The organism is Bradyrhizobium sp. IC4059 (assembly GCF_020193615.1).
Taxonomy (GTDB): domain Bacteria; phylum Pseudomonadota; class Alphaproteobacteria; order Rhizobiales; family Xanthobacteraceae; genus Bradyrhizobium; species Bradyrhizobium yuanmingense.
The window spans coordinates 7,501-63,051 of the sequence record NZ_JADYVH010000004.1; the positions used below are offsets into that span (position 1 = coordinate 7,501).

General features: G+C 65.0%; 54 protein-coding genes (2 of these 54 cut by a window edge). 31 read left to right on the forward strand and 23 right to left on the reverse strand.

Features of this window, described 5'->3' with window-relative positions:
- The 5 genes from dctP to I6F12_RS13605 form a co-directional block, all read right to left on the reverse strand.
- Positions 1–740, reverse strand: the 5' portion of a protein-coding gene (gene dctP, locus I6F12_RS13585; protein WP_035996972.1) for a TRAP transporter substrate-binding protein DctP. 349 nt of this gene lie to the left of the window's left edge; only the first 740 of its 1,089 coding nucleotides appear in the window; its start codon is at positions 738–740; the stop codon falls past the left edge of the window.
- A gap of 180 nt (positions 741–920) precedes the next feature.
- Positions 921–2,234, reverse strand: coding sequence for a Gfo/Idh/MocA family oxidoreductase (locus tag I6F12_RS13590; RefSeq protein ID WP_225111497.1), 1,314 nt, complete (start codon positions 2,232–2,234; stop codon positions 921–923).
- 153 nt (positions 2,235–2,387) lie between these two features.
- Entirely contained in the window at positions 2,388–3,188 is an 801-nt protein-coding gene (locus tag I6F12_RS13595; protein ID WP_057028358.1) for a phytanoyl-CoA dioxygenase family protein, read from the reverse strand.
- Between the two features lie 162 nt (positions 3,189–3,350).
- Entirely contained in the window at positions 3,351–4,028 is a 678-nt protein-coding gene (locus I6F12_RS13600; protein ID WP_225156585.1) for a GntR family transcriptional regulator, read from the reverse strand.
- A gap of 140 nt (positions 4,029–4,168) precedes the next feature.
- A complete protein-coding gene (locus I6F12_RS13605) occupies positions 4,169–5,068 on the reverse strand; it encodes a sigma-70 family RNA polymerase sigma factor (protein WP_225156586.1) in 900 nt (299 codons plus the stop codon).
- 100 nt (positions 5,069–5,168) lie between these two features.
- Between I6F12_RS13605 and I6F12_RS13610 the strand changes: the two genes are divergently transcribed.
- Positions 5,169–5,624 (forward strand): carboxymuconolactone decarboxylase family protein, encoded by a 456-nt coding sequence (locus tag I6F12_RS13610; protein WP_225156840.1) that lies wholly within the window; start codon positions 5,169–5,171, stop codon positions 5,622–5,624.
- A 1-nt stretch (position 5,625) separates the two neighbouring features.
- Here I6F12_RS13610 and I6F12_RS13615 read toward each other — a convergent pair whose 3' ends face one another.
- Complete coding sequence (locus tag I6F12_RS13615; RefSeq protein WP_225156587.1) at positions 5,626–6,438, reverse strand: alpha/beta hydrolase; 813 nt, start codon at positions 6,436–6,438, stop codon at positions 5,626–5,628.
- Between the two features lie 2 nt (positions 6,439–6,440).
- A complete protein-coding gene (locus I6F12_RS13620) occupies positions 6,441–7,259 on the reverse strand; it encodes an alpha/beta hydrolase (RefSeq protein ID WP_225156588.1) in 819 nt (272 codons plus the stop codon).
- Between the two features lie 134 nt (positions 7,260–7,393).
- On the opposite strand from I6F12_RS13620, the gene I6F12_RS13625 reads away from it, so the two are divergent.
- Positions 7,394–7,936, forward strand: coding sequence for a methylated-DNA--[protein]-cysteine S-methyltransferase (locus I6F12_RS13625; RefSeq protein ID WP_225156590.1), 543 nt, complete (start codon positions 7,394–7,396; stop codon positions 7,934–7,936).
- Positions 7,937–8,045: 109 nt separating this feature from the next.
- Here the strand turns inward: I6F12_RS13625 and I6F12_RS13630 are convergent, their stop codons facing one another.
- Both I6F12_RS13630 and I6F12_RS13635 read right to left on the reverse strand, forming a co-directional pair.
- Complete coding sequence (locus tag I6F12_RS13630; protein WP_225156592.1) at positions 8,046–9,590, reverse strand: acyl-CoA synthetase; 1,545 nt, start codon at positions 9,588–9,590, stop codon at positions 8,046–8,048.
- 118 nt (positions 9,591–9,708) lie between these two features.
- A complete protein-coding gene (locus tag I6F12_RS13635) occupies positions 9,709–10,881 on the reverse strand; it encodes an acetyl-CoA C-acetyltransferase (protein ID WP_225156594.1) in 1,173 nt (390 codons plus the stop codon).
- Between the two features lie 232 nt (positions 10,882–11,113).
- Here I6F12_RS13635 and I6F12_RS13640 point away from each other — a divergent pair, with 232 nt between their 5' ends.
- The 7 genes from I6F12_RS13640 to I6F12_RS13670 all read left to right on the forward strand — a co-directional run bounded on the left by I6F12_RS13640 (position 11,114) and on the right by I6F12_RS13670 (position 19,494).
- A complete protein-coding gene (locus I6F12_RS13640; protein ID WP_244608878.1) occupies positions 11,114–11,692 on the forward strand; it encodes a TetR family transcriptional regulator in 579 nt (192 codons plus the stop codon).
- Positions 11,693–11,747: 55 nt separating this feature from the next.
- The gene (locus tag I6F12_RS13645; protein ID WP_024337318.1) at positions 11,748–12,506 is read left to right on the forward strand and encodes an SDR family NAD(P)-dependent oxidoreductase; all 759 of its coding nucleotides are present in this window, start codon (positions 11,748–11,750) and stop codon (positions 12,504–12,506) included.
- A 247-nt stretch (positions 12,507–12,753) separates the two neighbouring features.
- A complete protein-coding gene (locus I6F12_RS13650) occupies positions 12,754–13,560 on the forward strand; it encodes an enoyl-CoA hydratase-related protein (RefSeq protein WP_225156596.1) in 807 nt (268 codons plus the stop codon).
- Positions 13,561–13,603: 43 nt separating this feature from the next.
- The gene (locus I6F12_RS13655) at positions 13,604–15,475 is read left to right on the forward strand and encodes an AMP-binding protein (protein ID WP_225111508.1); all 1,872 of its coding nucleotides are present in this window, start codon (positions 13,604–13,606) and stop codon (positions 15,473–15,475) included.
- A 158-nt stretch (positions 15,476–15,633) separates the two neighbouring features.
- On the forward strand, positions 15,634–16,761 hold the full coding sequence (locus tag I6F12_RS13660) for an acyl-CoA dehydrogenase family protein (RefSeq protein ID WP_225156598.1): 1,128 nt from the start codon (positions 15,634–15,636) through the stop codon (positions 16,759–16,761).
- A 119-nt stretch (positions 16,762–16,880) separates the two neighbouring features.
- Entirely contained in the window at positions 16,881–18,122 is a 1,242-nt protein-coding gene (locus tag I6F12_RS13665) for an acyl-CoA dehydrogenase (RefSeq protein ID WP_225156600.1), read from the forward strand.
- A gap of 127 nt (positions 18,123–18,249) precedes the next feature.
- A complete protein-coding gene (locus I6F12_RS13670) occupies positions 18,250–19,494 on the forward strand; it encodes an acyl-CoA dehydrogenase (protein WP_225137602.1) in 1,245 nt (414 codons plus the stop codon).
- A gap of 69 nt (positions 19,495–19,563) precedes the next feature.
- Here the strand turns inward: I6F12_RS13670 and I6F12_RS13675 are convergent, their stop codons facing one another.
- Positions 19,564–21,159, reverse strand: coding sequence for an ABC transporter substrate-binding protein (locus I6F12_RS13675; protein WP_225156602.1), 1,596 nt, complete (start codon positions 21,157–21,159; stop codon positions 19,564–19,566).
- A gap of 199 nt (positions 21,160–21,358) precedes the next feature.
- On the opposite strand from I6F12_RS13675, the gene I6F12_RS13680 reads away from it, so the two are divergent.
- The 12 genes from I6F12_RS13680 (at position 21,359) to I6F12_RS13735 (ending at position 34,433) form a co-directional block, all read left to right on the forward strand.
- A complete protein-coding gene (locus I6F12_RS13680; RefSeq protein WP_225156604.1) occupies positions 21,359–23,020 on the forward strand; it encodes an ABC transporter substrate-binding protein in 1,662 nt (553 codons plus the stop codon).
- Between the two features lie 195 nt (positions 23,021–23,215).
- Complete coding sequence (locus I6F12_RS13685; protein ID WP_057028344.1) at positions 23,216–24,169, forward strand: ABC transporter permease; 954 nt, start codon at positions 23,216–23,218, stop codon at positions 24,167–24,169.
- A 3-nt stretch (positions 24,170–24,172) separates the two neighbouring features.
- Complete coding sequence (locus tag I6F12_RS13690; protein ID WP_035997066.1) at positions 24,173–25,078, forward strand: ABC transporter permease; 906 nt, start codon at positions 24,173–24,175, stop codon at positions 25,076–25,078.
- A gap of 3 nt (positions 25,079–25,081) precedes the next feature.
- Entirely contained in the window at positions 25,082–26,143 is a 1,062-nt protein-coding gene (locus tag I6F12_RS13695; RefSeq protein WP_036020902.1) for an ABC transporter ATP-binding protein, read from the forward strand.
- Positions 26,140–26,337 carry a hypothetical protein gene (locus I6F12_RS13700; RefSeq protein ID WP_225156606.1) on the forward strand — a complete coding sequence of 66 codons (198 nt, stop codon included), beginning with the start codon at positions 26,140–26,142 and terminating at the stop codon, positions 26,335–26,337. The genes I6F12_RS13695 and I6F12_RS13700 overlap by 4 nt, the downstream gene beginning before the upstream one ends.
- Positions 26,334–27,749 carry an amidase gene (locus tag I6F12_RS13705; RefSeq protein ID WP_225156608.1) on the forward strand — a complete coding sequence of 472 codons (1,416 nt, stop codon included), beginning with the start codon at positions 26,334–26,336 and terminating at the stop codon, positions 27,747–27,749. Before I6F12_RS13700 ends, I6F12_RS13705 begins: the two co-directional genes overlap by 4 nt.
- The gene (locus I6F12_RS13710; protein WP_035997077.1) at positions 27,746–28,723 is read left to right on the forward strand and encodes an ABC transporter ATP-binding protein; all 978 of its coding nucleotides are present in this window, start codon (positions 27,746–27,748) and stop codon (positions 28,721–28,723) included. Before I6F12_RS13705 ends, I6F12_RS13710 begins: the two co-directional genes overlap by 4 nt.
- 102 nt (positions 28,724–28,825) lie before the next feature.
- Positions 28,826–29,095, forward strand: coding sequence for a GlsB/YeaQ/YmgE family stress response membrane protein (locus I6F12_RS13715; protein WP_109142276.1), 270 nt, complete (start codon positions 28,826–28,828; stop codon positions 29,093–29,095).
- A 254-nt stretch (positions 29,096–29,349) separates the two neighbouring features.
- Entirely contained in the window at positions 29,350–31,098 is a 1,749-nt protein-coding gene (locus tag I6F12_RS13720; RefSeq protein ID WP_225156610.1) for a type I secretion system permease/ATPase, read from the forward strand.
- A gap of 10 nt (positions 31,099–31,108) precedes the next feature.
- Positions 31,109–32,440: an HlyD family type I secretion periplasmic adaptor subunit gene (locus tag I6F12_RS13725; RefSeq protein ID WP_225156612.1), complete on the forward strand. Its 1,332-nt coding sequence runs from the start codon at positions 31,109–31,111 to the stop codon at positions 32,438–32,440.
- A gap of 168 nt (positions 32,441–32,608) precedes the next feature.
- Positions 32,609–34,078: an AMP nucleosidase gene (locus I6F12_RS13730; RefSeq protein WP_128266493.1), complete on the forward strand. Its 1,470-nt coding sequence runs from the start codon at positions 32,609–32,611 to the stop codon at positions 34,076–34,078.
- A 46-nt stretch (positions 34,079–34,124) separates the two neighbouring features.
- Entirely contained in the window at positions 34,125–34,433 is a 309-nt protein-coding gene (locus tag I6F12_RS13735; protein WP_225149371.1) for a DUF1488 family protein, read from the forward strand.
- Positions 34,434–34,449: 16 nt separating this feature from the next.
- Here I6F12_RS13735 and I6F12_RS13740 read toward each other — a convergent pair whose 3' ends face one another.
- A complete protein-coding gene (locus I6F12_RS13740) occupies positions 34,450–34,932 on the reverse strand; it encodes a CinA family protein (protein ID WP_109142279.1) in 483 nt (160 codons plus the stop codon).
- A 145-nt stretch (positions 34,933–35,077) separates the two neighbouring features.
- Between I6F12_RS13740 and I6F12_RS13745 the strand changes: the two genes are divergently transcribed.
- Genes I6F12_RS13745 through I6F12_RS13755 form a run of 3 tightly spaced genes read left to right on the forward strand, consistent with a single transcriptional unit; the run spans position 35,078 to position 37,739 of the window.
- Complete coding sequence (locus I6F12_RS13745; protein ID WP_225129046.1) at positions 35,078–36,136, forward strand: amidohydrolase family protein; 1,059 nt, start codon at positions 35,078–35,080, stop codon at positions 36,134–36,136.
- A gap of 25 nt (positions 36,137–36,161) precedes the next feature.
- Positions 36,162–37,274 carry an amidohydrolase family protein gene (locus tag I6F12_RS13750; RefSeq protein WP_225111516.1) on the forward strand — a complete coding sequence of 371 codons (1,113 nt, stop codon included), beginning with the start codon at positions 36,162–36,164 and terminating at the stop codon, positions 37,272–37,274.
- Between the two features lie 51 nt (positions 37,275–37,325).
- On the forward strand, positions 37,326–37,739 hold the full coding sequence (locus I6F12_RS13755; protein WP_225156614.1) for a Rieske (2Fe-2S) protein: 414 nt from the start codon (positions 37,326–37,328) through the stop codon (positions 37,737–37,739).
- Positions 37,740–37,954: 215 nt separating this feature from the next.
- Here I6F12_RS13755 and I6F12_RS13760 read toward each other — a convergent pair whose 3' ends face one another.
- Positions 37,955–38,854, reverse strand: a complete 900-nt coding sequence (locus I6F12_RS13760; protein ID WP_225156616.1) for a transcriptional regulator GcvA — start codon at positions 38,852–38,854, stop codon at positions 37,955–37,957.
- A 110-nt stretch (positions 38,855–38,964) separates the two neighbouring features.
- Between I6F12_RS13760 and I6F12_RS13765 the strand changes: the two genes are divergently transcribed.
- Both I6F12_RS13765 and I6F12_RS13770 read left to right on the forward strand, forming a co-directional pair.
- Positions 38,965–39,168: a DUF1127 domain-containing protein gene (locus tag I6F12_RS13765; protein WP_035997119.1), complete on the forward strand. Its 204-nt coding sequence runs from the start codon at positions 38,965–38,967 to the stop codon at positions 39,166–39,168.
- Between the two features lie 69 nt (positions 39,169–39,237).
- Complete coding sequence (locus I6F12_RS13770) at positions 39,238–39,861, forward strand: GNAT family N-acetyltransferase (protein WP_225156618.1); 624 nt, start codon at positions 39,238–39,240, stop codon at positions 39,859–39,861.
- Positions 39,862–40,042: 181 nt separating this feature from the next.
- Here I6F12_RS13770 and I6F12_RS13775 read toward each other — a convergent pair whose 3' ends face one another.
- Together I6F12_RS13775 and I6F12_RS13780 are read right to left on the reverse strand one after the other, a co-directional pair.
- Positions 40,043–40,873 (reverse strand): enoyl-CoA hydratase, encoded by an 831-nt coding sequence (locus tag I6F12_RS13775; protein WP_225156620.1) that lies wholly within the window; start codon positions 40,871–40,873, stop codon positions 40,043–40,045.
- 123 nt (positions 40,874–40,996) lie between these two features.
- Complete coding sequence (locus I6F12_RS13780; RefSeq protein ID WP_225140827.1) at positions 40,997–41,698, reverse strand: SDR family oxidoreductase; 702 nt, start codon at positions 41,696–41,698, stop codon at positions 40,997–40,999.
- 34 nt (positions 41,699–41,732) lie between these two features.
- Here I6F12_RS13780 and I6F12_RS13785 point away from each other — a divergent pair, with 34 nt between their 5' ends.
- The 3 genes from I6F12_RS13785 to I6F12_RS13795 are packed head-to-tail and all read left to right on the forward strand — an operon-like array spanning position 41,733 to position 44,837.
- Positions 41,733–41,936: a hypothetical protein gene (locus tag I6F12_RS13785; RefSeq protein WP_035997131.1), complete on the forward strand. Its 204-nt coding sequence runs from the start codon at positions 41,733–41,735 to the stop codon at positions 41,934–41,936.
- Positions 41,920–43,704: an acyl-CoA dehydrogenase family protein gene (locus I6F12_RS13790; RefSeq protein ID WP_225156622.1), complete on the forward strand. Its 1,785-nt coding sequence runs from the start codon at positions 41,920–41,922 to the stop codon at positions 43,702–43,704. Before I6F12_RS13785 ends, I6F12_RS13790 begins: the two co-directional genes overlap by 17 nt.
- Positions 43,705–43,748: 44 nt before the next feature.
- Positions 43,749–44,837: a Zn-dependent alcohol dehydrogenase gene (locus tag I6F12_RS13795; RefSeq protein WP_035997137.1), complete on the forward strand. Its 1,089-nt coding sequence runs from the start codon at positions 43,749–43,751 to the stop codon at positions 44,835–44,837.
- A gap of 144 nt (positions 44,838–44,981) precedes the next feature.
- Here the strand turns inward: I6F12_RS13795 and I6F12_RS13800 are convergent, their stop codons facing one another.
- The 6 genes from I6F12_RS13800 to I6F12_RS13825 form a co-directional block, all read right to left on the reverse strand.
- Positions 44,982–46,454: an amidase gene (locus I6F12_RS13800; RefSeq protein ID WP_225156624.1), complete on the reverse strand. Its 1,473-nt coding sequence runs from the start codon at positions 46,452–46,454 to the stop codon at positions 44,982–44,984.
- Between the two features lie 93 nt (positions 46,455–46,547).
- Positions 46,548–47,696: an alpha/beta hydrolase gene (locus I6F12_RS13805; protein WP_275969576.1), complete on the reverse strand. Its 1,149-nt coding sequence runs from the start codon at positions 47,694–47,696 to the stop codon at positions 46,548–46,550.
- Between the two features lie 174 nt (positions 47,697–47,870).
- Entirely contained in the window at positions 47,871–48,737 is an 867-nt protein-coding gene (locus I6F12_RS13810; protein ID WP_225156626.1) for an MBL fold metallo-hydrolase, read from the reverse strand.
- A gap of 15 nt (positions 48,738–48,752) precedes the next feature.
- The gene (locus I6F12_RS13815) at positions 48,753–49,364 is read right to left on the reverse strand and encodes a glutathione S-transferase family protein (protein WP_036020960.1); all 612 of its coding nucleotides are present in this window, start codon (positions 49,362–49,364) and stop codon (positions 48,753–48,755) included.
- A gap of 133 nt (positions 49,365–49,497) precedes the next feature.
- Complete coding sequence (locus tag I6F12_RS13820; RefSeq protein ID WP_035997147.1) at positions 49,498–50,340, reverse strand: fumarylacetoacetate hydrolase family protein; 843 nt, start codon at positions 50,338–50,340, stop codon at positions 49,498–49,500.
- 84 nt (positions 50,341–50,424) lie between these two features.
- Positions 50,425–51,273 carry an MBL fold metallo-hydrolase gene (locus I6F12_RS13825; RefSeq protein ID WP_225156628.1) on the reverse strand — a complete coding sequence of 283 codons (849 nt, stop codon included), beginning with the start codon at positions 51,271–51,273 and terminating at the stop codon, positions 50,425–50,427.
- A gap of 125 nt (positions 51,274–51,398) precedes the next feature.
- Between I6F12_RS13825 and I6F12_RS13830 the strand changes: the two genes are divergently transcribed.
- Positions 51,399–51,875, forward strand: coding sequence for a DUF3775 domain-containing protein (locus I6F12_RS13830; RefSeq protein WP_035997316.1), 477 nt, complete (start codon positions 51,399–51,401; stop codon positions 51,873–51,875).
- A gap of 160 nt (positions 51,876–52,035) precedes the next feature.
- Here I6F12_RS13830 and I6F12_RS13835 read toward each other — a convergent pair whose 3' ends face one another.
- Both I6F12_RS13835 and I6F12_RS13840 read right to left on the reverse strand, forming a co-directional pair.
- On the reverse strand, positions 52,036–52,818 hold the full coding sequence (locus I6F12_RS13835) for an SDR family oxidoreductase (RefSeq protein ID WP_035997153.1): 783 nt from the start codon (positions 52,816–52,818) through the stop codon (positions 52,036–52,038).
- Between the two features lie 139 nt (positions 52,819–52,957).
- Positions 52,958–53,470, reverse strand: coding sequence for a CvpA family protein (locus tag I6F12_RS13840; protein WP_035997319.1), 513 nt, complete (start codon positions 53,468–53,470; stop codon positions 52,958–52,960).
- A gap of 121 nt (positions 53,471–53,591) precedes the next feature.
- Between I6F12_RS13840 and I6F12_RS13845 the strand changes: the two genes are divergently transcribed.
- On the forward strand, positions 53,592–54,353 hold the full coding sequence (locus I6F12_RS13845; protein WP_057028324.1) for an SDR family oxidoreductase: 762 nt from the start codon (positions 53,592–53,594) through the stop codon (positions 54,351–54,353).
- A gap of 205 nt (positions 54,354–54,558) precedes the next feature.
- Here the strand turns inward: I6F12_RS13845 and I6F12_RS13850 are convergent, their stop codons facing one another.
- Positions 54,559–55,551, reverse strand: the 3' portion of a protein-coding gene (locus I6F12_RS13850) for a choline dehydrogenase (RefSeq protein ID WP_225156629.1). It continues 600 nt past the right edge of the window; only the last 993 of its 1,593 coding nucleotides appear in the window; the start codon falls outside the window, past its right edge — the gene reads right to left on this strand; its stop codon occupies positions 54,559–54,561.

A 55,551-nucleotide genomic window follows, 5' to 3' on the forward strand; every position in this document is an offset into this window, starting at 1 on the left:
ATGTTGTGGCCCTGGCCGGTGCCTTCCCACCAACCGGGATAGTAGTAGTACTTCGCCACCTTGACGAAGCCGAGCTTCTCGTCGTCATACGGACCGACCCACTCGGCAGCGTCGATCGTCCCTTTCTCCAGCGCGGGATAGATGTCGCCGGCCGCGATCTGTTGCGGCACGCCCCCGACCTTTGCGACAATGGTGCCGGCGAAGCCGCCAACCCGGAATTTCAGGCCCTTGAGATCATCGACGGTCTTGATCTCCTTGCGGAACCAGCCGCCCATCTGAGCCCCCGTCGAGCCGGTCGGCACGCCGATCGCGTTGTGCTCTTTCAAGAGATCATTGAGCATGTCCTGACCGCCGCCCCATATCAGCCAGGAAATGTGCTGACGCGTATTGAGGCCGAACGGCAGCGAGGTGCCGAAGGTGAATGCCGGATTCTTGCCCCAATAATAGTAGAGCGCGGTGTTGCCCATTTCGACGGTGCCGTTGGACACCGCATCGAGCACTTGCAGGCCCCCGACGATTTCGCCGGCCGCGAAGGGTTGGATCTGGAATCTGTTGTCGGTGATCTCCGCGACCCGCTTGCAGAAATACTCGCAGCCGCCGTAGAGCGTATCCAGTGATTTCGGCCAGCTCGCCGCCAGCCGCCATTTCACCTCGGGCATTGATTGTGCGACAGCCGGCGCTGCAATTGCGCTTGCGGCAAGGCCCAGTCCGCCTGCCTTCAGAAATTTACGACGTTCCATGCGTTTCCCTCCTGCGGTGTCGTGTCCTCGACGAGGGATCGCGGTCTTGACGCCGCTTCATCTTTCGCCGGTGGCCGACGTTTCTTGGTGTCCGAAATTCAATGTTCCCGGATCGCAGGCAGCATGACCAAAGGGGAACAGCAAATCAAGCTCGCTTTGGTTGTGCGCCTGCCAAGCCGATCAATGCTGCGGCGCGAACGCGGCTTCCATGGCCTTGCGCGCCTTCACCGTTTCGTTGCCCGGGTCGAATTCGACATCGCTCCAGCGTACCAACGTGCCATGGGCGACGTCGTGCTTAAGCTTGAGGCGATGTGCGAGCCCGATCGGCAGGGCCCCAGCCCTGAGGCTCGCGGCCGCCGGTATCAGCTTGCCCCATACCGTGTAGCCGCCTTCGCCGTCGAGCATCTCCCCGGCACGCAAGTTACGTTTGGCCACGGCGGCGACGTCGCCGCGAAAGCCGTAAGGCTGCCCGGTGGGCTCGCCCCGCAGCGCGGCCGACAGCACCGAGATGTTCAGCTCGAGCCCGATCAGATGGTAGGGCTTGTACATCGCGGCATAGCGTCCGCTCCCATCGGTCTTGAGGCCGTATTGCCTGAAGCAATCGGCGGCATAGTCGTTGGGCGCCTCCAGTACCACATAGACGCCCCAGCGCAGGTCGCGAAACACCGGCCGGCCGTCGCGCTCGAGCGAGGAGACGACTTCGACGACACCGGATCGCTCCAGCACACCGCCGCGCGAGCGCGGCCGCATGATGTGCGGCAGATCATCGACGCCGCACGGCGGAAACGCCAGGCCGTCCGCGGGCACGTCGAGGCCGCAGGCATTGGCGATCGCGGCCATCTCGATCGCCGATTTGGTGCCGTCGAGGAACGAGTTGAACATCTGCGGATTCATGCCGGCCGACTGCGCTTCGCCCGCGGTCAGGCCGTAATGCTGCCAGACACCGTCGGGCGTCACGTCGTGATAGGCCGGCAGGTACTTCGTGCCCTTGCCGGCGGCAATGACGTGAAATCCAGTGGCGCGGGCCCAATCGACCATCTCCGCCGTCAGCGCCGGCTGGTCGCCATAGGCGAGCGAATAGACCACGCCGGCTTTGCGCGCTTCGTCGGCGAGCAGCGGGCCCGCCAGCACGTCGGCTTCGACATTGACCATCACGATATGCTTGCCCGCTGCGATCGCGGCGCGCGCGTGGGCAATGCCGACGGCGGGATTGCCGGTCGCCTCTACCACCACGTCCATGGCGCCGCCGGCAATGGCGCGCGCGCCGTCATCGGTGAACACGGTCGCGGCGATGCGTTCGGCATCCCAGCCGACGGTCCGGCAGGCCTCGCGGGCCCGGTCGCGGTCGATGTCGACGATGATGGGCACCTCCAGCCCCGGCGTGTGCGGCACCTGTGCGAGGAACATCGAGCCGAACTTGCCGGCGCCGATCAGCGCGACACGGATGGGCTTGCCGGCGGATGCGCGGGCTTGCAGGAGGCGGAAGAGGTTCATGGGGGGTCCGAGATCGCTATGGCTGTCAGGTGCCACTGTCAAACTTCGTCATTCCGGGGCGCGCGAAGCGCGAGCCCGGAATCCATTTGTCCACAAGCACTGCGGCCCGATGGATTCCGGGCTCGACGCTCCGCGTCGCCCCGGAATGGCAGGTTACTCCGCCGCCTGCCGTGGTGCCCGCGCCAACCGCAGCAGCGCATCGTCGTCCACCGTCTTGATCGGCGTGAAATCGCGATGCGCGATGTAGTCCGGCCGGGTCGGTGTACGGATATGGTTCGAGACCGCATTCAGCGTCAGGTACACGATCTTGCGCGGATAGGGCGTGATGTTGCCGCTGGAGCCGTGCACGAGATTGCCGTGGAACATCAGCATGCCGCCGGGCTTGCCGGTGGGCGCGACGATGCCGCCCTGCTTGACGAGGCGCGTGACCGTATCCTCGTCCAGCGTCCATAGCGGATAAGAGGTGGTGGCGAGATCGTGCGAAGCCTCGAGATCGCCGGCGTTCTGGCTGCGCGGCACCAGCATCAGGGGGCCGTTGATCGGCATCACCTCGTCGAGGAAGATCGCGATGTTCATCGCCCGCGGCTCCGGCATGCCGTCATCGCGCTTCCAGGTGCCGTAATCCTGGTGCCATTGCCAGACGTCGCCGGTGAAGGCCGACTTGGCGTTGATCTTGAACTGGTGCATGTAGACGGGCTCGCCGAACAATTGCTCGACCGGCTCGATCATGCGCGGATGCGCGCCGAGGATCGCGAACGCCTCGTTGTAGAGATGCGCGGCAAAGGCCGTGCGCGGAGCGCCACTCTTCTCGCGCCAGACCTCGGGCCGGTTGGCGTCATAGATGGCGACCGCCTCGCGCGCGAGCAGGTCGACCTCCTCTGGGGCGAACAGCTCGGGCAGGAACAGCCAGCCCTCGCGGTGGAAGAACTCCAATTGCTCCTGAGACAGTTTCATGGGTCGTCCTCCTGTTTGCTTTGTTTTGTCATTCCGGGGCACGCGAAGCGTGAGCCCGGAATCCATTCCTCCGCAGTCTCTGCCGCCCGATGGATTCCGGGCTCGACGCTCCCGGGCCGCGCTTCGAGCGGTCCCGTCGCGTCGCCCCGGAATGACGGCGTGCTACGCCGCCGCCTCTTCCGTCGCCCGCAATCTCTCCTCGGTCATCCGTCCCGCCGTCTGCGCATGCGCGAGCGCGGCGCGTTCGGCCGCTTTCGCGTTGCCGCTGAAAATGTGCGCGGCAATATCGGCATGCTCCGCCCAGGCGCTGGCGCGATAATCGAGCTCGGAGAGCACCGTCGCCATCGAGCGACGCATGTGCGGCCATTGCGGCGCCATGGTCTCCTCGATCACGGGATTGCCGGCGAGCTGATAGATCGCGCGGTGAAAATCGACATCGAGGGTGATGAGCTCGCATAGCGTGGTGTCGCGGTCGCTGCGGCGCCCGGCGGCGAGCGCTGCCTCCAGTCGCGCGCGTCCCGCTGCGTCGCTGGCCGCGCGCTGAGCGGCCAGCCCGGCCGCCAGCGCATCGATGGCGCCGCGCACCTCGTAGAGCTGACGGATGCGCGCGGGATCGAGCTGTGTCACTTCAAAGCCGCGGCGGCCGCTCTCGGCGACCAGGCCCTGCCGATGCAACAGATGCAGCGCATGCGACACCGGCTGGCGCGACACGCCGAGCCGATCGGCGAGCTCGTTCTGCCGGATGCGCTGGCCGGGCCGAAGCGTGCGGTCGGAGATCGCCTCCAGGATCCGCGCATAGACCTGGTCGATCAAGTTCGGGAGCGGGTCGAGAGGGATCACGCCGGCAGCTCCAAGCCATCTCAGAATACGGAATTCCGTATTCGAACTTACGCTCGGCAAGGTGGAGCGTCAAGCCGTATCTCGGGCGATCCCAAGGGCTTCACGTCAGCCGGGTAAGCTGTTGAATTTCCTGAGTCCGTCTACTGTGCATGGGGTTGTTTTCGCGACAACGGGTCCGGATCTGACCCATCCAGCACCTCCACCTCCATCGTGGCGATGTCGTCCGCATCGGCCACCGCCTCGATCGCCCCGATCCGCTCGCCCGCGAACGTCACGCGCAGCGCGACCCGCAACTGTCCGCCGAGGATGACGGCAGCACCCATCTCGCCATCGACCAGCGCCGTGCGCGCCGTCCGGGCGCGGCCCTTGTAGAGCTGCGCGACAGCCTCGGCGCCGCGCACCTCCGCCAGCGAGCCGAGCCGCACCGCCGCCTGATCGGCGCGGAATACCACGTCGGGATCCAGCACCGCGAGTAGCCCTTCGAAATTGCCCTCGCGCGACGCTTTAAGAAATGCATTGACGATCCTTCGCTGCTGCGTCCGATCCGTCTCTGGCACCGGCGCGCCCTGCACGCGCCGCCGGGCGCGGCTCGCCAGCTGCCGCGAGGCATCGACCGAACGGCCGACGATCGGCGCGATCTCCTCGAACGGAACGGCGAACATGTCGTGCAGCACGAAGGCGAGCCGCTCCGCGGGCTGCAGCGTTTCCAGCACGACCAGCAGTGCCGCGCCGACGGAATCGGCCATCTCCGCCTCTCGCTCGCGGGTGTCGTCGACCGGCTCGGGTACGTGCGAACCCATCGGATCCTCGCGACGCGACTTCCGGGCGCGCAGCATGTCGAGGCAGATGCGCGCAACGACCGTGGTCAGCCAGCCGCGCAAATTCGCGATGTCGGACAGGTCGTAGCGGCTGACCCGCAGCCAAGCCTCCTGCACGGCATCGTCGACCTCGGCGCGCGAGCCCAGCATGCGGTAGGCGACCGCACGCAAATGATCCCTGCTCGCCTCGAACTGCTCGGTCAGAAAATTTTCTTCGGTCATCGGTCACATTCCCTCGTCGCGATCCGTCATGCCCATGACGAAGCCAATCCGGCCGATGTGACCGGAACCTTCTAAATTCGACAGATGGAGACGCAACATGATGCACGCCCGCATGAATCATCCCGTCATGGTCCTGCCGGAGGCCATGAAGGTCCTTCAGTCCCTCTGCAACCTGACAAAGCAGGGTCTGCCGGAAAGGCTCCTCGAACTGGTGCACCTGCGCGCCAGCCAGATCAATGGTTGCAGCGTGTGCGTCGATATGCACCCGAAGGTCGCCCGCAGACTGGGTGAGACCGACGAGCGCCTGTTCGCCGTATCCGCCTGGCGCGAGGCACCCTACTTCACCGACGCCGAGCGCGCCGCGCTGGCCCTGACCGAAGCCGTCACGCGCCTCGCCGATCGCGAGGATCCGGTGCCCGATGCGATCTGGAACGAAGCCGCCAAGCACTTCGACGAGCGCGAGCTCGCCACGCTGATCGTTGCGATCGCGACGATCAACGTCTGGAACCGCCTGAACGCGACGATCAAGATGCCGGTCGGCGTGTGGAAGGTGTGAGCTACTCCGTCAGGAATCTGCTCACCACCTCGCCGAACTCGAGCGGCGCCTGCTCGAACATCCAGTGGCCGGCGTTCGCGATCACTGCCGTCTCGGCGCCCGCGATGTGCGCGGCCAGCACGCGCCACATCACCGACAGGCTGCCGGTGGTGGCGCCGCCGCCGATCAGCAGCGTCGGCGTCCTGATCGCCTGCGCATCGCTGAGGGTGTAGGGCCGGCGCTGCTCGTTGATCTGGCCAAGGAAGGTGAGCGCGTTGTCGCGGAGTTGTTGCTTGGCCGCAGCCGGCACGCGCCGCCAGGAGCCGTCGCCCTCGATGCCTTCATAGAAATTCTGCAGCGCGCCCTCGAGGTCGCCGGCGTGGATCATCTCGACCGATCGCGCCGTGCGGGCCGCCAGCGGCGGATGCGCGGGCGTGCCTTCGGGCACAGGCAGAGATGCGTCGAGATCGCCGCCGGGCTCGGCCAGCACCAGCTTGTGCAACAGATCAGGCCGCGCCTGCGCCACGCGAAAGGCGATGTGTCCGCCGCGCGAATGGCCCATCAGGTCGACGGGGCCGGGCTTGACCTGCGCGATGAAGGCAATCGTGTCGGCGACATGCTGCGCCATCTTGTAGTCCTCGCCGACGGCGTCCCAATGCTCGGGAAAGAAGTGCCGCAGGCTGACCGCGATCACGCGATGGGATTTCGACAGCGGACCGAGCACCGAATACCAGGTGCGGAAATCACCGAGTGTGCCGTGCACACAGACCAGTGGCGGGCCCTCACCGACCTCGAGATAGGCCATGTCGTAACCATTGACGCGGAAGCTTTGCATGGTCAGCTCGCCAGAAAATCCAAAACCACTTCGGAGAATTTCTGCGGCGCCTGCTCGAACATCGGATGCGTCGCGTTCGGGATGATCGCCGTCTTGGAATAGGGCACATGCGCGGCCAGCGCATGCAGCACTTTCGGCAAGAGGCCCTTGGTCCGCGCGCCCAGGATGAACAGCGTCGGCATCTTGATCGCCTCCGCATCGGCCTTCGAGAACGGCGGGCGGCTGTCGCGGACCTGGCCCATCAGCGTAAAGGCATTGTCGCGCAGGTTCTGCTTCACCATCGCGGGCAATCGCGGCCAGGTGCCTGGGCCTTCCAGCGTGTCAACGAAGACGGCGAGCCCGCCGTCGACATCGCCGGCCGCGATCTTCTCGGCCGAGGCCGTGAAGCGCGCCAGCAGCGGCGAGGGGCCGCCGACGTAGTCCGGATCAAGGCTCGCATCGAGCTCGCCCCCGGGCTCGGCCAGGATCAGCCGGCGTAAGAGATCGGGCCGCTGCTGCGCCACGCGGAAGCAGATATGCCCGCCGCGGGAATGGCCCATCAAATCGACCGGTCCCACATCGAGCTTGTCGATGAAGGCGATGACGTCCTCGACATGCTGGGCGATCGAATAGGTGTCACCGACGCCGTCCCAGCGCTCCGGGAAGAAGTGCCGCAGGCTGACGGCGATCACCCGGTGCCGCTGCGTCAGCGGCCCCAGCACGCAGCCCCAGACGCGGAAGTCATTCAGCGATCCATGCACGCAGACCAGAGGCGGACGGCCCCTGTCTTCGCCCACATCGAGATAGGGCATGTCGTAACCGTTGACGTGGACACTCTGCATTTCCCTGACTCGCGAAGATTGGAAGTCCTGTGCAAGATTCCCGGAAACCGGGTGGATCGCAACTATTTCCAAGCCTAGATTTGCCGCGAGATGAAAGTGGGGCCTGCACGAGACGCGAGCCGGGAACCAAAGTCATGACCGACCAGCATTTTGCCCTGTTCGACACCCGCATCGGCCTCTGCGCCATTGCCTGGGGCCCGCGCGGCATCAACGGCACGCAATTGCCGATGGGCGGCGAACAGAAGATCCGCACCCGCATCACCCAGCGTCATCCCGAAGCGATCGAGGCCGAGCCGACTGCCGAGGTGCAACGGGCGGTCGACCGAATGACGAGACTGCTCGCCGGCGAGCGCGATGACCTGACCGATATCGCGCTCGATCTCGACGGCGTGCCCGAGTTCAACCGCGGCGTCTACGAGATCGCCCGCGCGATCCCGCCCGGGAAGACGATCACTTACGGCGACATCGCCAAGCAGCTCGGCAGCGTCCAGCTGTCGCGCGACGTCGGCCAGGCGCTCGGCCGCAACCCGTGCCCGATCGTGGTGCCTTGTCACCGCGTGCTCGCGGCCGGCAACAAGCCCGGCGGCTTCTCCGCGAACGGCGGCGTGGTGACGAAGCTGAAGATGCTCGAGATCGAGGGCGCGCTGGTGAACCACACCCCGAGCTTGTTTGATTGAGGCGTGAGATGTGTAGGGTGGGTTAGCCGAAGGCGTAACCCACCTCTTTTGTTTCCGGATCGAGACTGCGGTGGGTTACGCTTCGCTAACCCACCCTACCGATCCCGCCTCAAATCTTTGCCGCCGTCTTCGGCCAATATTTGTCGCGCAAATGCCGCTTCACCAGCTTGCCGGTCGGCGTGCGCGGCAGCTCGGCTTCGAAATCGACCGAGCGCGGGCACTTGATGGCGGAGAGGCGGCTCTTGCAATAGGCGACCAAATCGGCCTCCAGCGCCTTGCCGGCGCGGCTCATGTCGTGCGGCTGCACCACCGCCTTGACCTCTTCGCCCATCTCCTCGTTCGGCACGCCGAACACCGCGACGTCGGCGACCTCAGGGTGCGTGATCAGCACGTCCTCGGTCTCCTGCGGATAGATGTTCACGCCGCCGGAGATGATCATGTAGGACTTGCGGTCGGTGAGATAGAGGAAGCCGTCCTTGTCGAGATAGCCGACATCGCCGAGCGTCGACCATCCCTTGGCGTTGTAGGCCTTCTTCGTCTTCTCGGGGTCGTTGTGATAGGTGAACGCGGGCGCGTCGGCGAAATAGACCGTGCCGATCTCACCGACCGGCTGCTCCTCGTCGTTCTCGTCGAGAATCTTGATCTTGCCGACCACGGCGCGGCCGACGCTGCCGCGATGCTCCAGCCATTGCTGCGAGTTGCAGACGGTGACGCCATTGCCTTCAGACCCGGCGTAATACTCGATCAGGATCGGCCCCCACCATTCGATCATCTTGGCCTTGACGTCGATGGGGCAGGGCGCGGCGGCGTGGATCGCGCCCTTCAGGGTGGAGACGTCGTACCTCGTGCGCACCTCGTCCGGCAGCTTCAGCATGCGCACGAACATGGTCGGCACCAGCTGCGATTGCGTCACCTTGTACTTCTCGACCAGCTTCAGGAACTCTTCGGCATCGAAGTGCTCCATGATGATGGAGGTGCCGCCGAGCACGACTGCCATCATGTTGAAGCGCAAGGGTGCTGCGTGATAGAGCGGCGCCGGCGAGAGGTACGTGCTCTCCGCGTTCATGCCGCACATGTCGGCGCAGAGCACGCGCAGGAAGGCGTTCGGCACGTCGATCCTGTTGCCTTCGAAAGCCTTCTTGATTCCCTTCGGCCGACCGGTGGTGCCCGACGAATACAGCATGTCGTAGCCGGCGACCTCGTCGGCAATCGGCGTGGTCGGCTGCGCGGCGGCTTCCTTGTCGTAGGAGCGGAAGCCGGGCAGCGGCTCGTCCATCATGTAGAAGATCGGCTCGCCGGCCGTGCCCTTGATCAGGCCCTTGATCTGGTCGGCGCATTTCGGCGTCGTGATCACGACCTTGGCGCCGCAATCCTTGACGATGTAGTCGATCTCGTCCTGCTTCAGGTAGCGGCTGATGGCGGTGTAATAGAGCCCGCTGCGCTGCGCGGCCCAGCAGATCTCCATGAAGGCGAGGCGGTTCTCCATCAGCAGCGCGATATGGTCGCCGGCTTTGAGGCCAAGCGAGCGGAATAGATGCGCGCCCTGGTTCGAGAGCTCGTCGAGCTCGCGATAGGTGATCGCCTTGCCGGTCCCGGCCATCTGGTAGGCGATCTTGTCGGGCGTCGTCTTGGCGTGGATACAGGGGTGGGTCATGGCGTTTCCTCAAAACGTGAAATGGCGAGTAGCGAGTGGCGAATAGGGAAGAAGGGCAAACCGCTCTTCGCCTACTCACCATTCGCTACTCGCCACTCGCTACTCGCTTTTGTTTTTCTTACAGCCGCTCCACGATCGTCACGTTGGCCATGCCGCCGCCCTCGCACATGGTCTGCAGGCCGTAGCGCTTGCCACGCTGGTGCAGGGCGTGGACCAACGTCGTCATCAGCTTGGTGCCGGAGCCGCCGAGCGGATGGCCGAGCGCGATGGCGCCGCCGTTGACGTTGAGGCGCTCAGGATCGGCGCCGGTGGTCTTCAGCCAGGCGGTCGGCACCGAGGCAAAGGCCTCGTTGACTTCGAACAGGTCGATGTCGCCGATCTTCATGCCGGCCTTCTCCAGCGCGCGCTTGGTGGCGTGCAAGGGAGCATCGAGCATGATCACGGGATCGCCGCCGGTCATGGTCATGTGGTGGATGCGCGCCAGCGGCTTGACGCCGAGCTGCTTCAGGCCCTTTTCGTTCACGACCATCACGCCGGAGGCGCCGTCGCAGATCTGGCTGGCGCTCGCCGCGGAGAGCTTGCCGTTCTCGGCGATCAGCTTGACGCCCTTGATGCCGTCGAGCGTGACGTCGAAGCGGATGCCTTCGTCGATATGGTGGGTGTCCTTGCTGCCGTCGGCACGGGTGATCTCGAGCGGCACGATCTCCTTCTTGAAGTGGCCTGCTTGCGTCGCCGCGATCGCGCGCTGATGGCTGTCGTAGGAGTACTTATCGAGCTCCTCCTTGGAGAGGCCGTACTTCTCCGCCATCATCTCCGCGCCGGTGAACTGGCTGAACACGATGTTCGGATATTTCTTCTCGATGCCCGGGCTCTTGTAGTTGCCGAAGCCGTTCTTGGCCGGCAGCTGCGAGGACAGGCCCATCGGAACCCGCGTCATCGACTCCACGCCGGCCGCGATCACGACGTCCATCGCACCGGACATCACGGCCTGAGCGGCGAAGTGCAGTGCCTGCTGGGAGGAGCCGCACTGGCGGTCGATCGAGGTGCCCGGCACGCTTTCCGGCAGCTTCGAGGCCATGATCGCGTTGCGCGCGACATTGTTGGACTGCTCGCCGACCTGCATCACGCAGCCCATGATCACGTCCTCGACCAGGGCGGGGTCGACCTTGGTGCGGTCGACCAGCTCGTCCAGCACCTTCGCGGCGAGATCGGCCGGATGCCAGCCGGCGAGGCGGCCCCCCTTGCGCCCGCCCGCGGTGCGCGCAGCGGCGACGATGTAAGCCTCGGCCATGTCGGTCTCTCCCTGAATTCTTTATTGGGTGGGTTGTCGGGCGGATTTAAGGGTCGGACCATCGTTTAGTCAATCGATCAATTAACTCTTGTGATGAGGCGCTGCTTGCGCTTATCTGCGCCCCGCTTCCAGCGGCCAAACAGGGATCTCCGTGGCGACCAGCGTACCGAACAGGCTCCCCAGCGGGAAAAATTCCACGGCAGAGAAATTGCTGGTGGCCGCGAGCGAGCTGATGATCGAACGCTCCTCGATCGAGATCTCGCTGTCCGATATTGCGCAGAAGTCGGGCGCCAACGCGGCCCTGGTCAAATATCACTTCGGCAACAAGGACGGCCTGCTACTGGCGCTGCTGGCGCGGGATGCCGCGACCGAGATGACCAATCTCGAATATCTGCTGGCACAGCCGATCACGTCGACAGCGAAGCTGAAGCTGCACATCGCCGGCATCATCCGTGCCTATCACCGGTTCCCCTACATGAACCGGCTGATCCACTATCTCTTGCACGAAACCAGCGCGAGCTCTGCCGACGAAGTCTCGAAATTCTTCGTTGCCCCGCTGCTGGACTTCCACCGCCGCCTGCTGGCGGAAGGCGTCAGCCGCGGCGAATTCCGCCCGACTGATCCGGTACTGTTCTACACCAGCCTGATCGGTGCCTGCGATCACCTGTTCTTCGGCCGGCACGCGATGTCCCGCGCCACCGGCGTCGGCCCGGTCACTGACGATGTCTGCCGGCAATACATCAAGCACATGGAAACGCTGATCTGCGGCGGCATCCTCACGCAAGCCGGGGAAGCCGCTGCGGCCGGATAGTCCGGCCGACACGTGACAAGTCTAGAGAAGAAACGCTCAAGGAAAGGTACAAGCGATGCAATTAAAAGACGTAGCCGTTCTCATCACCGGCGGCGGCTCGGGCCTTGGTGCCGCGACCGCCCGCGCCATGGCGGCCAAGGGCGCCAAGATCGGCGTGATCGACCAGAGCAAGGAAAACGCCGAGAAGGTGGCCGCCGAAGTGAAGGGCGTCGCGCTGCACGCCGACGTCACCAGCGAAGAGCAGATCAAGGCCGCGATTGCGAAGGCGGAAGCCGCACACGGCGTCGCCCGCGTGCTGATGAACTGCGCCGGCATCGGCGGCTCGCAGCGCATCGTCGGCCGCGACGGCGTCTATCCGCTCGAAAAGTTCGCGCGCATCATCAACGTCAACCTGATCGGCACGTTCAACTGCCTGCGTCTGTTCGCCGAGCGTCTCGTCACCGCGGAGCCGATCGGCGAAGAGCGCGGCGTCATCATCAACACGGCCTCGGTTGCCGCCTACGAAGGCCAGATCGGCCAGATCGCTTATTCGGCCTCGAAGGGTGGCGTCGTCGGCCTGACGCTGCCGGCCGCGCGCGATCTCGCCAGCCAGAAGATCCGCGTCAACACCATTGCGCCCGGCCTGTTCTTCACGCCGCTGCTGATGGGCCTGAACGAAGAGGCCCGCAAGAGCCTGGGCGCCCAGGTGCCGCATCCCTCGCGTCTCGGCGATGCCAACGAATACGGCATGCTCGCGGTGCACATCGTCGAGAACCCGATGCTGAACGGCGAGACCATCCGCCTCGACGGTGCGATCCGCATGGCGCCGCGATAGGCGGTTCGTTCTTCCTTCTCCCCTTGTGGGAGAAGGTGGCATAGGCGGCCTTAGGCCGCCGTTCTTAAGAACGCCGAAGCGAAGCTTCGGCTACGGCGCCGGAATGAGGGGTTGTCTCCACAATCTCATTTGTGGAGGCAGACCCCTCACACAAGCGATTGTGCGGCTAGCGATTTACATGCCCTCTCCCGCAAGGGGAGAGGGCGCAGCAATCGGCGCCGCGACTCGCGGCAAGTGCGAGGCCCCCATGTCCCAACCGCTGCTGATCGAGCATGACGATGGCGTCGACCGGGTGACGCTCAATCGGCCCGAGCACCTCAACGCGCTCGATCCCGCGCTGATCGATGCGCTCAACGATTATTTCCAGGGCCTGCAACGCAATCGCGACACCCGCGTCGTCGTGCTCAAGGGCGCCGGCAAGAATTTCTGCGCCGGCCTCGATCTCAAAGCTGCGATGGCGCGCCGGGCCGGGCAGCAGGAGCCGCCGGGCATCACGGAGTCGCTGGATTCGCAGCGGCGCATCGCCGACATCGTGATGCTGATGCGGCGCTGTCCGCAGCCGATCCTGGCGCTGGTGCAGGGCGCGGCGGCCGGCGGCGGCTTTGCGCTGGCGCTGGCCTCCGACATCCGTGTCGCCACGAGATCGGCGCGGATGAATTGCGCTTTCATCAAGCTCGGGCTCGGCGGCTGCGACATCGGCACCAGCTATTTTCTGCCGCGCCTCGTCGGCGTCTCCGTCGCATCCGAGCTGATCCTCACCGGGCGCTTCATCGGAGCGGAGCGCGCGCTCGCGGTCGGCCTCGTCTCGGAGGTCGTGGACGAGGACAAGCTCGATGACGCGGCCGCGCCTTATATCGAGGCGATGATGACGGCCTCGCCCGTGGGCCTGCGGCTATCCAAGGAATGCCTCAACATGAGCGTCGATTCCGGCTCGCTGGAAGCTGTGATCGCGATGGAGGATCGCAACCAGGTCCTGTGCAGCCGCTCGGAAGAGTTTTCGGAAGGCATCAGGGCCTTCCTTGAGAAGCGAAAGCCTGTCTATATCAGGCGCTGAACGATGAAGATCCGCAAAGGACAGTAATTCCGGGAGACGCAAAATGAGTGGAAGCGCGGCGGCAGTGATGACGAAGCCCGCCTTTCGCAAGGTCCAGTGGCTCGCGCGCGACATCGACGTCGAGCGTCGCGGCGACGGCACGGTGGTGCTGAAGTCGCGCATTCCGCTGCAGCCTTATGAGAAGCACATCCCGGCGTCGCTGGCGAAATGGGCGAAGGAAGCGCCCGAACGCATCTGGCTGGCACAGCGCGGCGGTCCGAACCGCGAATGGCGCAAGGTGTCCTATGGCGAAGCCAAGCGCATCGTGGACGCGCTGACGCAAGGCCTGCTCAATCTCGAGCTCAAGGGCCGGCCCGTCACGATCCTCTCCGGCAATTCGATCGAGCATGCGCTGATGACGCAGGCCGCGATGCAGGCGCGCGTTCCGGCAGCGCCGGTATCGCCGGCCTACTCGTTGATGAGCCACGATCACGTCAAGCTCAAGTACCTGTTCGACCTGATCAAGCCGGCCGTACTGATGGTGCAGGACGGACCGATCTTCGAGAAGGCGCTGAAGGCGCTCGACCTCAGCGGCGTCACCGTGGTTCACGTCGCGCGGCCCTGCGAGGGCATCAAGAGCGTCAGCTTTGCCGAGCTCGCAGCAACGCCTGTCACGGCCGATGTCGAGGCCTCGATCGCGAAGATCACGCCGCAGACCATCGGCAAGCTGCTGTTCACATCAGGCTCGACCGGCATGCCCAAAGCCGTCATCAACACGCAGGAGATGATGTGCGCCAATGCAGCGATGATGATGCAAGTGCGGCCGCGCGATCCGAACGGACCGATCTCGACCATGCTGGACTGGATGCCCTGGAACCACACCATGGGCGGCAATGCCGCGTTCCACCCGATCCTGGTCGACGGCGGCACGCTCTATATCGACGACGGCCGCCCGATGCCCGGGCAGTTCGAGGAGACGCTGCGCAATCTGCGCGAGATCTCGCCGACCTATTATGCCAACGTGCCGGCCGGCTATGCCGCGCTCGCAGCCGCCATGGAGAAGGACGACGCGCTCTGCCGTTCCTTCTTCAAGAATCTCTCGATCATGGCCTATGGCGGCGCGCGTCTGCCTGACGATCTCTACGAGCGCATGCAAGCGCTGGCGGTAAAGACCACCGGCGAGCGCATCGTGTTCTACACCGGCTGGGGCTCCACCGAGACCGCGCCGACCTCGACCGGCACCTATTGGGACACCGAGCGCGTCGGCCTGATCGGCCTGCCGTTCCCCGGCGTCGAGTTGAAGATGGTGCCGTGCGGCTCGAAATACGAATTGCGCCTGCGCGGCGTCAACGTCACGCCCGGCTATTTCGGCCAGCCGGAGCTGACGAAGAAGATGTTCGACGAGGAAGGATTCTACTGCATCGGCGATGCCGGCATCTTCGTCGACGATGCCGATCCGGTGCAAGGCATCATCTTTGCCGGCCGCGTGGTCGAAGACTTCAAGCTCACCACGGGCACATTCGTACATGTCGGCTCGCTGCGGACCGATGCGATCGCGGCCGCAACGCCAGTCGTGCACGACGCGCTGGTCGCGGGGCAGGACCGTCCCTTCATCGGCCTCTTGGCCTGGCCGAACCTGCACGCCTGCCGCCAGCTGGTCGGCAATCCCGATCTCAGCTTTGCCGATGCGGTGAAGCATCCTGAGGTGATCGCTTGCTTCAGGCGCGGCCTGGAAGCCCACAACCGTGAATGCGAAGGGGCCAGCAGCCGTATCATCGCGCGCGCGATGCTGATGGTCGAGCCGCCTTCGATCGACGGCAACGAGCTCACCGACAAGGGCTACATCAACCAGCGCGCCGGCCTGGAACGCCGCGCCGCGCTGGTGGAGCGGCTCTATGCGGACAAGCCGGATGAAGATGTGATCGTGCTGAAATGAAGACGACACTCGCTCCAATCGTCATTCCGGGGCGCGCGCAGCGCGAGCCCGGAATCCATCGGGCCGCATATGCGTGGCGAAATGGGTTCCGGGTTCGCCGCTGCGCGGCGCCCCGGAATGACGGCAATAAATGACAACGAATAAGAGGTAAGCCCGCCATGAACTTCGACTTCTCCGACGACCAGAAGCAGCTCCGTGATCAGGCGCGCAAGTTCCTCACCGAGAAATGCTCGCCCAAGGCCGTGCGCGTCGTGCTCGACGGCAAGGCGCCTTACGACAAGGAGCTGTGGAAAGGCCTCGCCGAGATGGGCTTCCTCGGCGTCGCCATTCCGGAGGAGTTCGGCGGCGCCGGCGCCGGTCATCTCGAGCTGTGCGTGATCGCGGAAGAAATGGGCCGGGCCAACGCGCCGGTGCCGTTTTCCTCGACCGTGTACCTCGCCGCCGAAGCGCTGCTGATCGCCGGCAGTGACGCGCAGAAGAAGAAATGGCTGCCGGCGATTGCTTCCGGCGAGGCCATTGGCACGCTGGCGCTGTTCGAGGGCAAGGGCAACCCGTCGCCGAAGAACGTCAAGCTGACGGCTGCGAATGGGGTGCTCAACGGCGTCAAGAAGCCGGTCGCCGATGGTGGCATCGCCGACTTCGCGGTGGTCGCCGCGCGCACGGGATCGAGCGGGCGCGACAACGACATTTCGCTGTTCCTGGTCGATCTCAAAGCCGGCGGCGTCGATGTGAAGAGCCTCACCAATCTCGATCCGACCCGCGGACAGGCCGAGATCACCTTCAAGGACGCCAAAGCCGAGCCGCTGGGAGCTGCGGGCGACGGCTGGAGCATCCTCACCCAGGTGCTCGACCGCGCCGCGGTGCTGTGCGCGTTCGAGCAGGTCGGCGGCGCCGACCGAGCGCTGGAGATGGGCCGCGACTACGCGCTCGACCGCATCGCTTTCGGCCGCCAGATCGGCTCGTTCCAGGCGGTCAAGCATATGCTTGCCGACATGTACGTCTCGGCGACGCTGGCGCGATCCAACAGCTATTACGGCGCCTGGGCGCTCTCGACCAATGCGGCCGAACTGCCGGAAGCCGCCGCCGCCGCGCGCATCAGCGCGACGCAGGCGTTCCAGCACTGCGCCAAGAACAACATCCAGGTCCACGGCGGCATGGGATTCACCTGGGAGTTCGACTGCCACATGTACTATCGCCGCGCCAATGCGATGGCGCTCGGGCTCGGCAGCTTGTCTTATTGGGAAGACCAACTGATCGACCGGATGCGGAAGAAGAACGCAGCGTAACGACAGGTGCGTAGGGTGGGTTAGCCGAAGGCGTAACCCACCATCGACCGGCAGTGCTCGACAGAATTGGTGGACTACGCCTCCGGCTAATCCACCCTACGGACAAACAGAGAAGCAAGATGAACTTCGACGACACCCCGCAGGAAGCCGAATTCCGCGCCACCGCCCGCGCCTGGATCAACGCCAACGCACCCAAGCAATACGAGGAGGAGCTGCGCAAATCCTCGCTCGGCCGCACCGTGCTCAAGAACGCTGACATTCTCGAAGTGGCAAAAGCCTGGCAGAAGAGAAAGGCCGACGCCGGCTGGGCCTGCCTGCACTGGCCGAAGGAATATGGCGGGCGTGGCGCCTCGCCGATCGAGCGCGTGATCTGGCAGCAGGAGGAGGGGCCGTTCGGCCAGCTGTCCCGCATGTTCATCATCGGTCACGGCATGTGCGGGCCGACCATGATGGCGTTCGCGCGCGAGGAGCATAAGCGCACCTATCTGCCGCCGCTCGCCTCCGGCGAGAAGGTCTGGTGCCAGCTGTTCTCCGAGCCCGCCGGCGGCTCGGACGTCGCGGGCCTGCGCACGCGCGCCGAGAAGGACGGCGACGACTGGATCATCAACGGCCAGAAGATCTGGACCTCGGGTGCACATTATTCAGACTACGGCATCCTGCTCACGCGCACTGATCCGACCGTGCCCAAGCACAAGGGCCTCACCATGTTCTTCCTGGACATGAGGAGCCCCGGCGTCGAGGTGCGGCCGATCAAGCAGGCGAGCGGTGCCTCGGATTTCAACGAGGTCTATTTCACCAATGTCCGCATCCCCGACCATCAGCGCCTCGGCGAGGTCGGTGACGGCTGGAACGTCTCGCTGACCACGCTGATGAACGAGCGCAGTGCGATCGGCGCGGCCGTATCGACCGGTTTCCCCGAATTGTTCGAGTACTGCTCCAGCTTGATGCTCGACGACGGGCCGGCGATCGAGGATCGCGCGGTGCGATCCAAGCTGGCGAACTGGGCGGTGAAGGCAAGCGGACTGAAATACACCAGCATGCGCGCGATCTCGGCGCTGTCGAGGGGCGAACGCCCGGGACCGGAGAACTCCATCGGCAAGCTGGTGGCCGGCTCCATGATCCAGGACGTTGCGACCTACGCACTGGATCTGCAGGGCGCGTCCGGAATCGTCAGCGGCGAGGATGGCGAGCTGGCCGGCCGTTTCCAGGCCATGCTGCTGCGTGCGCCGGGTACACGCGTCGAGGGCGGCACCGACGAGATCATGCGCAACATCATCGCCGAACGGGTGCTGGGCCTGCCCGGCGACATCCGCGTCGACAAGGACGTGCCGTTCAACAAGATCCCGACGAAGGGAAGATGACTCCGAATTCGTAGGGTGGGTTAGCGAAGCGTAACCCACCACGTTCGCAACGATACTCGACAGAAGTGGTGGGTTACGCCTTCGGCTAACCCACCCTACGCACCGCGCAAGGATTGAGAGGTCCGCCATGAATTTCGACGACACCCCGCAGGAAGCCGCATTCCGCGAGACCGCGCGCAAATGGATCGAGGCCAATGCGCCGAAGGAATTGCAGGCCGAGCTGTCGAAGTCCTCGCTCGGCCGCATCCGCCTTGCCAATCGCGACATCGTCGATGTCGGCAAGGCCTGGCAGAAGAAGAAGTTCGAGGGCAATTGGGCCTGCCTGCACTGGCCGAAGGAGTATGGCGGCCGCGGCGCGACGCCGATCGAGAAGGTGATCTGGCAGCAGGAGGAGGGCGTCTACGGCAAGCTGACGCAGCCGTTCCAGATCGGCGAGGGCATGTGCGGCCCGACCGTGATGGCGTTCGGCAGCGAGGAGGCCAAGCGCCGTTACTTGCCGAAGCTCGCATCGGGCGAGGAGATCTGGTGCCAGCTGTTCTCCGAGCCGTCTGCCGGCTCCGATGTCGCGGGTCTGCGCACCCGTGCCGAGAAGAAAGGCGATAATTGGGTCGTCAACGGCCAGAAGATCTGGACCTCGGGCGCGCATTATTCCGACTATGGTCTTTTGATCGCGCGCACCGATCCGAACGTGCCCAAGCACAAGGGCCTCACCATGTTCTTCCTGGACATGAAGAGCCCGGGCGTCGAGGTGCGGCCGATCAAGCAGGCCAACGGCATGCAGGAGTTCAACGAGGTCTATTTCACCGATGTCGTGATTCCCGACAGCCAGCGGCTGGGCGCCGTCGGCGACGGCTGGAACGTCTCGCTGACCACGCTGATGAACGAGCGCATGTCGATCGGTGCGCGGCTCGCGACCGGCGTGCCCGAGATGTTCGAGCTCTGCTCGAACCTGATGCTGGAGGATGGCCTCGCCATCGACGATCCCGCCGTACGCTCGAAGCTCGCGAGCTGGGCGGCCAAGTCGAACGGACTGAAATACACCAGCTACCGCACCATCTCGGCGCTATCGAAAGGCGAGCGACCGGGCCCGGAGAATTCGATCGGCAAGCTGGTCTCGGGCATGATGCTGCAGGACATCGCGACTTACGCCATGGACCTGCAGGGCGCGGCCGGTGTTCTCACCGGCAATGACGAGGAAACGGCCCAGGGCCAATTCCAGCAGATGCTGCTGTCCTCGCCCTCGATGCGCATCGCCGGCGGCACCGATGAGATCCTGCGCAACATCATCGCCGAGCGCGTGCTCGGCCTGCCGGGCGACATCCGCGTCGACAAGGACGTGCCGTACAACAAGATTCCGACCAAGGGGCGGTGATCGCGCGCGCTGAGCATGCACCAAGGGTGGGCAAAGGCGCAAAGCGCCGTGCCCACCCTTGCGTGTTGCTCACTCCACCCCGATCGTCGTCAGGTCCTGGAACCAGTGCTGCGCCTGCACGAACTGCTTGATCTTCGGTGACAGCGCGTGCGGATTGGTATCGTGGACGACCCACACCAGCGTGGCATCGTCAACGATCAGCGCGTGCGCCTGCGCCAGCAATTGGTCCTGCTTGGTGCTGTCGAACGTCTGCTTGGCCTCGTCGATCAGCGCGTCGACCTTGGGGTTCTTGTAGCCGCCCCAATTGACGCCAACCGGCGCGATCTGGCCCGAATGGAAAAAGCGGACGATGGCGTAGAGCGGATCCGAGGTGACATAGGCGATGTTGTTGGAGGTGATGCCGGCGTTCATCTCGTCGGCGGCGCCCTTGCGCCAATGCGTATAGAGCGTCTCCAGCTCGACCACCTTGAAGTCGATCTCGATGCCGATCTCCTTGAAGCTCTGCTGCAGGAATTCGTTCATCGGCAGCGACAGCATCTGGCCGGTGCCGCCTTGCGCGATGATGAAGGTGGTCTTCAGAGGCTTTGCTTTCGAATAGCCCGCTTCCTCCACCAGCTTCTTGGCGGCGGCGAGATCATATTTCAGCTCGAAGCTGGGCTTGCCGAACCACGGGCTCGACGGGTCGACCTGGCCCTTGGCAGGCTTGGCGAGGCCGTTCATCAGGCCGACGACTTCGTCGCGGTTGATCGCAAGGTTCAGCGCCTTGCGCAGGCGGATGTCGGTCCAGGGCGAGCCCGGCAGCACGCTGAGGTGATAATTCCAGACATGCGGCGTGACGTTGTCGACCAGCTTCATGCCGGCCGCCTTCAGCTGCGGCACGGCATCCGGCGCCGGCGTCTCGATCAGGTCGACCTGGCCGGCGAGCAGCGCATTGGTGCGCGTCAGCGCTTCCGGCATCGGCACCAGCACGATCTTGTCGGCCTTGGGAATGCGCTTCTTGTTCCAGTAGTCCGGATTTTTGCTGAGCTCGGCGAGCTCGCGCGGCACCAGCTTCGTCAGCTTGAACGGGCCGGTTCCGGAGGGCTGGCTGGCGAACCTGTCCCAATCCTTCCCGAGCTTTTCATATTGCGCCGGGCTCGAGACCAGGAACCACAGCATCTGATAGGGGAAGAAGGAATCCACCGTCTTGGTGGTGATCTCCACCGTGAAGTCGTCGATCTTGGCGTAGCTGGCAACGGAGGGGAGGCGGGTCTTCACCTGCGCGCTCTGCCGCTTGTCGAATTGCGGCGCCTTGTCGTTGAGCACCTTGTCGAGATTCCAGATTACCGCATCGGCGTTGAAATCGCTGCCGTCGTGAAACTTCACGCCCTTGCGCAGGGTGAAGCGCCACTTCGTCTTGTCGGCGTCGTCCACCTTCCATTCGGTGGCGAGGCCCGGCACCAGCTTGCCGGGGCGGTCGGCGACATCCATCTCCCAGGCCACCAGCGGATCGTAGATCGTGTAGGCCGTGAACTGATAGGCGCCGGCGCCACGATCGGGCTGTCCAGTGGTGAGTGGAATATCCGCCATCGAGATGCCGTAACGCACCACCGTTTCGGCGTGCGCCGTGATTGCAGACACCGCCAGTGCAAGCACGGCGAGACAGGTCGATAGACGAATACGCATGGCCCAAAGCTCCGGGGGGGATCTGGAACCAAACCTGCAATCTTGATGCCAGAATAGGCAGCGCGCCGATTTCGCCCGTGCGTCATCACAAGGACTTGTCGTCGCAGGGGCAATTCGCAGAAAAAGTTTTCCCTTGGCATAGCCATTGCATACGATTGCATCAAAATTAATCATCGGAAGCCGGAAAGGGACTGAGGCGATGTTTATCAAGAACAACAACACACGGGCGGCGCTGATCGCGCTGGTGGCGCTTGGCAGCGCAGCTGCATGGCCGCGGGTGGCGGCTGCCGAAACTGTGCTGCGCATCGGCATGACTGCTGCCGATATTCCGCGCACGCTCGGCCAGCCCGATCAAGGTTTCGAGGGCAACCGCTTCACCGGCCTCACCATGTACGATGCGCTGACCAGCTGGGACCTGTCCTCTGCCGACAAGGCGAGCGTGGTGATCCCCGGCCTTGCCACCGAATGGAAGGTCGACGATGCCGACAAGACCAAATGGGTCTTCAAGCTGCGCCCAGGCGTCACCTTCCATGACGGCTCGCCGTTCAATGCCGATGCGGTGGTGTGGAATGTCGAGAAGGTGCTGAAGCAGGATGCGCCGCAGTTCGACGCCAGCCAGGTCGGCGTCACGGCCTCGCGCATGCCGACGCTGGCCTCCGCGAAGAAGATCGACGACATGACCGTCGAACTCACCACCAAGGAGCCCGACAGCTTCCTGCCGATCAACCTCACCAATCTGTTCATGGCAAGCCCTGCGAAGTGGCAGTCCTTCTACGACAAGGCCGAAGGCGCCGACGCCAAGGCGAAGTCGCAGGCCGCATGGACCGCCTTCGCCAGGAGCGCCTCGGGCACCGGCCCGTGGAAGATGGCGAGCTTTACGCCGCGCGAGCGGCTCGAGCTGGTCAAGAACCCGGACTATTGGAACAAGGCGCGCGTGCCCAAGGTTGACAAGATGGTGCTGCTGCCGATGCCGGAAGCCAACGCGCGCACCGCGGCACTGCTGTCCGGCCAGGTCGATTGGGTCGAGGCGCCGGCACCGGACGCGCTGCCCGAACTCAAGCAGCGCGGCTTCAAGCTCTACTCCAACGAGCAGCCGCACGTCTGGCCGTGGCAGTTCTCGCGCGTCGAGGGCTCGCCCTGGAACGACATCCGAGTGCGCAAGGCCGCGAACCTCTGCGTCGACCGCGAAGGCCTCAGGGACGGTCTGCTCGCGGGGCTGATGGTGCCGGCGTCCGGCACCTTCGAGCCCGGCCATCCCTGGCGCGGCAATCCCACCTTCCAGATCAAGTACGACAAGGCGGCTGCGCAAAAGTTGATGCAGGAGGCCGGCTACGGTCCCAACAAGAAACTGACCGTGAAGACGCAGACGTCCGCGTCCGGCTCGGGCCAGATGCAGCCCTTGCCGATGAACGAGTATCTCCAGCAGGCGCTGGCCGAATGCTATTTCGACGTCCAGCTCGACGTCATCGAATGGAATACGCTGTTCACCAACTGGCGCCGCGGCGCCAAGGATCCCAGCGCCAACGGCTCGCACGCGACCAACGTCACCTACGCGGCGATGGACCCGTTCTTCGCGCTGGTGCGCTTCCTGCAGTCGGGCATGGCGCCGCCGGTCTCGAACAATTGGGGCTTCATCAACAACCCCAAATTCGACGAGCTGGTGAAGAAGGCGCGCCAGACCTTCGATCCCGCCGCGCGCGACGCCGCACTCGCCGAATTGCACGCAGCCTCCGTCGACGACGCCGCCTTCCTCTACGTCGCCCACGACGTCGGCCCGCGCGCCATGAGCCCGAAGGTGACAGGCGTCGTGCAACCGAAGAGCTGGTTCATCGACTTCTCGCCGGTGTCGATCGCGCAGTAATTCGCGCCACACGCACAGTGCACCCTCTCCCCTTGCGGGAGAGGGTGGCTTCGCGGATAGCGAAGCCGGGTGAGGGGTCTCTCTCCGCGAGTGATCCTTCCTCCATTTGATAATGCTGTAACCGCGGACCGAACCCCTCATCCGGCGCTTGCGCGCCACCTTCTCCCGCAAGGGGAGAAGGAAGAAAGAAGACCAGTGCTCGCCTATACCGCCAGACGCATTGTCTACGTCGTCCCGATCGTCATCAGCGTGGCGCTGGTGTGCTTCCTGCTCGTGCACATCACGCCGGGCGATCCGCTGGTCGCCGTGCTGCCGGCCGATGCGTCGCAGGAGCTCGCCGCGCAGCTGCGCGCCGCCTATGGCTTCGACCGGCCGCTGCCGGTGCAGTTCGGCCTGTGGCTGCTGCGTGCCCTTCATGGCGATCTCGGCAATTCCATCGCGACGGGGCGTCCGGTGCTGGCCGAGGTCATGCGCGCGGTCGGCAACACCGTCACGCTCGCGATTGCCGCCGCCATCATCGGCTTCACCATGGGCGTCCTGCTTGGCCTGATCGCCGGCTATTTCCGCGAGACCTGGATCGACAAGGTCGCGACCTCCTTTGCCATCGCCGGCGTCTCGGTGCCGCATTACTGGCTCGGCATGCTGCTCGTCATCATTTTCTCGGTCCAGCTGAACTGGCTGCCGGCGGTCGGCGCCGGCCCCAGCGGCTCCAACTCCTGGGCCTGGGATTGGGCGCACCTCAAATATCTCGTGCTGCCCGCGATCACGACGTCGGTGATCCCGATGGGCATCGTCACCCGCACGGTCCGCGCGCTCACTGGCGACATTCTCTCGCAGGACTTCGTCGAGGCTTTGCGTGCAAAGGGCCTGCGCGAAACCGGCGTGTTCCGCCACGTCATCAAGAATGCCGCGCCCACCGCGCTCGCGGTGATGGGGCTTCAGCTCGGCTACATGCTCGGCGGCTCGATCCTCATCGAGACGGTGTTCTCCTGGCCGGGCTCGGGCTTCCTGCTCAACTCCGCGATCTTCCAGCGCGACCTGCCGCTGCTGCAGGGCACGATCCTGATCCTGGCGCTGTTCTTCGTCTTCCTCAATCTCCTGGTCGACATCGCCCAAGCCGCGATCGACCCGCGCATCAAGCGGGGCTAGCCGATGAGCGAGCTTCCGTTGTCCGCCACCGCCAGCGATGCCGCGCTGCAGGCCGCGCCCGCCACCAAGGCGCGTGGTTATTGGGCGACCGTCGGCCGCCGCATCATGCGCGACAAGGTCAGCATGGCCTGCGCTCTGGTGCTGCTGCTGATCTTCCTGTCCGCGATCCTCGCGCCGTGGCTCGGTCTCGAAGACCCCTACAAGGGTTCGATGATCCGCCGCCTCCGCCACATCGGCACCACAGGCTATCCGCTCGGCACCGACGAGCTCGGCCGCGACATGCTGGCCCGGCTGATCTATGGCGGGCGCCTGTCGCTGGTCATCGGCATCCTGCCCGTGATCCTGGCCTTCTGCATCGGTACCTCGCTCGGCATCATTGCCGGCTATGTCGGCGGCAAGCTCAACACCGCGATCATGCGCACGGTGGACGTGTTCTACGCCTTCCCGTCGGTGCTGCTGGCGATCGCGATCTCCGGCGCGCTCGGCGCCGGCATCCTCAACTCCATCGTGGCGCTGACCATCGTGTTCGTGCCGCAGATCACCCGCGTCGCCGAGAGCGTCACCACCGGCGTGCGCAACATGGACTTCGTCGAGGCCGCCCGTGCCTCCGGCGCGGGCGCCTTCACCATCATGCGCGTCCACATCCTCGGCAACGTGCTGGGCGCGATCTTCGTCTATGCCACCAGTCTGATCTCGGTCTCGATGATCCTGGCGGCCGGTCTGTCCTTCCTCGGCCTCGGCACCAAGCCGCCGGAGCCGGAATGGGGCCTGATGCTGAACACGCTGCGCACCGCGATCTACGTTAATCCCTGGGTCGCAGCCTTGCCGGGCGCGATGATCTTCGCGGTCTCGATCTGCTTCAATCTGCTCTCGGACGGCCTGCGTAGCGCCATGGACATCAGGAACTAGGCCATGAGCGAAACCAATACCTCCGTCGAAATGCTGGAGCCGGTCGAGGATCGCGGTGGGCTCGCGCAGCCGCTGCTGCAGGTCAACGGCCTGACCAAGCATTTCCCGGTGCGCGGCGGCCTGTTCGCCGCCAAGCGCACGGTGCGTGCCGTCGACAATGTCTCCTTCTCCGTCGCCAAGGGCGAGACGGTCGGCATCGTCGGCGAGTCCGGCTGCGGCAAGTCCACCACCGCGCGGCTCCTGATGCACCTGATGCCGCGCGATGACGGCGACATCATCTATGACGGCATGACCGTCGGCCAGTCGCTGAGCTTGCGCGAGCTGCGCCGCGGCATGCAGATGGTGTTCCAGGATTCCTACGCCTCGCTCAACCCGCGCCTGACGATCGAGGAATCCGTCGCCTTCGGTCCAAAGGTCCATGGCATGGCCGATGGCGCGGCGCGCAACCTGGCGCGAGAGCTGCTCGGCAAGGTCGGCCTGCGCCCGGAAAACTTCGCCAACCGCTATCCGCACGAGATCTCCGGTGGCCAGCGCCAGCGCGTCAACATCGCCCGGGCGCTGGCGCTGTCGCCGCGCCTGGTGATCCTGGACGAAGCCGTCTCGGCGCTCGACAAATCCGTCGAGGCGCAGGTGCTCAACCTGCTCGCCGATCTCAAGCGCGAATTCGGCCTGACCTATCTCTTCATCAGCCACGACCTCAACGTGGTGCGCTACATCTCGGACCGCGTGCTGGTGATGTATCTCGGCGAGGTCGTCGAGCTCGGCCCAGTCGACCAGGTCTGGGACAGCCCGGCGCATCCCTACACCCGGGCGCTGCTCGCCGCGATGCCGTCTTCGGACCCCGACAGGCGCACCGAGACGCCGCCGATCACGGGCGACCCGCCCAATCCGATCGATCCGCCGCCGGGCTGCCGTTTCCACACCCGTTGCCCGTTTGCGGAGCCGCTCTGCGCAAATGCGACACCAAAGCTCACTGCGCTGGATAATATGGGCCACGAGGCCGCGTGCTACATGGCGATACCGGGTTCAGGCCACAGCCGCGCCCCCAGGGGAGAAACCGCATGACGAGACCGACACCGAAAGAGATCAAGCCGACCGCGCATATCGCCGGCGTCCCCGTGGACGACGAGATCGCAACCCGCATCTCCAATGCCATCGGCCCCGCCTTCGAAGGCTTCGCCGCGATCGCCGGCACGCTGCCGTTCGATCTGGAGCCCGCAACTTACGTGCTCGCGCAGACGCAGAAGGTGTCCAAATGAGCCGTGAGCCCGCTCTGATGACGCTCACCGAGGTCGCGCGCGCGATCGCGATGAAGCAGGTGTCCTCGCACGAGGCGACGCGGGCGCTGCTGCAGCGCATCGCGCAGTGGCAGCCGCATCTCAACGCCTTCATGTCGATCGAGGCCGAGGCTGCATTGAAAGCGGCGGATGCCGCCGATGCCGAGCTCGCCAAGGGCAATGTCCGCGGTCCCCTGCATGGCGTGCCGCTCGCGCACAAGGACATGTATTACGATGCCGGCCACGTCGCGAGTTGCGGCTCGCTGATCCGCCGCGACTTCGTGCCGAACGTCACGTCCACCGCCTTGCAGCGGCTCAAGGACGCCGGCCAGGTCCGGCTCGGCACGCTGCATCTCGCCGAGTTCGCCTATGGCCCGACCGGGCACAACGCTCATTACGGTCCGGTGCGCAATCCCTGGAACGTCGCCCATATCACCGGCGGCTCCTCATCCGGCTCCGGCTCGGCGGTGGCCGCGCGCCTGACCTATGCGGCGCTTGGCTCCGACACCGGCGGCTCGATCCGCATGCCCGCGCATTTCTGTGGCGTCACGGGACTCAAGACCACGGTGGGCCGCGTCAGCCGCGCCGGCGCAATGCCGCTGTCGCAATCGCTCGACACCGTCGGCCCGCTGGCCCGCACCGCCGAGGATTGCGCGCTCTTGCTGGCGCTGATGGCCGGGCCCGATCCCGCCGATTCGACCTGCAGCCACGAGCCGCTCGCGGACTACGTCGCAGCCACCAAGGCTTCGCTGAGGGGTCTCAAGATCGGCGTGCCCGCCTCATTCTATGTCGATGATCTCGACAGCGAGGTCGCGCGCGTGCTGGACGAGACCATCGCGGTGCTCAAGCGCGAGGGCGCCGACATCGTCAAGGTCGAGCTGCCGGACCAGCGGCAATTGTCCTCGGCCAGCCAGCTCGTGCTCGCCGCGGAAGCTGCCGCCTTCCACAAGCGCTGGATGATCGAGCGTCCGCAGGACTATGGCCCGCAGGTCTTGATGCGGCTTCAGAACGGCCTCGCCGTTCCCGCCATCACCTATCTCGAAGCGATGCGTTGGCGCGGGTCGGCGCTCGCGGCCCACAATGCCGCGACGGCAGGCGTCGATGCGGTGATCGCGCCGGCGTCCCCGGTGCCGGCGCCGACGATCGAGGAGAGCGACGTCGGCGGCGGCCCGAACGCGCCGGCGCTGTTGCAGCGGCTGACGCTGTTCACCCGCCCGGTGAATTTCCTGGGCTTGCCGTCACTGACCATTCCTTCGGGCTTCACCACGACCGGCCTGCCGGTCGGCATGCAGCTGATCGGCCGCTCCTTCGACGAAGCCACCCTGCTGACCATTGGCGCCGCGTTCCAGCGCGTCACCGACTATCACGACCGATTGCCGAAGCTGCCGTCATGAGAAACCTCGTCGAGATCTCAGGCCTCAACATCCGCTTCACCGGCGAGCGCACGGTCTATGCCGTGAACGATCTCAGTCTCTCGCTCGGCAATAGCGAGGTGCTGGGCCTGCTCGGCGAATCCGGTTCGGGCAAGAGCGTGACGCTGCGTGCCTTGATGCGGCTGCTGCCGAAGAAGCGCACGCAGATTTCGGGGACGGTCAACGTCATGGGACAGGACGTGCTGGCCATGAACGACGAGCAGCTGTCGTCGTTCCGCGGCCAGACCGTCTCGATGATCTTCCAGGAGCCGGCGCTTGCGCTCGATCCGGTCTACACGATCGGCGCGCAGATCGCCGAAAGCGTGGTGCGCCACGAAGGCAAGAGCTTTGCAGAAGGGCGCGCACGGGCGCTGGAGATGCTCGAGGTCGTGCGCATTCCCTCGGCCAAGCGCCGGCTGGATGCCTATCCGCACGAAATGTCCGGCGGCATGCGCCAGCGCGCGATGATTGCGCTGGCGCTGGCCTGCCGGCCAAAAATCCTGCTGGCGGACGAACCGACGACGGCGCTCGATGCCACCGTGCAGATCCAGATTCTGCTCTTGCTGCGGGAGCTGCAGCGCGAGTTCGGCATGTCCGTCATCTTCGTCACCCACGACATCGGCGTCGCCATCGAGATCTGCGACCGCGTCGCGGTGATGTATGCGGGCCAGATCGTGGAGCAGGGCACCTTGCGCGACATCGTCCGCTCGCCGGTGCATCCCTATGCCAAGGGCCTGCTCGCCTCCACCATCCACGGCGCCAAGCGCGGACAGCGGCTGGAGACCATCCCCGGCACGCCGCCGTCGCTGGCCGAGAAGCCGCACAATTGCTCCTTCGCTCCCCGCTGCAAGCTCGCCGAGCCGCGCTGCCTGGAGCAATTGCCCGGGAATGTCGCGGTCGGGCCGGGTCGGGCCGCCAGATGCGTTCTGGCGGAGCCGGCCACCGTGCTGTCATAGTTCGGATGAGTTGAACCGGGCTGTGCGAGCCTTTCCAGCATTCACACCCCGTTCATTCCGGTTCCCGTTCCATGGCGCCTTTCACGGAGAGGGACCTCACGGATGTACATTTCCAACGAAGGCCTTCTCGTCATCCTGTTCGTCGGTCTCGTCGCCGGTTGGCTCGCCGGCAAGATCGTGCGGGGCGCCGGGTTCGGCCTTATCGGCGACATCGTGATCGGCATCTGCGGTGCGCTGGTGGCGAGCCTGCTGTTTCCAAAGCTCGGCATCCGCCTCGGCAGCGGCTTGATCTCCCAAATTGTCTATTCTGCCATCGGCGCGGTCATCCTGCTGCTGGTGGTACGCCTTGTGCGCGGCGGGGGCCGGCTCTAGCCTCTGCATTCGGCTGAGCGGAACTTGAGCCGCGCTTTTCGCGGAAGCGGCTGAAAGCCTGCAAGAAAAAGCCGCAAGCCTGTGGAATTCCGGACTTGCGCGGAAGGCTATCGGGGGTAGATGTGGCCCATGAGGCCTCGGATTAAATTCGACCGCGTCGGACGGCCGGAAAACAGATGTTAATCCAAGGCGAGTACTCCTTGAATCGCCTTTGAAATCAGGGCTTTGCCCGTTAGCCGAAAGAGATCAGACTGATGGCAGCCATCCCTGGCGTCCGCCGTTCGGAGCTCGGTGACGCCTTGCGCGCTTGTCGCACGGCCTTCATCGGCGTCGGCCTGATGAGCTGCATGATCAACCTGCTCTATCTGACCGGGTCGATCTTCATGCTGGAGGTCTATGACCGGGTGCTGCCGAGCCGCAGCATCCCCACCCTGGTCGGCCTGATCATCCTCGCCAGCTTCCTCTACATGGCGCAGGGCGTGCTGGACATGATCCGCAACCGCATCCTGGGGCGGATCGGCACCGCGCTCGACGAGGCCCTCAACAAGCGCGTGTTCGACACCATCGTGCGCCTGCCGCTGCTGGTCGGCAGCCGCAACGAGGGCCTGCAGCCGCTGCGCGATCTCGACAATGTCCGCTCCTTCCTCGGCAGCATGGGCCCCAGCGCATTCTTCGACCTGCCCTGGCTGCCGCTCTATCTCGCCATCTGCTTCGCCTTCCATGTCCTGATCGGCGTCACCGCGCTGGTCGGCGCCATCATCCTGGTCGGGCTGACGCTGGTCACCGAGTTCATGTCCCGCCAGCCGGCGAAGGAAGCGATGGGCCTCGCCGCCCAGCGCAACGATCTCGCCCAGGCCAGCCGCCGCAACGCCGAAGTGATGGTGTCGATGGGGATGGCCGGCCGGATGAACCAGCGCTGGAGCGAGGCCAACGAAAAATACCTCGCCGGCAATCAGCGGGCGAGCGACGTCGCCGGTGGTCTCGGCGCGGTCGCAAAGGTGCTGCGGATGATGCTGCAATCGGCCGTGCTCGCGGTCGGCGCCTATCTCGTCATCCACCAGGAGGCGACGGCCGGCATCATCATCGCCGGCTCGATCCTGTCCGCCCGCGCGCTCGCGCCGGTCGATCTCGCCATCGCGCATTGGAAATCCTTCGTCGCGGCGCGCCAGAGCTGGCAGCGTCTGACGCGCCTGTTGGAGCAGATGCCGGCGCAGGCGATGCCGACCCAGTTGCAGGCGCCGACCAGCCGGCTCTCGGTCGAAGCCGTCGCCATGGTGCCGCCCGGCGATCAGCGTCTCGTGGTGCAGGATGTCACCTTCGCGCTCGCCGCCGGCAACGGCCTTGGCGTGATCGGCCCGAGCGGTTCCGGCAAGTCGTCGCTGATCCGCGCGCTGGTCGGGGTCTGGCAGCCGGTGCGCGGCAAGGTGCGGCTCGACGGCGCGGCGCTCGATCAATGGACGAGCGACGCGCTCGGCCGCCATATCGGCTATCTGCCGCAGGACGTCGAATTGTTCGGCGGCACCATCGCGCAGAACATCAGCCGGTTCGATCCCGAGGCCACCTCCGAGGCGATCATCGCCGCGGCCAAGGAGGCCGGCGTGCACGAGATGATCATCAAGATGCGCGAGGGCTACAACACCCAAGTCGGCGAGCAGGGCGCCGCGCTTTCCGCAGGTCAGGCCCAGCGCGTGGCGCTGGCGCGCGCGCTCTACGGCAACCCCTTCCTGATCGTGCTCGACGAGCCCAATTCCAATCTCGACACCGAAGGCGACGAGGCGCTGACCCGCGCCGTCCGCTCGGCGCGCGAGCGCGGTGCCATCGTCGTCGTGGTGGCGCACCGCCCGATCGGCGTCGAGGCGGTCGACCAGATCCTGGTGCTGCGCGACGGTCGCATGCAGGCCTTTGGGCCGAAGGAGCAGGTGCTCGCCCAGGTGCTGCAGCCGCGCGTGACGCCGCCGGCGCCGATCAAGATCGTCAGCGAAGGCGGAGTGGCCAAACCATGAGCACGAAGCCATGAGCACGTTGGCCATCGGCGGCACCAAGGCGGCCGCGAAGACCGTCCGCGACTCCATCAGGTTCCACCTGATGCTCGGCCTTGTGATCGTGCTGGTCCTGGTCGTCGGCCTCGGCGGCTGGGCCTCGACCGTCCTGATCTCGGGCGCGCTGATTGCGCCGGGCCAGATCGTGGTCGAATCCAACGTCAAGAAGGTGCAGCATCCGACCGGCGGCGTGGTCGGCGAGGTGCGCGCCCGCGACGGCGACCTGGTCAAGTCCGGCGACATCGTGGTGCGGCTCGACGACACCGTCACCAAGGCCAATCTTGCCATCGTCACCAAGAACCTCGATGCGGCGCAGGTGCGTGCGGCGCGATTGCAGGCCGAGCAGCGTGGCCTCGACCGAATCGAGTTCCCGCAAAGCCTCATCGAGCGGGAGGGCGATCCCGACGTCAAGGCGCTGCTTGCGGCCGAGACCAAGCTGTTCGAGGTCCGCGTCAACGGCCGCACTGGACAGAAGGCGCAGCTGCGCGAGCGCATCACGCAGCTCAACGAGGAGATCGCCGGTCTCAGCGCCCAGGAAAAGGCCAAGGACCAGGAGATCGCGCTGGTGCTGAACGAGCTCACCGGCGTGCGCGAGCTCTACGAGAAGCGTCTGGTGCAGATCTCGCGCCTAACCCAGCTCGAGCGCGACTCGGCCCGCCTCAACGGCGAGCGCGCGCAGTACATCGCCGCACGCGCCCAGGCCAAGGGCAAGATCACCGAGACCGAGCTCCAGATCATCCAGATCGACAAGGACGTGGTCAGCGAGGTCTCCAAGGACCTGCGCGAAACCAACGACAAGATCGGCGAGCTGATCGAGCGCAAGGTCGCGGCCGAAGACCAGCTCCGCCGCGTCGACATCCGCGCGCCGCAGGACGGCATGGTGCTGCAATCGACAGTGCACACGATCGGCGGCGTCGTCACCGCCGGCGATACCTTGATGCTGATCGTGCCGCAGACCGACGATCTCCAGGTCGAGGCCAAGGTGAATCCGGTCGACATCGACAAGCTCCAGATCGGCCAGAAGACGCTGCTGCGCCTGTCCGCGTTCAACCAGCGCACCACGCCCGAGCTCAACGGTGTCGTCAGCCGCGTCTCGCCCGACGTCACCACCGACCAGCGCACCGGCCAAGGCTACTACACCATCCGCGTCTCGATGCCGCCGGAAGAGATCGCCAGGCTCGGCGACGTCAAGATGATCCCCGGCATGCCGGTGGAAGCCTTCGTCCAGACCGGCGACCGCACCATGCTGTCCTATCTGATGAAGCCGCTTCACGACCAGCTGATGCGCGCGTTCCGCGAGAAGTGATGCGCGACAGCGCGTCGTGGTCTCGTAGGGTGGGTTAGGCGAAGCCGTAACCCACCGCTTCTCTAACCGAGGATGCGGAAGTGGTGGGTTACGCTGCGCTAACCCACCCTACAACACCGCCTTCTTTGCTATAGTTCGACTCAGGCCCAATCACCCGGCGGTCGAACCATGCAGTCTCCTCCCTCCATCCCCACCGCATCCTTCTCCGACGCGTCCCTCGCCGTTGCCCGCCTCGAGGAAATCTACGAGCGCAACACGAAATTCCTGCGCGACCGGTTTGAAGCCTATGTCGGCGGCGAAGCGATCACGATGCGGGTTCGCGCCTACTATCCCTTCGTCCGTATCACCACTGCGACGCATGCGCGGCTGGATTCGCGCCTTGCTTACGGCTTCGTCGCCGGGCCCGGCGTGCATGAAACCAGCGTGACGCGGCCGGATCTGTTCCGCAGCTATCTCACCGAGCAGATCGGCCTCTTGATCCAGAACCACGGCGTGCCCGTCGAGATCGGCGAGTCCGCCGAGCCGATCCCGATCCACTTCGCCTATCGGCGCGACATCAATATCGAAGCCGCGATCACCACCAGCGAGAATTCGCCCGTGACACGCTCGCTGCGCGATGCGTTCGACGTGCCCGTTCTCGCGACCATGGACGATTCGATCGCCGACGGCACTTTCGAGCTCCAGCCGGGCGCGCCGGAGCCGCTGTCCCTGTTCCGCGCCGCCCGCGTCGATTACTCGTTGCGCCGGCTTTATCACTACACCGGCACCGATCCCGAATATTTCCAGAACTTCGTGATCTTCACCAACTACCAGTTCTATGTCGATGCCTTCGCGCAAGCGTGCCAGCAGCGGCTGCAGTCCGGCGAAGCCGGGCTCGAAGCTTTCGTCGCGCCCGGCAACGTGATCACGAACAGCGGCGGCGCGATCAGCGGCACCGCGCCAGCTCGCGCACCGCAGATGCCGGCCTTCCATCTGGTCGCACCTGGCTATCGCGGCATCACGTTGATCAACATCGGCACCGGTCCGTCCAATGCACGCAACGTCACCGACCACGTCGCGGTGCTGCGGCCGCATGCCTGGCTGATGCTCGGCCATTGCGCCGGCCTGCGCAACACGCAGCGGCTCGGCGATTACGTGCTCGCGCACGGCTATGTGCGCGAGGATCACGTGCTCGATCGCGAGCTGCCGCTGTGGGTGCCGATCCCGGCGCTGGCCGAGATGCAGGTCGCGCTCGAGGAGGCGGTCGAGGACGTCACCGGGCTCGAAGGCTTCGAGCTCAAGCGCCTGATGCGCACCGGCACGGTCGCGAGCGTCGACAACCGCAACTGGGAAATTTCCGGGCCTGAGGTGATCCGCCGGCTGTCGCAATCGCGCGCGGTCGCGCTCGACATGGAATCGGCCGCCATCGCCGCCAATGGCTACCGCTTCCGCGTTCCCTACGGCACGCTGCTGTGTGTCTCCGACAAGCCGCTGCATGGCGAGATCAAGCTCGCGGGCATGGCCAGCGAGTTCTACCGCCGCCGCGTCGGCCAGCACCTCGAGATCGGCCTGAAGGCGCTGGAGCGGCTCAAGCAGCAGGAATCGGAACGGCTGCATTCGCGCAAGCTCCGCAGCTTTGCCGAAGTGGCGTTCCAGTAGGGCCGAAGCCGCACTTTGCTGCTGACAAGCGGAGCGATTTTCAGCATTGTCCGACGCGGGGCTCGACCGGGACGACTTGATGCCGCTCATGCGCCACAAGATCATTGGCCATGATCTGGAACGGCTGGCCTTTCGCTTCACCATGTTGAACGACGGCGAGGTCGTGCAGTGCCAGATCAGCGACGCCGCGATGGACGAGCTCGCGGGCATGCAGGGCACCGAAAGCAGCGCACGTCAGGCGCAGTTCCTGTCGCTGCGCGAGACCATCGAGCGGATCGCGTCGGATCTCTACGACGAGGCACCGCGGTTTCAGGGCTATGTGGTGCGGATTTTCATGCGGCATTTAGGACGGTAGCTGTCGCTCCTCTTTCTCACCCCTCCAGCTTCCTCAGCAGCAACCGCAGCGCCGCCGCTGCGAACATCTGCATGTTGCCGAACCGGTCATTGCTCCCCGTCTCCAGCGTCATCACCTCCATGGCGGGCCCTGCAACCGCCATGCAGCTATGGCCCGCCGAATCGCCGTAGCGGTTGCCGGTGGGGCCGGCGGCGCCGGTCTCGGACAGGCCCCAGTCGCTGTCGAAGCGCGTTCGCATCTGCTCGGCCAGCAATTGCGCGTAGGGCTCCGACGACGACCGAAAGCCCTTCATTCCTTCGTCCGAAATATCCATCAGCACGCGCCTGGCATCGCGCGTATAGACCACCGCGCCGCCGAGGAAATAGGCGGATGCGCCGGGCACCGCGAGCAGGCTGGCCGCGATCAGACCGCCGGCGGAGGATTCGGCAACCGCAATGGTCTGTTTGCGCGCGATCAGTTTGGCGGCGACCTGTTCCGCAATGCCGACGAGCTCTTTCATGTCGTAACCCCTCATTCCTTCGCAACCGAGCTCAGCCTTCCTAGCATATGACAGGACGCTTGGCCGAGTTGCGGGCGGCGGGCAGGCCTGCTTGAATGGCGGGGACAAGAAGAGACATGCGAGGAAACGTGAGAAGGGAGACGTGATGGCGTCCCTGATCGCCGGCGGCATCGACTGCGACGTGCATCCGGCCGTGCCGCATCTGACCAGCCTGCTGCCGTACCTGAACGATTATTGGCGCGATCAGGTCACGACGCGCGGCATGGTCGACCTTATCTCGCAATCCTATCCGCAGAACTCGCCGATTACCGCGCGGCCGGACTGGCGCCCCGAGACCGGCAAGCCCGGTGAGAGTCTGGCGGACATGCAGCGTCACGTGCTCGATGCTTTCAAGCTCGAATACGCCATCTGCAATCCGCTCTACGGCGTGCAGATGGTGTTTTCGGAAGACATGCAGGCCGCCTTCTGCCGCGCGCTGAATGATTGGCTGGCGAAGGAATGGCTCGATCGCGACTCGCGGCTGCGCGGCTCGATCGTGATCCCCACGCAAAGCGTCGAGAAAGCGGTTGCCGAGATCGAGCGCTGTGCACCGGACAAGCGCTTCGTGCAGGTGCTGATGCTGGTGATGGGCGATACGCCGCTCGGCAAGCGCGCGCTGTGGCCGATCTACGAGGCCGCGGAACGTCTGGAACTCCCGGTAGGCATCCACGCCGGTTCCGCCTATCACAATCCGCCGACCGCCGTGGGTTGGGGGTCCTATCACATCGAGGATTATGTTGGGCAGGCCCAGGCGTTCCAGACCCAGCTCACCAGCCTGATCGTGGAGGGCGTGTTCGCCAAATATCCGCGGCTGAAAATGGTGATGCTGGAGTCCGGCGTGTCCTGGATCGCGCCCTATCTGTGGCGCCTGCACAAGTTCTGGCGCGGGGTACGGATGGAGACGCCGTGGGTCGATCGCGCGCCGCTGGAGATTGTGCGCAGCAACATCCGTTTCTCGTTACAGCCATTTGATGCGCCGCCGGAACCTCAGACATTAATTCGCCTGTTTGATCATATGCAGTCCGACGAATTGGTCCTATTCTCCACGGACTATCCGCACTGGCAGTTCGACGGCCAGGACGCGCTGCCCGAAGGTCTGTCCCCCGATCTCGTGCGCAAGATCATGATCGACAATCCGCATGCAACCTATCCCCGCCTGAAATGAGCCCGCTGCCAAAGGAGGCAAGGCGATGAATATCCAGTTCCGCGAGAACCAAGAAGCCGCTTCCCCACTGAACGTCAAAACCGCAATCGCGGACTGCGACATCCATCCGGCGCGCACGACCCACACCGAGCTCTACCCCTACCTCGCCAAACGCTGGCAGCATCACCTCGAAGTCTACGGCGTCCATGCCTATCAGGGCATGATGGAAGGCCCGCCCTATCCGAAGGCCCAGCCCAACGCCTCGCGCCGCGATGCCTATCCGCCGGAAGGCGGCCCGCAGGGCTCCTCGCTCGCCTTCATGCAGAAGCAATTGCTCGATCCCAACAACGTGCAGCTGGGCGTGCTCAATCCACTCAACACCGGGCAGGGCATCCGCAATCACGAGCTCTCAGCCGCTCTGTGCTCGGCGATCAACGATTGGCAGATCGACAAATGGACCAGCAAGGATAAGCGGTTGAAGGCCTCGATCGTGGTCGGCAATGAGGACGGGCTATCGGCCGCCGCCGAGATCCGCGAGCGCGCCGGGGACAAGAACTTCGTGCAGGTGCTGCTGCTCAGCCGCAATGTCGAGCCGCTCGGCCAGCGCCGCTATTGGCCGATCTATCAGGCTGCGGAAGAGGCCGGCCTTCCCGTCGGCGTCCACGCCTTCGGCTTCGGCGGCAATCCGATCACACCCTCAGGCTGGCCGTCCTATTACATCGAGGAGATGGTCGGGCATTCGCAGTGCCAGCAATCGGCGCTTGCGAGCCTGGTTTTGGAGGGCGTGTTCGAGCGCTTCCCGAAATTGAAGATGGTGATGATCGAGGCCGGCTTCGGCTGGGCGCCGTCACTGGCGTGGCGGCTGGACAAGGCCTGGCAGCGGCTCAGGAGCGAGGTGCCGCATGTAAAACGGCCGCCGTCGGAATATATCCGCGAGCAGGTGTGGTGGACGACGCAGCCGATGGAAGATCCTGAAAGGCGCGAGGATCTGTTCGATGTCATCAAATGGATCGGCTGGGATCGTCTCTTGTTCGCCACCGATTATCCGCATTGGGACTATGACGAGCCGTCGCGCGTGCTGCCGGCGGGAGTCAGCGAGGACAATCGCGAGGCGTTCTATCTCGGCAACGCAAAGAAGCTGTACGGGATAGCCGCATGATCCGAAAAAGTGTGAAGCGGTTTTTCGGTCAGATCATGCGGAAAACATAGCATGGCGCGGCATGTGATTGCCGCGGTCGACGAGCTTCCGCCCGGCACGCGAAAATGCCTCGAGATCGACGGGCGGCCGATCGCAGTCTTCAACATCAAGGGCGAATATTTCGGCCTGATGAACCGCTGCCCGCATCAGGGTGCGGCGCTGTGTGAGGGCCCGCTGATCGGTCTCGCACAGTCGAGCAATCCCGGCGAGATCGAATACACCAAGTTAGGTGAGATCATCCGCTGCCCCTGGCACGGCTGGGAGTTCGACATCCGCACCGGCCAATCCTATTGCGACCCCCGCCGTTTCCGCGTGAAGGCCTATCCCGCCCATGTCGAGCCGGGCGCCAGCGTGGTGAAGGGGCCGTATGTCGCCGAGACCATCCCGGTGAAAGTCGAGAGCGACTACGTGGTGGTCGAAATCTAAGCCGCACCGGCGGTGCGCTCCCTCGCCCCGTTCTTACGGGGAGAGGGTTGGGGTGAGGGGCCTCTCTCAACACGAGCGGTCGTCGAGATACCTGTACCCCCTCACCCGAATTCGATCTGCGATCGAATTCGACCTCTCCCCGCAAGCGGGGAGAGGTGAAGACAGGCGGTCAATGCCCCGCAACCGGCGCCGCAGCGCGCGAAGAGGAACCATTTTCACGCCTTATTCTGCGCCGCCGCGAGCACCCATTGCCGGAACGCAGCCAGCTTTGGCGCCTCACGACGGCCCTCCGGCGCGACCAGGTAGAAGCCGGCGTCCGCCGGCAGCGCGATCTTGAAGGGGACCACGAGCCGACCTTTGGCGATGTCGTCCTGCACGTAGGAGGTCCGTCCCATCGCGACGCCGATGCCGTCGATCGCCGCCTGGATGGTCATGAAGATCATGTCGAAGGTGATGCCGGGGTGCCTTGCGATATCGGCCGGCAGGCCCGCCGCGGTCAGCCACAGCCGCCAGTCGTCGCTGTTGGTGCTCGACGTGTGCAGCAGCGGATGGTTGCGCAGATCCTCGGGGCGGCGCAGCGGCTTGTCGCCGCGCAGCAGCGACGGGCTGCACACCGGAAACAGCTCGTCCGCCATCAGCCAGTCGGCGCGCAGGCCCGGCCATTGGCCGCGACCATAGCGGATCGCGGCATCGACATTGTCGCGCTGGAAGTCGACGAGGCTGGTCGAGGTGGTGATGCGCACATCGATGCCGGGGTGCTGCTCCTGGAAATCGGTCAGCCGCGGCAGCAGCCATTTGGCGGCGAGCGAGGCCAGCGTCGACACTGTCAGCACCTTGTCGTCGTCCTTGCGCAGGAGCCGGTCCGTGGCGAGGCGCAAATCGTTGAAGGCGGCGCGGACGCCCGGCAAATAGTCGCGCGCCTCCGGCGTCAGCGCCAGCGCGCGGTTCTGCCGGATGAACAGGCGGATGCCGAGCTCCTCCTCCAGCCTGCGGATCTGATGGCTGATCGCGGTCTGGGTCACGTTCAGCTCGCTGGCTGCGAGCGTGAAGCTGAGATGGCGCGCGGCGGCCTCGAACGCCCGCAATCCGTTCAGGGAGGGCAATCTGGCAGTCATTTGGCAGCGGGATGCATGACGTTATTTCATGCGAAAAGGTACAAATTGTCGTTTGTCGCGGCGCAGCAGAAGGCAGATATTAGCGGTCAACTTAGCTCCAGGAGCTGAAAATGTCTACATTGACCGACAATTCGATGACAAATCATCATGCACAGGGCGTCCTCTACCAGATCGGCGAGGTCCTCCACGTCTGGCACGAGCGCTACCGGACCCGGCGCGAGCTGACCCACTGGACCGCCCGCGATCTCCAGGACGTCGGGCTGTCCTGGTCCGACATTGCCTACGAGGCCGACAAACCCTTCTGGCGGGCCTGACAGGCCGCCAGGCCGGCGCCGCCTGAGCACAGGGGCGCCGGCGGTCCCCTTTTCCGCTGGGCATGTGTCATGAGCTCGCTTCGCCTCGAAGACCTCAAGCAATATTCGGACGTGCTGCGCACAAGGCACGGTGAGCGGCTCAATGTCCGCTTCGTCGAGCCGCGCGACACCGATGAGCTGCAGCACTATTTCCGCTCGCTCTCGACCCGCTCCCGCTACAACCGCTTCTTCGGCGCGGTCAGCGAATTGCCCAACGGCCTGCTGCACGATTTCCTAGAGGTCGGCGAGCGCGATCGCTTCACCATCGTGGCGACCATGGTGGTCGACGGCTTCGAGACCATCGTCGCCGAAGCGCGCTATGCCTTCCATGCCGAAACCGCGACGCTCGAGTTCGGCCTCTCGGTCGATGACCGCTGGCAGGGCCACGGCATCGCCACCGCGCTGATGAAGAACCTCGAATGCCGCGCCGCCGCGCTTGGCGCCGAGCACATGTTCGGCGACACGCTGCGCGCCAACGAGGCGATGGTCTCGCTCGCGCGCAAATCCGGCTTCACGTTCGTCAACCACCCTGATGACTGGAAGCTGGTGCGCTTCGACAAGGAGATCAGCGTCGAACCGAAAGACATTCCCTGCGCGAGCTGGCGCCTCGCCGCCCTTTCCCGTCAGGCCGACAGCCCCTCAGCCTCGGCCTGACATGACTGCAGCCCGGCCTGGCCAAGCCAGAGCCGGGCTTTTTTTTCGCTCTATCTCCCCTCGTCATTCCGGGGCGCGCGTAGCGCGAACCCGGAATCCATTTCACCGCGCGTTTTGCGGCCCAATGGATTCCGGGTTCGATGCTGCGCATCGCCCCGGAATGACGGCGCTTGTGTCGGAGCTACTTCCCCGTGAACACCGCCTTGCGCTTGTCGATGAAGGCCTGCACGGCCTCCTTGTGGTCGGCGGTCGTGGTGAGGCGGACCAGCCGCTCGGCTTCGTGGTCGCGCGCGGTTTCGAAGTCGAACAGCAGGGCCTCGTCGAGATTGTCCTTCATGTAGCGGAGCGCGAGGCGCGGGCCTTCGGCGAGCGATTTGGCCAGTGCGAAGGCCTCGGTCTGCAATTTGTCGTCGGGCACGACGCGGTTGACGAGGCCGATCGCCTCGGCGCGCGCGGCATCGACGCGCTCGCCGGTGAACATCAATTCGCGCGCCCGCGCGGTGCCGACGAGGCGGGTGAGCAGCCAGGCAATGCCGTAGTCGCCGGACAGCGCGATGCGGGCATAGCCGGTGGCAACGAAGGCGGATTGCGCGGCGATGCGGATGTCGCAGGCCATGGCGATGGCGAGCCCGGCGCCGACTGCGGGGCCGGGCAGCGCAGCGATCGTCGGCTTGCGCACAGACACCAGCGCGCCGGTGAGCAGCCGCTGCCGCTCCTGCAGGTCGGCGACCTTGTCGTCAAAGGACATGTCGAGCTTGGCCTTGTCGCGATGCGCACCCATGCCCTTGACGTTGCCGCCGGCGCAGAAAGCTTCGCCCGCGCCGGTCAGCAGCAGTGCGCCGACATCGGGATCCTCGCCGCAGCTCCGGATCATCGTGCGCAGCGCCGGCGTCAGCGCGTCCGACAGCGAATTGCGCGCCTCCGGCCGGTTCAGCGTGATCACAGCGACGCGGTCGCGGATCGTGCAGAGGAGCTCATTGGTGCCGGTATCGATGGTGGTTTCCGTGGTCATGGTTTCTCCCTTCCTTCGTCATTGCGAGCGAAGCGAAGCAATCCAGAATCTTTCGGCGGAGACAGTCTGGATTGCTTCGTCGCTTCGCTCCTCGCAATGACGGGTATTGTTGTCAGCTTGCCCTCAAAACCTCTCCACCCAGGGCCGCAGCTCCAGCTCCCAGCTCCAGGCGCTGCGCGGCTGCTGCAGCACGTTCCAATAGCTCTGTGCGATTGCGTCGGGATCGAGCATCGAGTCCGGCTTGTCCGCCGGATCCGTCCGCGCGGCGCTCCTGATGCCGCCGTCGATGACGAAATGCGCGACATGGATGCCCTGCGGCGAGAGTTCGCGCGCCATGCTCTGGGCAAGGCCCCGCAGCGCGAACTTGCCCATGGCGAAGGGAGCGGACTGCGCATAGCCCTTGACGCTGGCGGAGGCGCCGGTGAACAGGATCGCGCCGTGCTGGTTCGGCAGCATGCGCTTGGCGGCCTGCTGCGCCACCAGGAAGCCGCCATAGGCGCTGACCGCAATCGCCTGCGCGACGTCGGCCGGCACGAGATCGACGAACGGCCCGCGCGTGCGGCCGGAGGCGTTGTAGACGACGAGGTCGGGCGTGCCGATCTCGCGCTCGACCAGACCGAACAGCCGCTCCACCTCGTCGGGCTCGGTGGCGTTGCAGGCATAGGCCTTGGCCCCGGTCTCGGTGCAGAGCGCGCCAAGCTTCTCGATCTTGCGTGCGGCGAGCGCGATGCGGATGCCCTGCGCCGCTAGCAGGCGCGCCAGCGATGCGCTGAGGCCTTCGCCGGCACCGACGATGAGGGCGATCTTGTACTTCGGGTGTTCCATGGCGTGATCTCTCGGAGGTAGGAGCCGCTGATCTATGCATGGTCCGCGCAGACAACCAGCCGGCGCGATCACAATTCCGCAGGGCGAGTTGCTCCCTCGCGGCGATCATGCCGCCCTGACATTTTGCGGCTTTATCGCTGTCCGCGACTGGAGCATGATCGACATCATCCAAAGCGGCAAGCGCAAAGAATTGCCGTCGGACGGAAACGAAGAGGACGATCATGCCCGGACCGGTTAAAGCGCAGCCAAAAGATATCGCGGCCGCACCCTCCGGCCTGCTGGCGCCCGATACGTCGGGCATGAATTTCTACCGCGCCGATCCCGCGCTCACGGACCTGCTCCGCATCCATCTGCCGGAGAATCTGTTCCGACACATCGAGCCGCATCTCGACCGGCTCGGTGAGCTCGCCGGCGGCCATCTCGACGAATGCGCGCGGCTCGCCGACCGGCACACGCCCATCCTGCACCAGCGCGACAAGTTCGGCCGCGACGTGCAATGGATCGAATATCATCCGGCCTATCGCGAGCTGGAGAACGCTGCATTCGGCGAGTTCGGCATCCACGCGCTCTCCATCCGCAAGGGTGTCATGGGCTGGCCGGACAAATACCCTGTTGTCGCCAAGCACGCCTTCACCTTCCTGTTCAACCAGACCGAATTCGGCATGGGCTGCCCGATCAACGTCACCGATGGCTGCGCCAAGCTCTTGGCGAATTTCGGCAGCGAGGCGCTCAAGGCGAAATATCTTGATGGCCTGACCTCGACCGACATGAGCAAGCTGACCCAAGGCGGCCAGTTCATGACCGAGAAGGAGGGCGGCTCCGACGTCGGCACGCTGACCACGCGCGCCGTGCAGGACGGCGACCATTGGCGCCTCTATGGCGAGAAATGGTTCTGCTCGAATGCCGACGCGAAAGTCGTGATGTTGCTGGCGCGCCCGGAAGGCGCCGGCCCCGGCACGCGCGGCGTCGGCCTGTTCCTGATGCCGCGTTTCCTCGACGACGGTTCGCAGAACCATTACCGGATCGTGCGCCTCAAGGACAAGCTCGGCACCCGCTCGATGGCCTCGGGCGAGATCAAGCTCGAAGGCGCGATCGCCTATGCCGTCGGCAAGCTCGACCGCGGCTTCGTGCAGATGGCCGAGATGGTGAACTCCTCGCGGCTCTCCAACGGCGTCAAGTCCACCGCGCTGATGCGCCGCGCTTATCATGACGCGATGACGGTGGCGACCAACCGCGTGGTGTTCGGCCAGCGCATTATCGATCTGCCGCTGGGGCGGCGACAAATGCTGAAGATCATGCTGCCGGTGGAGCAGGGCCTGTCGATGAGCTTCCTCACTGCTGATGCCCTCGACCGTGCCGAGGCCGGCAGCCAGGATGCCGCGGCGCTGCTGCGCATTCTCACGCCGACGCTGAAGTTCCGCGCCACGCGCGATGCGCGCAAGGTTTGCGGCGATGCGCTCGAGATGCGCGGCGGCATCGGCTATATCGAGGAATTCGCCACCGCCCGCCTGTTGCGCGATGCGCATCTCGGCTCGGTCTGGGAAGGCACCGGTAACATCGTCGCGATCGATGCGCTGCGGCGGGCAGTCGGCCGCCACGGCGCGGAATCCGCGCTCGCAGCCGATCTGCACGCCCGGCTCGGCGACAGCGCCTCGGTGCCGCAGGCTTGGCGCGATCATCTGCGTGGCCTCACCGACCGCGCCGTCGGCTTCGCACGCGAAGTTGCGGCCAAGTCCGAGAACGAAGCCGATGCGCGCCGCGCTACCAGCGCGCTCTATCACGTCGCCAGCGCAGTCGCGCTCGCCTGGGAAGCACACCGCATTTACGAGATGCGCGGCGATGCACGCCGGCTGCTGCTGTCGCGCCTCGTGACCGACCACCGCGTGGCGCCGAACGATCCGTTCCGGCTGACGGAAAATGCCGCGCAGGCGAAGATGGCCGAACTGCTGCTCGGCGATCGCGCAGCCGGCATGAGCGAGGTTGGCGAACTGGTTCTGGCGGCGTAGGCTGCGCGCTGCGATCAAACAAAAAGCGCGATAGGGAGTGTTCGATGAAGGCCGCCGTCCTCTATGAAGTCAACCAGCCGCTCGTCATCGAGGACATCAGCCTGCCGAAGCCGGGACCGCGCGAGGTGCTGATCCGCACCGCCGTCGCCGGCCTCTGCCACTCCGACCTGCATTTCATGGAAGGGCTCTATCCGCATCCGCTGCCGGCAGTGCTCGGACACGAATCCGCCGGCGTGGTCGAGCAGGTCGGCTCCGATGTCACCTATGTGAAGCCCGGCGACCATGTCGTCACATGTCTCTCCGTCTTCTGCGGCACCTGCGACAATTGCACGACCGGCCGCACCGTGCTCTGCACCGACGCGACGGTGAAGATGCTGCCGGGCGTCTCCAACCGGATGCAATGGTCGAAGCCGGAGAAGCTGCACCAGTTCCTCAATCTCTCCTCCTTCGCCGAGCAGATGCTGGTGCACGAGAATGCCATTGTGAAGATCCGCAAGGACATGCCGCTCGATCTCGCCGCGCTGATCGGCTGCGGTGTCATCACCGGCTATGGCGCGGTGGTGAACACGGCGAAGGTGACGGCCGGCGAGACCGTGGCGGTGATCGGCTGCGGCGGCGTCGGCATGGCCGCGATCAACGGCGCGCAGATCGCCGGCGCCGGCCGTATCATCGCCATCGATACCAATCCCGCAAAACTCCAGCTCGCGACCAAGCTTGGCGCGACCGACATCATCAACCCGGCCGACGGCGATGTCGTGAAGCAGGTCCGCGACCTCACCAATGGCGGCGTGCATCATTCCTTCGAGGTGCTCGGCCGCAAGGAGACGGCCGAGCAGGCTTTTGCGATGCTCGCCTCCGGCGGCACCGCCACCATCGTCGGCATGATCCCGTTTGGGCAGAAGATCGAGCTGCACGGCTTCGACTTTCTGCGCGAGCGCAAGATCCAGGGCTCCTCGATGGGCTCGAACCACTTTCGGGTCGACATGCCGCGCCTAGTCGACTTCTATTTGCGCGGCCGGCTGCATCTGGAAGACTGGATCTCGGCCAAGCTGAAGCTCTCCGAGATCAACGAGGGTTTTGCCAACATGAAGGCAGGCAAGACGCTGCGCAGCGTGATCGTGTTCGATAGCTAGCGGCCGTTACGGTGTCATCGCCCGGTCAAGCCGGGCATGACAGTTCGTAGCCCGGATGGAGCGAAGCGCAATCCGGGATCTTTGTCGCGGATCGGCTGTCCCGGATTTCGCTTCGCTCCATCCGGGCTACAGGACTTCGAAGCATCAATCATCGAACATCTTCGGCGGCACGAAGCCGCCGAACTCGCGCTCGATCAGCTCGGCGAGCTTGAGCGGCGTCCTGTCCTCGAGGAAGGGACCGACGATCTGCACACCGACAGGCAGACCGTGTTTCGACAGGCCGAGCGGAACGGCCGTTGCCGGCAGGCCCGGAAGCGTTGCGATGCCCGGCCAGGCGAGCTGGTCGGAATAGGGGTAATCCTTGCCGTCGATGCTGATCGTTCGCAGGCGTTGTTCCGGCGAATGATCGTGCGGAAAGGCCGGCGTCGGCATGATCGGGCAGATCACCGCGTCGAAGCTCTTGAACAACGCCCGCCATTGCGCGCGGAGCACGGCGCGGGTCCCTGCGTCGAGGACCCAGGCGCGGTGGCTCGCGGTGATGCCGCGCAGTCGCTCCGCGCCGAGGCTGCGATCTTCCGGCGAGAGCTGGCTCGCCCGCGCCTGCGCATCCGCCAACTCGTCGGGAGGTAGGAACGCGCCGAGGAAACCCAGCAGCATGCGCATGTAAAGCCGGGACGTCTCCGCGAAGTCCGGGAGCAGCGCGCTCTCGCGTGCGACGGTGACGCCGGCCTTCGCAAGATCGATTGCGAGCTTGTCGATTGCGCTGCGGACATCCCGGTCGCTCGGCAGCAGAGGATGGCTGTCGATCACCAGGATACGAAAATCCCGCAGCGACTGATGCCGCGCAGCCGGCAAATCGAGCTTGTAGGCGATACCGATGTCGAGAGGATCGGGTCCCGCCATGACGTCGAGCAGCAAGGACAGATCCGCCGCCGTGCGCGCCATCGGCCCGATGACGGCGAGGTCGCCCTCGCGCGGAATGGCTGGAAACGGCGGCGGGGTCTCGCCGCGCGCCGCGCAGAGATTAAGGGTCGGCTTGTGCGCGAACACGCCGCAATGAAATGCCGGCACACGCAGGGAGCCGCCGATGTCCGAGCCGGTGGCGAGCGCGCAATAGCCTGCGGCGAGGGCTGCCGCCGATCCCCCGGACGAACCGCCCGGCGTGCGGCCGAGATCGTAGGGGTTGTTGGTGGTGCCGTAGATGTCGTTGTAGCTCTGCCAGTCGCCGAGGCCGACCGGCACGTTGGTCTTGCCGAGGATCACGCCGCCGGCCTGCTTGATGCGGGTCACCGCCAGCGCGTCTTCCACGGGCTTGAAGCCCTTCTGCGGCACGAATCCCCAGGTCGTCGGCAGGCCTGCGATGTTGAAGGATTCCTTGATCGTCGTGGGCAGGCCGAGCAGCGGCTTGTGCTCGCCGCGCGCCAGCGCCGCATCCGCCTCGCGCGCCGCAACGAGCGCGCGATCGAAATCGCGCACGCACACCGCGTTGATCCTGCCGTCGTGCCGTTCGATACGCGCGATCGCGTCCTGCGTCAGCTCGACCGCCGAGACCTTCTTCGCGCGCAACGCGGCCGACAATTCGACCGCACTCCTGAAACTCCATTCCGATCCGGCCACGGCGCTTCTCCCGCTCTGATTGCTCGAAGATGATGCGCAGTCTGGCCGAATCTCGCAACGGCTGTTTGATGGAGATTGTGGTTCCCGGTCAAATCAGGCCACGCCCGCCTTGGCGAGGAAGTCGAGCAGCAACCTGCTCACCGCGGCAGGCTGCTCCTGCTGGACCCAATGGCCGGCGCCGTCGACGAGATGGCAGCCGAGCATCTTCGTGCACGCGCTGCGCTGCATCGTCTCGAAAGCGCCGGCCCGTTGATAGGTGCCCCAATCCTGCTTGCCCGAGATGAAGCAGGAGGGCACGTCGATGCTGCGGCCAGCAAACAATTGCATCTCGTCGTTGAGCGTGCCCGACGTGCCGTAGCGGTACCATTGCAGCCCGCCCTGAAATCCGGTGCGGCTGTATTCGGCGCTGTAATAGGTAAGGTCGCTGTCCGGCAGCCATTGGTTCGCGGCGATCGCGGCCGGCGAGGGCATCTCCTTCGCGACCGTCTCGGCCATGGTCTCGTGCAAGTTCATCACGTAATAGGTCGGCAGCTTCGCCAGCTCCTGCGCCGACCATGCCTGCAGCGGATAGGGCTTGTTGTCGGTCCAGTCCGCGCTCTTGTGATGATAATAGGCGCGCAGGAAATCATGCACGCCTTGCGGTGCATGCTGCATGTCGGCATTGGCTTCGCGTGTCGAATAATACCATTGATAGTGCTTGCGTGGCCGCGGCAGCGCGGCGAGCTCACGATGCACCGGGTCTTCCACCGCGGGCTTTGCCGGATTGTCGACCGTGCCGAACGGCAGCGGCGGCGGTCCGCCGAATGGCGCGCTCATCATCGTCACCGAACGAAACACGTCGGGCCGGATCAAGGCGCACCAGGCTGCGACCGGGCTGCCAAAATCATGTCCGACCACATCGACCTGCCTGTAGCCGAATGCCGACACCAGGGCGAGCGCATCGCGCACGAGATTGAGAAGCGAGAACGGCGCGAGAGGGCCGTCGTAGTCCGCGCTCCATCCCGTGGTGCGCCCGTAGCCGCGCTGGTCCGGTGCGATCACGTGGTAGCCGGCCGCGCCCAGCGTCGGCATCACCTTGCGCCAGGAGAAGGCGAGCTCGGGAAAGCCGTGTAGCAGCAGGATGCAGGGCCGTCCCTTGGTCTCGAAACCGGCCTCCAGCACATGCATCCGCAAGCCGTTGATGCCGTCGACGGTGCGCGAGCGGATGCCGGCGGGCAGGGGAATGTCGGGGAGCGCGGTCATGGTATTCTCCACACGGGCAGTATCGTAGGGTGGGTTAGCCCCGGGGATTGCGCGAAGCGCAAGCCGCGCGGCGTAACCCACGTCTTTATTCTCCGCGGAGGCAGAAGTGGTGGGTTACGCTCGGCGTCTGCGCTTCGCGCAGCCGCAGAGCTAACCCACCCTACGACAGCCAGACTAAACCGCCACACATTCGAACGCGTTGCCCTTGCGCCTGATCTTCCCGACCGACGGCGAGGGGAAATGCGCGGTGCAGCACAGCGTGTCGGTGTCGCAATAGCGTTCCAGGAAGCTGCGGCGCGTTTTCGCGGCTTCGGCCGGATCGACGTCGAACTTGATCGACAGCTCCGGATAGAGCGTCTGCAGCGGTGAGTGGATGAGATCGCCCGAGAACACCGCATCGTCCTTGCCGCGGCCCATCGTGATGGCGATATGGCCCGGCGTATGGCCAGGTGTCGGCAGGATGCGGACGTGGTCGCCGATCTCGTGGTCGTTGCCGACGAGCTCGTGCCTGTTGGCCTCGACCACCGGCAACACGCTGTCGACGAAGGGCGGGATCTCCGTCTTCTCGTTCTGCGCGGACCAGTGATCGAATTCCTGCTTGGCGAACAAATAGCGCGCCTTGGGGAAGGTCGGCACCCAGCGGCCGTTTTCCAGCCGCGTGTTCCAGCCGACATGGTCGACATGCAGATGCGTGCACATCACGAAGTCGATGTCGTCGACCGAAAACCCCGCCGCGCCGAGACCGCGCAAATAGGTGTCGTCGGTCTTCATGTTCCATTTCGGCCGCGGCCGCGGCTTGTCGTTGCCGATGCAGCTGTCGACCAGGATGGTGTGGTGCGGCGTCTTCACCACGTAGGACTGGAAGCACAGCAGCAGCACGTCCTCATCGTCCAGTGCCTTCGCCTCGCGCATCCAAGCCCGGTTCTCGGCCAGCACCTCGGCCGTCAGCCCCGGCAGCATCTCAAGCGCCGGGACGAACGAGGTCTCCTGCTCGATGACGCGATGGATGGTGAGATCGCCGACCGAGAATCTGAGGCTCATGAGAACTCCCGAGACTTATGCCGCTGGCGGCACCGAGATCTTGACGGAGGGCCGCTCCAGCATCTTCTGGTGGAATGCGTCGAGCTTCGGAAAGGCCTTACGCCAGCCGCAATCGGCGAAGCGGAAGTCGGCATAGCCGAGCACGCAAACGAGGCCGATCTGCGAGATGTCGAACGGGCCGTTCAGCACGTCAGGCATGTTCTCGAAGCGCGCCATGCCGGTCCAGGCCCTGTTCCAGTGGTCGTCCGACCAGGCCTGCCATTGCAGGCCCTGCGGCCGCACCATCTTCTCGTAGCGGCACAGCAGCATGGAATCGAGCATGCCGTTGATCAGCGAGTGATTGGTCTTGGCTTTCCAGCGCCGCGGGCCGTAATCCGGGATCAGGCTGCCGCCGGCGATCTCGTTGAGATATTCGACGATGACATAGGAATCCAGGATCACGTCGCCGTCATTGGTGATCAGCACCGGCAGCTTCTTCAGCGGCGTGATCTTCGAATAATCCTCGTTGGCGGTGCCCGGCGTGACGCTCGCGGGCACGAGCTCGATCTTGTCGATCAGCCCGAGCTCGATCGCAGCAATGCGCACCTTGCGGGCAAAGGGCGAGGCGGGGGAGAAGGTGAGCTTCATGGAGAGTATCCCACAAATGAACGTTTTGTTTCGTCATTGCGAGGAGCGAAGCGACGAAGCAATCCAGAGTGTTGCCGCGGAGGGATTCTGGATTGCTTCGCTTCGCTCGCAATGACGGCGAGAGGGCGGAGGCTCACGCCGCCACGATCTCCTGGCGCTGCTCGCCGAGGCCTTCGATGCCGAGCGTGACGACGTCGCCAACATTGAGGAAGGTCGGCGGCTTCATGCCGAGGCCAACGCCGGGCGGGGTGCCCGTGGTGATGACGTCGCCGGGCAGGAGCGTCATGAACTGCGAGACGTAGGAGATGCACTTCGCCATTGAGAAGATCATGGTCTTGGTCGAGCCGGTCTGTCGGCGCTGGCCGTTGACGTCGAGCCACATCGACAGGTTCTGCACGTCCTTGATCTCGTCCTTGGTGGCGAGCCACGGCCCGAGCGGGCCGAACGTGTCGTGCGACTTGCCCTTGGTCCATTGGCCCAGGCGCTCGATCTGGAAAGCGCGCTCGGAGACGTCGTTGCAGACGCAATAGCCGGCGACGTGGTTCAGCGCGTCGGCTTCCGAGACGTATTTGGCGCGGGTGCCGATGATGGCGGCGATCTCGACCTCCCAGTCGAGCTTGGTCGAGCCGCGCGGCTTCTCGACGGGATCATTCGGGCCCGACAGCGAGGTATTGGCCTTCATGAAGATGATCGGCTCGCTCGGGATCTCGGCGCCGGTCTCCTTGGCATGGTCGGAATAGTTGAGGCCGATCGCGACGAATTTCGAGATACCGGTGACGGGGGCGCCGAACCGGGGCTTGCCGGAGACGGCGGGCAGCGAGGCGGGATCGAGCGCGGCCAGCTTCTTCAGGGATTCAGGCGAATAGGCCTCGCCGGTGAGGTCCTTCAGATGCGCCGACAGGTCGCGCAACTGGCCGGATCTGTCGATCAGGCCGGGCTTTTCCGCACCCTTCTCGCCATAACGAACAAGCTTCATTCTCGTTTCTCCCTGGGAATGGACCGATCGGTTAACTGCTTCATGGAACAGGGCGGCGGGAAATTCAACCGCCCAAAACGGGCATCACCCCAGCGCCACGAACCTGAATGCGTCGCCGTCTCGCTTGATATGTCCGGCGGAATAATGACCGCCGATCACCAGTGTGGGTGTGTCGGCAAAGCGCGAGAACACCGCGTGCCGGCTTGCCGCCGAACGCGCGGGATCGGTATCCACGGTCGAGCACCAGTCGAGATGGGCCATCTGGCAGGGATGATGGGCAACGTCGCCGGTCAGAAGCGCCTGCTCGCCATCGGACTCGATCAGGACGCTCATGTGCCCCGGGCTGTGACCGGGGGTTGGGATCATTTCGATCTCCTCGCAAAGCCGATGGTCACTCGGAACCAGATCGGCCTGGCCGGCATCGACCACTGGCTTCACGGAGTCGTTGAACACCGCGACCTTGTCCGGCTCGGCCGTGTAATCACGCCAATGCTCATATTCGGTCCTGCCGAAAAGATAGCGCGCCTTCGGGAAGGTCGGCACCCATCGGCCGTCAACCAGCCGCGTATTCCAGCCGACGTGGTCGACGTGAAGATGCGTGCACAGCACGGTGTCGATGCTGTCAGGCGGAAACCCCGCCGCGGTCATGGTCTCCAAGAACGGCGTGCTGCGGTTGTTCCAGGTGGGGACGCCGCGGCCCTGCTTGCCGTTGCCAAGGCCGGTGTCCACCACGATCCGGCGCGTCGGCGTCTCCACCACCAGCGAGTGGATCGACATTTTCAGCCGGCCTTCGTCGGTGGCGAAATGCGGGATCAGCCAGGGCAGCTTCTGGATCTCGTCATGGGTGGCTGCCGGCAGGATGAAGCGGGTCGAGCCGACCGTCTCCATTTCGACGAATTTCGTGATCCTGACCTTGCCGACCTTCCACTGCATCCGCCGCCTCCCATTTTCTTGCTCTTGCGCTGGAACATGCACGTTTTCTGCCATCGGGCGCAATGGATCATCTGAGGTGATGTGGCGTTATCGCGGGGAACTGGATGCTAGCCGAAGAGGACGCCATGCCAGAGCTTGCGATTTCCGCGGAAAAGGTCGCCTTTATCATCGAGAAGGCGCGCGAATTCGACGTCAAGGAGGGGGCTTCTGATCCGGACTCCGGCTCGAACGCGGCCGACGACGATATGATGGACGTCCTCGACGACGATGGCTCCGATCCTGTCGTCCAGGAGCTCGGAAGCTTCATGATCGCCCTGAACGAGGACGAGCAGCTCGATCTCGTCGCGCTGACCTGGCTCGGACGCGGCGATGGCACGATCGATGACTGGGACGATCTGCGCGCCCGCGCGTCGGAGGCGCGCCGTGAATATGGCAGCCCACGCCGCGAAACGGTGCACTATCTGCTCGGCGAGCCCATGCTGGGCGATCTGCTCGCGAACGGGCTCGACGAATTCGGCATCGACTGGACCGATGAGCGCACCACGGCCGATTCCTCCGCTCCGAGCCAGCAGGATGAGGACGAGCCGACCAAGCAGCGGTGATGATTTTACCTCGCCCCGCGTGCGGGGAGAGGTCGGCGCGAAGCGCCGGGTGAGGGGGAGTCTCCGCGAGTCCGACTGTCACCGTGCTTTGCGGAGAGAGCCCCTCACCCCAACCCTCTCCCCGTAGGAACGGGGCGAGGGAGTACATCTGCAAACGCGACTACAGCGTCCCCGGGAACGCGCCACCATCCAGCAGAATGTTCTGTCCGGTGATGAAGCCGGCCTTGGCGCCGCACAGGAAGGCGCAGGCATAGCCGAATTCGTCGGGCTGACCGAAGCGCCCCGCGGGGTTGAGCTTGGCGCGCTCGGCCAGGATCTGCTGCGGTGTGACACCGCGCTTGTCGGCTTCGCCCTTCGCGGTGCTGGTCAGGCGATCGGTCTCGAACGGGCCCGGCAGAAGGCCGTTGATGGTGACGTTGTTGATGACGGTCTTGCGCGACAGGCCGGCGATGAAGCCGGTGAGGCCGGCGCGGGCTCCGTTGGAGAGGCCGAGGATATCGATCGGCGCCTTCACCGCGGCCGAGGTGATGTTGACGATGCGGCCGAACTTGCGCGCCATCATGCCGTCGACGGTCGCCTTGATCAGCTCGATCGGGGTCAGCATGTTGGCGTCGATCGCCTTGATCCAGTCGTCGCGGGTCCAGTTGCGGAAATCGCCGGGCGGCGGGCCGCCGGCATTGTTGATCAGGATGTCGGGCTCGGGGCAGGCCTTCAGCACCGCCTCGCGGCCCGCCGGCGTCGTGATGTCGCCGACGATCTCGGTGACCGTCACGTCGGGATAGGCCTTGCGGATCTCGTCGGCGGTCTTCTTCAGCGCATCAGCGCCGCGCGCGGTCAGCGTGACGTCAACGCCGGCCTCCGCCAGCGAGAAGGCGCAGGCGCGCCCGAGGCCCTTGCTGGATGCACAGACGATGGCGCGGCGACCTTTGATCCCAAGATCCACTGTTTCACTCCCGTAAATGTCAGGCAGGTTTTGGACGGCGGCTACATTAGCCAACTGTGATGCCGCTGATAAGGGATCGGCCCGCACCAAAATGCATGGCGTGCGCTGCGGCGATGCAAATGCGCGGGCATGATCTGGACTAGATCCGCCGCTCCTGCTTGAGGCGGTCGATTGCGGCGGCAGCCTCCGGCGGCAGCGACTTGAAGCCCATCTGGCCCGCGGTCGAGAACAGCGGCCGCAGATGCGAGCCGGCGAGGAAGGGCGGCTGGCGGTTCGTCGGCACGATCTGATCAAACACCAGCACCAAGGTAGTGGCGACGAGGCCGACCCTGACGGCGCCGAGCGCCGCGCCGCCGAGCCGGTCGCCGATGCCGGCCTCGCCGATCGTGTCGTTCAGCGCGATGCGGCCGATATGGCCGAACAGCATGCCGACGACCACGAAGATGGCGAAGAACCAGATCCAGTTCTGCAGCAGCGGCGAGTTCGGATTGCCGGCGATCTGCGGTGCGATCAGCGGCATCAGCGCCACCGCGATCGGGGCGGCGAGCAGATAAGCGAGGATGGTCATGGCGCTGCGTAGCAGCCCGGTCCTGAACCCCAAGCCGACCGCGACTGCCAGCGCGGCATAGACGGCGAGATCGAAACTGTTCATGCGCGAAAGCCCTGCCTCGACGGAACGAATGAACGCCGAGCCGATCATTCCGGTTTCAGATCGCTAAAATCGTCTGTATTGGTGGCTCCAAAGCTTAAAGGAACCGTCCAAGGAACGCGTCATGTCAGACCTATTCGACGTCAGTAAAGAAACCATCCTCGTCACGGGTGCGAGCCAGGGGCTCGGCCGGCAATTTGCCCGGGTGCTGGCGGCGCATGGTGCGGCCGTGGCGCTCGCCGCGCGGCAGGCCGACAAATTGAAGGGCCTGGAAGAGGAGATTCGCGGCAAGGGCGGCCGCGCCGCGGCGGTCGCGCTCGACGTCACCGACACCGCCTCGATCGCCAGGGCGGTCGATGCCGCCGAGGCCGCGCTCGGCCCCGTCACCGTGCTGATCAACAATGCCGGCATCGCCATCGAGAAGCTCGCGACCGAGCAGACCGAGGCGGATTGGGACGCCGTGATCGGTGCCAATCTCAAAGGCGCCTATTTCCTCGCAACCGAAGTGGCGCGGCGCATGATCGCGCGCAAGCAGCCGGGCAACATCGTCAACATCGCCTCCGTGCTCGGCACCGGCGTCTTGAAGGCGCTCTCGCCTTACGCGATCTCCAAGGCCGGCATCATCCAGGCGACGAGAGCGATGGCGCTCGAGCTCGCGGGCCAGAACATCCGCATCAACGCGCTGGCGCCCGGCTATATCGACACCGAGATGAACCACGCCTTCTGGTCGACGCCGGCAGGCGAGCGCCTCGCCAAGCGCATCCCGCAACGCCGCGTCGGCGCCGAGTCCGATCTCGACGGCGCGATCCTGCTGCTGGCGTCGAATGCGTCGCGCTACATGACGGGCAGCGTGGTGACCGTGGACGGCGGGTTCTTGCTGAGTTGAACGTGTCTTCGCCTCTTCCCGCGTGCGGAGAGGCCGGAATTTGCGAAAGCAAATTCCGGGTGAGGGCGAGCCTCCGCGATTCGAGACGGCGAGTACACGCGTCGCTCTATCCGCGTCGTCATTGCGAGCGTAGCGAAGCAATCCAGAATCCCACCGCGGAAAGACTCTGGATTGCTTCGCTGCGCTCGCAATGACAGAAAACGACTTAGCGCATCTCTCCACGGATCATATCCGCCGCCTTCTCGCCGATCATGATGGTCGGCGCATTGGTGTTGCCGCCGACCAGCGTCGGCATGATCGAGGCGTCGACGACGCGCAATCCTCCGATGCCATGCACCTTCAACGCCGGATCGACCACGGCCATCGCGTCGGTGCCCATCTTACAGGTGCCGACGGGGTGATAGACGGTGTCGACACGCGCGCGCAGAATGGCGCGGATGTCCTCGTCCGTCTTCACGTCGGATGTGAACATGTCCTTCTTCTGCAGCGCCCGCATCGCAGGTGTCTCCATCAGTCGCCGCGTCGTCTTGAAGCCGGCGACCATCGCCTCGAGATCCTCCGCCTCGCCCAAGAAGTTCGGGTCGATCATCGGCGCTGCGAGCGGATCGGCGCTCTTCAGCCCAATACTGCCGCGGCTCTTCGGCCTGAGCAGACAGAAATGGCATGAGAAGCCCGCCTCCTTGTGCTTCTTGCGGCCGTGATCGTCGAGCATCGCGATGACGAAGTGGAGCTGGATATCCGGCACGTCGAGATCAGGCCGGGTTTTCAGGAAGCCGCCGCACTCGGCGAAATTGGTGGTCATCACGCCGCGCCGCTCGCGGCGATATCGCTGGATACCGCGCAGCAGGGATGGCAACCGACTGATCGAGGCGTGAACGAAGTGCGGATAGTCGGAGGCGTAGACGAACACGAAGTCCGGATGGTCCTGCAGATTGCGCCCGATGCCCGGCAGGTGATGCACGACGTCGATGCCGTGGGCGGCAAGCGCATCGCCATCGCCAATGCCCGACAGCATCAATAGCTGCGGCGACTGGAAGGCGCCGGCGGCGAGGATCACCTCGCGGCGGGCGCGCAGCTGCCTTGTCTGCCCGCCCTGCACATATTCGATGCCGACGGCGCGCCCTGCTTCGAACAGGATCTTCGTTGCCTGCGCTCCCGTCTCGACCCGCAGATTCGGCCGCTTGCCGAGATGAGGAGC

What these genes read in the sequence shown, in the direction of transcription:
- I6F12_RS13590 (WP_225111497.1), bottom strand. Translation starts at nt 2,234, where the DNA reads ATGAACCTCTTCCGCCTCCTGCAAGCCCGCGCATCCGCCGGCAAGCCC.
- I6F12_RS13595 (WP_057028358.1), bottom strand. Translation starts at nt 3,188, where the DNA reads ATGAAACTGTCTCAGGAGCAATTGGAGTTCTTCCACCGCGAGGGCTGG.
- I6F12_RS13605 (WP_225156586.1), bottom strand. Translation starts at nt 5,068, where the DNA reads ATGACCGAAGAAAATTTTCTGACCGAGCAGTTCGAGGCGAGCAGGGAT.
- I6F12_RS13610 (WP_225156840.1), top strand. Translation starts at nt 5,169, where the DNA reads ATGCACGCCCGCATGAATCATCCCGTCATGGTCCTGCCGGAGGCCATG.
- I6F12_RS13615 (WP_225156587.1), bottom strand. Translation starts at nt 6,438, where the DNA reads ATGCAAAGCTTCCGCGTCAATGGTTACGACATGGCCTATCTCGAGGTC.
- I6F12_RS13620 (WP_225156588.1), bottom strand. Translation starts at nt 7,259, where the DNA reads ATGCAGAGTGTCCACGTCAACGGTTACGACATGCCCTATCTCGATGTG.
- I6F12_RS13625 (WP_225156590.1), top strand. Translation starts at nt 7,394, where the DNA reads ATGACCGACCAGCATTTTGCCCTGTTCGACACCCGCATCGGCCTCTGC.
- I6F12_RS13630 (WP_225156592.1), bottom strand. Translation starts at nt 9,590, where the DNA reads ATGACCCACCCCTGTATCCACGCCAAGACGACGCCCGACAAGATCGCC.
- I6F12_RS13635 (WP_225156594.1), bottom strand. Translation starts at nt 10,881, where the DNA reads ATGGCCGAGGCTTACATCGTCGCCGCTGCGCGCACCGCGGGCGGGCGC.
- I6F12_RS13640 (WP_244608878.1), top strand. Translation starts at nt 11,114, where the DNA reads ATGATCGAACGCTCCTCGATCGAGATCTCGCTGTCCGATATTGCGCAG.
- I6F12_RS13645 (WP_024337318.1), top strand. Translation starts at nt 11,748, where the DNA reads ATGCAATTAAAAGACGTAGCCGTTCTCATCACCGGCGGCGGCTCGGGC.
- I6F12_RS13650 (WP_225156596.1), top strand. Translation starts at nt 12,754, where the DNA reads ATGTCCCAACCGCTGCTGATCGAGCATGACGATGGCGTCGACCGGGTG.
- I6F12_RS13655 (WP_225111508.1), top strand. Translation starts at nt 13,604, where the DNA reads ATGAGTGGAAGCGCGGCGGCAGTGATGACGAAGCCCGCCTTTCGCAAG.
- I6F12_RS13660 (WP_225156598.1), top strand. Translation starts at nt 15,634, where the DNA reads ATGAACTTCGACTTCTCCGACGACCAGAAGCAGCTCCGTGATCAGGCG.
- I6F12_RS13665 (WP_225156600.1), top strand. Translation starts at nt 16,881, where the DNA reads ATGAACTTCGACGACACCCCGCAGGAAGCCGAATTCCGCGCCACCGCC.
- I6F12_RS13670 (WP_225137602.1), top strand. Translation starts at nt 18,250, where the DNA reads ATGAATTTCGACGACACCCCGCAGGAAGCCGCATTCCGCGAGACCGCG.
- I6F12_RS13675 (WP_225156602.1), bottom strand. Translation starts at nt 21,159, where the DNA reads ATGCGTATTCGTCTATCGACCTGTCTCGCCGTGCTTGCACTGGCGGTG.
- I6F12_RS13680 (WP_225156604.1), top strand. Translation starts at nt 21,359, where the DNA reads ATGTTTATCAAGAACAACAACACACGGGCGGCGCTGATCGCGCTGGTG.
- I6F12_RS13690 (WP_035997066.1), top strand. Translation starts at nt 24,173, where the DNA reads ATGAGCGAGCTTCCGTTGTCCGCCACCGCCAGCGATGCCGCGCTGCAG.
- I6F12_RS13695 (WP_036020902.1), top strand. Translation starts at nt 25,082, where the DNA reads ATGAGCGAAACCAATACCTCCGTCGAAATGCTGGAGCCGGTCGAGGAT.
- I6F12_RS13700 (WP_225156606.1), top strand. Translation starts at nt 26,140, where the DNA reads ATGACGAGACCGACACCGAAAGAGATCAAGCCGACCGCGCATATCGCC.
- I6F12_RS13705 (WP_225156608.1), top strand. Translation starts at nt 26,334, where the DNA reads ATGAGCCGTGAGCCCGCTCTGATGACGCTCACCGAGGTCGCGCGCGCG.
- I6F12_RS13710 (WP_035997077.1), top strand. Translation starts at nt 27,746, where the DNA reads ATGAGAAACCTCGTCGAGATCTCAGGCCTCAACATCCGCTTCACCGGC.
- I6F12_RS13715 (WP_109142276.1), top strand. Translation starts at nt 28,826, where the DNA reads ATGTACATTTCCAACGAAGGCCTTCTCGTCATCCTGTTCGTCGGTCTC.
- I6F12_RS13720 (WP_225156610.1), top strand. Translation starts at nt 29,350, where the DNA reads ATGGCAGCCATCCCTGGCGTCCGCCGTTCGGAGCTCGGTGACGCCTTG.
- I6F12_RS13725 (WP_225156612.1), top strand. Translation starts at nt 31,109, where the DNA reads ATGAGCACGTTGGCCATCGGCGGCACCAAGGCGGCCGCGAAGACCGTC.
- I6F12_RS13730 (WP_128266493.1), top strand. Translation starts at nt 32,609, where the DNA reads ATGCAGTCTCCTCCCTCCATCCCCACCGCATCCTTCTCCGACGCGTCC.
- I6F12_RS13740 (WP_109142279.1), bottom strand. Translation starts at nt 34,932, where the DNA reads ATGAAAGAGCTCGTCGGCATTGCGGAACAGGTCGCCGCCAAACTGATC.
- I6F12_RS13745 (WP_225129046.1), top strand. Translation starts at nt 35,078, where the DNA reads ATGGCGTCCCTGATCGCCGGCGGCATCGACTGCGACGTGCATCCGGCC.
- I6F12_RS13750 (WP_225111516.1), top strand. Translation starts at nt 36,162, where the DNA reads ATGAATATCCAGTTCCGCGAGAACCAAGAAGCCGCTTCCCCACTGAAC.
- I6F12_RS13755 (WP_225156614.1), top strand. Translation starts at nt 37,326, where the DNA reads ATGGCGCGGCATGTGATTGCCGCGGTCGACGAGCTTCCGCCCGGCACG.
- I6F12_RS13760 (WP_225156616.1), bottom strand. Translation starts at nt 38,854, where the DNA reads ATGACTGCCAGATTGCCCTCCCTGAACGGATTGCGGGCGTTCGAGGCC.
- I6F12_RS13765 (WP_035997119.1), top strand. Translation starts at nt 38,965, where the DNA reads ATGTCTACATTGACCGACAATTCGATGACAAATCATCATGCACAGGGC.
- I6F12_RS13770 (WP_225156618.1), top strand. Translation starts at nt 39,238, where the DNA reads ATGAGCTCGCTTCGCCTCGAAGACCTCAAGCAATATTCGGACGTGCTG.
- I6F12_RS13775 (WP_225156620.1), bottom strand. Translation starts at nt 40,873, where the DNA reads ATGACCACGGAAACCACCATCGATACCGGCACCAATGAGCTCCTCTGC.
- I6F12_RS13780 (WP_225140827.1), bottom strand. Translation starts at nt 41,698, where the DNA reads ATGGAACACCCGAAGTACAAGATCGCCCTCATCGTCGGTGCCGGCGAA.
- I6F12_RS13785 (WP_035997131.1), top strand. Translation starts at nt 41,733, where the DNA reads ATGCATGGTCCGCGCAGACAACCAGCCGGCGCGATCACAATTCCGCAG.
- I6F12_RS13790 (WP_225156622.1), top strand. Translation starts at nt 41,920, where the DNA reads ATGCCCGGACCGGTTAAAGCGCAGCCAAAAGATATCGCGGCCGCACCC.
- I6F12_RS13795 (WP_035997137.1), top strand. Translation starts at nt 43,749, where the DNA reads ATGAAGGCCGCCGTCCTCTATGAAGTCAACCAGCCGCTCGTCATCGAG.
- I6F12_RS13805 (WP_275969576.1), bottom strand. Translation starts at nt 47,696, where the DNA reads ATGACCGCGCTCCCCGACATTCCCCTGCCCGCCGGCATCCGCTCGCGC.
- I6F12_RS13810 (WP_225156626.1), bottom strand. Translation starts at nt 48,737, where the DNA reads ATGAGCCTCAGATTCTCGGTCGGCGATCTCACCATCCATCGCGTCATC.
- I6F12_RS13815 (WP_036020960.1), bottom strand. Translation starts at nt 49,364, where the DNA reads ATGAAGCTCACCTTCTCCCCCGCCTCGCCCTTTGCCCGCAAGGTGCGC.
- I6F12_RS13820 (WP_035997147.1), bottom strand. Translation starts at nt 50,340, where the DNA reads ATGAAGCTTGTTCGTTATGGCGAGAAGGGTGCGGAAAAGCCCGGCCTG.
- I6F12_RS13825 (WP_225156628.1), bottom strand. Translation starts at nt 51,273, where the DNA reads ATGCAGTGGAAGGTCGGCAAGGTCAGGATCACGAAATTCGTCGAAATG.
- I6F12_RS13830 (WP_035997316.1), top strand. Translation starts at nt 51,399, where the DNA reads ATGCCAGAGCTTGCGATTTCCGCGGAAAAGGTCGCCTTTATCATCGAG.
- I6F12_RS13840 (WP_035997319.1), bottom strand. Translation starts at nt 53,470, where the DNA reads ATGAACAGTTTCGATCTCGCCGTCTATGCCGCGCTGGCAGTCGCGGTC.
- I6F12_RS13845 (WP_057028324.1), top strand. Translation starts at nt 53,592, where the DNA reads ATGTCAGACCTATTCGACGTCAGTAAAGAAACCATCCTCGTCACGGGT.